This window comes from Promicromonospora sp. NPDC023987 (genome assembly GCF_040639055.1).
Classification (GTDB): domain Bacteria; phylum Actinomycetota; class Actinomycetes; order Actinomycetales; family Cellulomonadaceae; genus Promicromonospora.
On sequence record NZ_JBEZZF010000041.1, the window covers coordinates 1 to 52,576 of the forward strand.

General features: G+C 70.8%; 58 protein-coding genes, 2 tRNA genes, 1 other RNA gene and 1 riboswitch. Of the genes, 22 read left to right on the top strand and 39 right to left on the bottom strand.

The window, feature by feature from the left end; all coding sequences use genetic code 11:
• Window positions 1-68: 68 nt before the first annotated feature.
• Both AB0F40_RS17670 and AB0F40_RS17675 read right to left on the bottom strand, forming a co-directional pair.
• Window positions 69-1,007, bottom strand: a complete 939-nt coding sequence (locus AB0F40_RS17670; protein ID WP_357470194.1) for a metallophosphoesterase — start codon at window positions 1,005-1,007, stop codon at window positions 69-71.
• A gap of 5 nt (window positions 1,008-1,012) precedes the next feature.
• Window positions 1,013-3,406 carry a transglycosylase domain-containing protein gene (locus AB0F40_RS17675; protein ID WP_357470197.1) on the bottom strand — a complete coding sequence of 798 codons (2,394 nt, stop codon included), beginning with the start codon at window positions 3,404-3,406 and terminating at the stop codon, window positions 1,013-1,015.
• 108 nt (window positions 3,407-3,514) lie between these two features.
• On the opposite strand from AB0F40_RS17675, the gene AB0F40_RS17680 reads away from it, so the two are divergent.
• The 4 genes from AB0F40_RS17680 (at window position 3,515) to AB0F40_RS17695 (ending at window position 5,720) form a co-directional block, all read left to right on the top strand.
• On the top strand, window positions 3,515-3,682 hold the full coding sequence (locus AB0F40_RS17680) for a DUF4177 domain-containing protein (protein ID WP_253870720.1): 168 nt from the start codon (window positions 3,515-3,517) through the stop codon (window positions 3,680-3,682).
• A complete protein-coding gene (locus AB0F40_RS17685) occupies window positions 3,679-4,146 on the top strand; it encodes a RidA family protein (protein WP_357470201.1) in 468 nt (155 codons plus the stop codon). The genes AB0F40_RS17680 and AB0F40_RS17685 overlap by 4 nt, the downstream gene beginning before the upstream one ends.
• A gap of 132 nt (window positions 4,147-4,278) precedes the next feature.
• A tRNA-Pro gene (locus AB0F40_RS17690) sits at window positions 4,279-4,355 on the top strand.
• Between the two features lie 129 nt (window positions 4,356-4,484).
• Window positions 4,485-5,720 carry an FAD-dependent oxidoreductase gene (locus AB0F40_RS17695; protein ID WP_357470204.1) on the top strand — a complete coding sequence of 412 codons (1,236 nt, stop codon included), beginning with the start codon at window positions 4,485-4,487 and terminating at the stop codon, window positions 5,718-5,720.
• Window positions 5,721-5,842: 122 nt separating this feature from the next.
• Here AB0F40_RS17695 and AB0F40_RS17700 read toward each other — a convergent pair whose 3' ends face one another.
• Window positions 5,843-6,952 (bottom strand): 3-deoxy-7-phosphoheptulonate synthase, encoded by a 1,110-nt coding sequence (locus AB0F40_RS17700; RefSeq protein WP_357470207.1) that lies wholly within the window; start codon window positions 6,950-6,952, stop codon window positions 5,843-5,845.
• A 372-nt stretch (window positions 6,953-7,324) separates the two neighbouring features.
• Here AB0F40_RS17700 and AB0F40_RS17705 point away from each other — a divergent pair, with 372 nt between their 5' ends.
• Window positions 7,325-7,951, top strand: coding sequence for a hypothetical protein (locus AB0F40_RS17705; RefSeq protein WP_357470210.1), 627 nt, complete (start codon window positions 7,325-7,327; stop codon window positions 7,949-7,951).
• A gap of 184 nt (window positions 7,952-8,135) precedes the next feature.
• Here the strand turns inward: AB0F40_RS17705 and AB0F40_RS17710 are convergent, their stop codons facing one another.
• From AB0F40_RS17710 to AB0F40_RS17765, 12 genes are all read right to left on the bottom strand, one after another.
• Entirely contained in the window at window positions 8,136-8,867 is a 732-nt protein-coding gene (locus AB0F40_RS17710; protein WP_357470213.1) for a glutamine amidotransferase, read from the bottom strand.
• 19 nt (window positions 8,868-8,886) lie between these two features.
• Window positions 8,887-9,819, bottom strand: a complete 933-nt coding sequence (locus AB0F40_RS17715; RefSeq protein WP_357470217.1) for a bile acid:sodium symporter family protein — start codon at window positions 9,817-9,819, stop codon at window positions 8,887-8,889.
• A gap of 89 nt (window positions 9,820-9,908) precedes the next feature.
• Window positions 9,909-10,721 carry an ABC transporter permease gene (locus tag AB0F40_RS17720; protein WP_357470220.1) on the bottom strand — a complete coding sequence of 271 codons (813 nt, stop codon included), beginning with the start codon at window positions 10,719-10,721 and terminating at the stop codon, window positions 9,909-9,911.
• Window positions 10,718-11,701 carry an ABC transporter ATP-binding protein gene (locus tag AB0F40_RS17725; protein ID WP_357470223.1) on the bottom strand — a complete coding sequence of 328 codons (984 nt, stop codon included), beginning with the start codon at window positions 11,699-11,701 and terminating at the stop codon, window positions 10,718-10,720. Before AB0F40_RS17725 ends, AB0F40_RS17720 begins: the two co-directional genes overlap by 4 nt.
• A 65-nt stretch (window positions 11,702-11,766) precedes the next feature.
• Window positions 11,767-12,573, bottom strand: coding sequence for a hypothetical protein (locus AB0F40_RS17730; RefSeq protein WP_357470226.1), 807 nt, complete (start codon window positions 12,571-12,573; stop codon window positions 11,767-11,769).
• Between the two features lie 11 nt (window positions 12,574-12,584).
• Entirely contained in the window at window positions 12,585-13,376 is a 792-nt protein-coding gene (locus tag AB0F40_RS17735) for a hypothetical protein (RefSeq protein WP_357470228.1), read from the bottom strand.
• Entirely contained in the window at window positions 13,373-14,323 is a 951-nt protein-coding gene (locus AB0F40_RS17740) for an ABC transporter ATP-binding protein (protein ID WP_357470231.1), read from the bottom strand. Before AB0F40_RS17740 ends, AB0F40_RS17735 begins: the two co-directional genes overlap by 4 nt.
• Window positions 14,320-14,712, bottom strand: a complete 393-nt coding sequence (locus AB0F40_RS17745; protein WP_357470233.1) for a GntR family transcriptional regulator — start codon at window positions 14,710-14,712, stop codon at window positions 14,320-14,322. Before AB0F40_RS17745 ends, AB0F40_RS17740 begins: the two co-directional genes overlap by 4 nt.
• A gap of 147 nt (window positions 14,713-14,859) precedes the next feature.
• On the bottom strand, window positions 14,860-15,969 hold the full coding sequence (locus tag AB0F40_RS17750; RefSeq protein ID WP_357470236.1) for an aspartate-semialdehyde dehydrogenase: 1,110 nt from the start codon (window positions 15,967-15,969) through the stop codon (window positions 14,860-14,862).
• Between the two features lies 1 nt (window position 15,970).
• Window positions 15,971-17,257, bottom strand: coding sequence for an aspartate kinase (locus tag AB0F40_RS17755; RefSeq protein ID WP_357470239.1), 1,287 nt, complete (start codon window positions 17,255-17,257; stop codon window positions 15,971-15,973).
• A 119-nt stretch (window positions 17,258-17,376) separates the two neighbouring features.
• Window positions 17,377-18,147, bottom strand: a complete 771-nt coding sequence (locus tag AB0F40_RS17760; protein WP_357470242.1) for a TSUP family transporter — start codon at window positions 18,145-18,147, stop codon at window positions 17,377-17,379.
• A gap of 63 nt (window positions 18,148-18,210) precedes the next feature.
• The gene (locus tag AB0F40_RS17765) at window positions 18,211-18,954 is read right to left on the bottom strand and encodes a DUF2071 domain-containing protein (protein ID WP_357470244.1); all 744 of its coding nucleotides are present in this window, start codon (window positions 18,952-18,954) and stop codon (window positions 18,211-18,213) included.
• 59 nt (window positions 18,955-19,013) lie between these two features.
• Between AB0F40_RS17765 and recR the strand changes: the two genes are divergently transcribed.
• Genes recR through AB0F40_RS17780 form a run of 3 tightly spaced genes read left to right on the top strand, consistent with a single transcriptional unit; the run spans window position 19,014 to window position 20,736 of the window.
• On the top strand, window positions 19,014-19,616 hold the full coding sequence (recR, locus tag AB0F40_RS17770) for a recombination mediator RecR (protein ID WP_357470247.1): 603 nt from the start codon (window positions 19,014-19,016) through the stop codon (window positions 19,614-19,616).
• A 32-nt stretch (window positions 19,617-19,648) separates the two neighbouring features.
• Window positions 19,649-20,218 carry a DUF5063 domain-containing protein gene (locus tag AB0F40_RS17775; protein WP_357470250.1) on the top strand — a complete coding sequence of 190 codons (570 nt, stop codon included), beginning with the start codon at window positions 19,649-19,651 and terminating at the stop codon, window positions 20,216-20,218.
• 44 nt (window positions 20,219-20,262) lie between these two features.
• Window positions 20,263-20,736 (top strand): nitroreductase family deazaflavin-dependent oxidoreductase, encoded by a 474-nt coding sequence (locus AB0F40_RS17780; RefSeq protein WP_357470253.1) that lies wholly within the window; start codon window positions 20,263-20,265, stop codon window positions 20,734-20,736.
• A 17-nt stretch (window positions 20,737-20,753) separates the two neighbouring features.
• On the opposite strand, the gene AB0F40_RS17785 is transcribed toward AB0F40_RS17780, so the two are convergent.
• Together AB0F40_RS17785 and AB0F40_RS17790 are read right to left on the bottom strand one after the other, a co-directional pair.
• Complete coding sequence (locus tag AB0F40_RS17785; protein WP_357470256.1) at window positions 20,754-22,202, bottom strand: serine hydrolase domain-containing protein; 1,449 nt, start codon at window positions 22,200-22,202, stop codon at window positions 20,754-20,756.
• A gap of 162 nt (window positions 22,203-22,364) precedes the next feature.
• Entirely contained in the window at window positions 22,365-22,865 is a 501-nt protein-coding gene (locus AB0F40_RS17790; protein ID WP_357470258.1) for a MarR family transcriptional regulator, read from the bottom strand.
• A gap of 68 nt (window positions 22,866-22,933) precedes the next feature.
• On the opposite strand from AB0F40_RS17790, the gene AB0F40_RS17795 reads away from it, so the two are divergent.
• Window positions 22,934-23,488 carry a hypothetical protein gene (locus AB0F40_RS17795; RefSeq protein WP_357470261.1) on the top strand — a complete coding sequence of 185 codons (555 nt, stop codon included), beginning with the start codon at window positions 22,934-22,936 and terminating at the stop codon, window positions 23,486-23,488.
• Here AB0F40_RS17795 and AB0F40_RS17800 read toward each other — a convergent pair.
• Together AB0F40_RS17800 and AB0F40_RS17805 are read right to left on the bottom strand one after the other, a co-directional pair.
• A complete protein-coding gene (locus AB0F40_RS17800) occupies window positions 23,452-23,874 on the bottom strand; it encodes a VOC family protein (RefSeq protein WP_357470264.1) in 423 nt (140 codons plus the stop codon). The genes AB0F40_RS17795 and AB0F40_RS17800 overlap by 37 nt on opposite strands.
• The gene (locus tag AB0F40_RS17805; protein ID WP_357470268.1) at window positions 23,871-24,386 is read right to left on the bottom strand and encodes a MarR family transcriptional regulator; all 516 of its coding nucleotides are present in this window, start codon (window positions 24,384-24,386) and stop codon (window positions 23,871-23,873) included. Before AB0F40_RS17805 ends, AB0F40_RS17800 begins: the two co-directional genes overlap by 4 nt.
• A 76-nt stretch (window positions 24,387-24,462) precedes the next feature.
• Between AB0F40_RS17805 and AB0F40_RS17810 the strand changes: the two genes are divergently transcribed.
• Window positions 24,463-24,639, top strand: coding sequence for a hypothetical protein (locus AB0F40_RS17810; RefSeq protein ID WP_357470271.1), 177 nt, complete (start codon window positions 24,463-24,465; stop codon window positions 24,637-24,639).
• A gap of 4 nt (window positions 24,640-24,643) precedes the next feature.
• On the opposite strand, the gene AB0F40_RS17815 is transcribed toward AB0F40_RS17810, so the two are convergent.
• Window positions 24,644-25,069, bottom strand: coding sequence for an NUDIX domain-containing protein (locus AB0F40_RS17815; RefSeq protein WP_357470274.1), 426 nt, complete (start codon window positions 25,067-25,069; stop codon window positions 24,644-24,646).
• Window positions 25,066-27,792, bottom strand: coding sequence for a DNA polymerase III subunit gamma and tau (locus AB0F40_RS17820; protein WP_357470277.1), 2,727 nt, complete (start codon window positions 27,790-27,792; stop codon window positions 25,066-25,068). The genes AB0F40_RS17815 and AB0F40_RS17820 overlap by 4 nt, the downstream gene beginning before the upstream one ends.
• A 367-nt stretch (window positions 27,793-28,159) precedes the next feature.
• On the opposite strand from AB0F40_RS17820, the gene AB0F40_RS17825 reads away from it, so the two are divergent.
• The 4 genes from AB0F40_RS17825 (at window position 28,160) to AB0F40_RS17840 (ending at window position 31,821) form a co-directional block, all read left to right on the top strand.
• The gene (locus tag AB0F40_RS17825) at window positions 28,160-29,668 is read left to right on the top strand and encodes an HNH endonuclease (protein ID WP_357470280.1); all 1,509 of its coding nucleotides are present in this window, start codon (window positions 28,160-28,162) and stop codon (window positions 29,666-29,668) included.
• A gap of 64 nt (window positions 29,669-29,732) precedes the next feature.
• Window positions 29,733-30,293 carry a helix-turn-helix domain-containing protein gene (locus AB0F40_RS17830; RefSeq protein ID WP_357470283.1) on the top strand — a complete coding sequence of 187 codons (561 nt, stop codon included), beginning with the start codon at window positions 29,733-29,735 and terminating at the stop codon, window positions 30,291-30,293.
• Entirely contained in the window at window positions 30,290-31,030 is a 741-nt protein-coding gene (locus AB0F40_RS17835; protein WP_357470287.1) for an ABC transporter ATP-binding protein, read from the top strand. The genes AB0F40_RS17830 and AB0F40_RS17835 overlap by 4 nt, the downstream gene beginning before the upstream one ends.
• Window positions 31,027-31,821 carry an ABC transporter permease gene (locus AB0F40_RS17840; RefSeq protein ID WP_357470290.1) on the top strand — a complete coding sequence of 265 codons (795 nt, stop codon included), beginning with the start codon at window positions 31,027-31,029 and terminating at the stop codon, window positions 31,819-31,821. Before AB0F40_RS17835 ends, AB0F40_RS17840 begins: the two co-directional genes overlap by 4 nt.
• Before the next feature lie 14 nt (window positions 31,822-31,835).
• On the opposite strand, the gene AB0F40_RS17845 is transcribed toward AB0F40_RS17840, so the two are convergent.
• From AB0F40_RS17845 to ffs, 4 genes are all read right to left on the bottom strand, one after another.
• Window positions 31,836-32,498 (bottom strand): ABC transporter permease subunit, encoded by a 663-nt coding sequence (locus AB0F40_RS17845; protein ID WP_357470292.1) that lies wholly within the window; start codon window positions 32,496-32,498, stop codon window positions 31,836-31,838.
• Window positions 32,495-33,559 carry an ATP-binding cassette domain-containing protein gene (locus tag AB0F40_RS17850; protein WP_357470295.1) on the bottom strand — a complete coding sequence of 355 codons (1,065 nt, stop codon included), beginning with the start codon at window positions 33,557-33,559 and terminating at the stop codon, window positions 32,495-32,497. Before AB0F40_RS17850 ends, AB0F40_RS17845 begins: the two co-directional genes overlap by 4 nt.
• On the bottom strand, window positions 33,559-34,443 hold the full coding sequence (locus AB0F40_RS17855; RefSeq protein ID WP_357470298.1) for a MetQ/NlpA family ABC transporter substrate-binding protein: 885 nt from the start codon (window positions 34,441-34,443) through the stop codon (window positions 33,559-33,561). The genes AB0F40_RS17850 and AB0F40_RS17855 overlap by 1 nt, the downstream gene beginning before the upstream one ends.
• A gap of 376 nt (window positions 34,444-34,819) precedes the next feature.
• An RNA gene (gene ffs, locus AB0F40_RS17860) (signal recognition particle sRNA small type) lies at window positions 34,820-34,916 on the bottom strand.
• A 175-nt stretch (window positions 34,917-35,091) separates the two neighbouring features.
• Here ffs and AB0F40_RS17865 point away from each other — a divergent pair.
• Window positions 35,092-35,176, top strand: a tRNA-Ser gene (locus AB0F40_RS17865).
• A gap of 137 nt (window positions 35,177-35,313) precedes the next feature.
• Here the strand turns inward: AB0F40_RS17865 and AB0F40_RS17870 are convergent.
• From AB0F40_RS17870 to AB0F40_RS17880, 3 genes are all read right to left on the bottom strand, one after another.
• Window positions 35,314-35,685 (bottom strand): DUF6221 family protein, encoded by a 372-nt coding sequence (locus AB0F40_RS17870; protein ID WP_357470301.1) that lies wholly within the window; start codon window positions 35,683-35,685, stop codon window positions 35,314-35,316.
• Between the two features lie 184 nt (window positions 35,686-35,869).
• Window positions 35,870-36,139, bottom strand: coding sequence for a hypothetical protein (locus AB0F40_RS17875; protein WP_357470304.1), 270 nt, complete (start codon window positions 36,137-36,139; stop codon window positions 35,870-35,872).
• A gap of 108 nt (window positions 36,140-36,247) precedes the next feature.
• Entirely contained in the window at window positions 36,248-36,754 is a 507-nt protein-coding gene (locus AB0F40_RS17880; RefSeq protein ID WP_357470307.1) for a MarR family transcriptional regulator, read from the bottom strand.
• Window positions 36,755-36,889: 135 nt separating this feature from the next.
• On the opposite strand from AB0F40_RS17880, the gene AB0F40_RS17885 reads away from it, so the two are divergent.
• Together AB0F40_RS17885 and AB0F40_RS17890 are read left to right on the top strand one after the other, a co-directional pair.
• On the top strand, window positions 36,890-37,333 hold the full coding sequence (locus AB0F40_RS17885; RefSeq protein WP_357470310.1) for a DoxX family protein: 444 nt from the start codon (window positions 36,890-36,892) through the stop codon (window positions 37,331-37,333).
• 99 nt (window positions 37,334-37,432) lie between these two features.
• Window positions 37,433-38,380: an endonuclease/exonuclease/phosphatase family protein gene (locus AB0F40_RS17890; RefSeq protein ID WP_357470313.1), complete on the top strand. Its 948-nt coding sequence runs from the start codon at window positions 37,433-37,435 to the stop codon at window positions 38,378-38,380.
• Window positions 38,381-38,421: 41 nt separating this feature from the next.
• Here AB0F40_RS17890 and AB0F40_RS17895 read toward each other — a convergent pair whose 3' ends face one another.
• From AB0F40_RS17895 to AB0F40_RS17945, 11 genes are all read right to left on the bottom strand, one after another.
• Window positions 38,422-39,153 carry a YcnI family protein gene (locus AB0F40_RS17895; protein ID WP_357470316.1) on the bottom strand — a complete coding sequence of 244 codons (732 nt, stop codon included), beginning with the start codon at window positions 39,151-39,153 and terminating at the stop codon, window positions 38,422-38,424.
• Between the two features lie 78 nt (window positions 39,154-39,231).
• The gene (locus AB0F40_RS17900; protein ID WP_357470319.1) at window positions 39,232-39,855 is read right to left on the bottom strand and encodes a hypothetical protein; all 624 of its coding nucleotides are present in this window, start codon (window positions 39,853-39,855) and stop codon (window positions 39,232-39,234) included.
• Between the two features lie 20 nt (window positions 39,856-39,875).
• Window positions 39,876-40,541 (bottom strand): LytR C-terminal domain-containing protein, encoded by a 666-nt coding sequence (locus AB0F40_RS17905; protein ID WP_357470323.1) that lies wholly within the window; start codon window positions 40,539-40,541, stop codon window positions 39,876-39,878.
• A gap of 19 nt (window positions 40,542-40,560) precedes the next feature.
• Window positions 40,561-40,857 (bottom strand): type II toxin-antitoxin system VapB family antitoxin, encoded by a 297-nt coding sequence (locus AB0F40_RS17910; RefSeq protein ID WP_129786236.1) that lies wholly within the window; start codon window positions 40,855-40,857, stop codon window positions 40,561-40,563.
• Between the two features lie 134 nt (window positions 40,858-40,991).
• On the bottom strand, window positions 40,992-42,653 hold the full coding sequence (locus tag AB0F40_RS17915) for a hypothetical protein (RefSeq protein ID WP_357470328.1): 1,662 nt from the start codon (window positions 42,651-42,653) through the stop codon (window positions 40,992-40,994).
• Window positions 42,650-43,645 (bottom strand): ABC transporter ATP-binding protein, encoded by a 996-nt coding sequence (locus AB0F40_RS17920; RefSeq protein ID WP_357470332.1) that lies wholly within the window; start codon window positions 43,643-43,645, stop codon window positions 42,650-42,652. Before AB0F40_RS17920 ends, AB0F40_RS17915 begins: the two co-directional genes overlap by 4 nt.
• Window positions 43,646-43,714: 69 nt before the next feature.
• Window positions 43,715-44,449, bottom strand: a complete 735-nt coding sequence (locus AB0F40_RS17925; RefSeq protein WP_357470335.1) for a TetR family transcriptional regulator — start codon at window positions 44,447-44,449, stop codon at window positions 43,715-43,717.
• Between the two features lie 93 nt (window positions 44,450-44,542).
• Entirely contained in the window at window positions 44,543-45,835 is a 1,293-nt protein-coding gene (locus tag AB0F40_RS17930; protein WP_357470338.1) for a solute carrier family 23 protein, read from the bottom strand.
• A gap of 41 nt (window positions 45,836-45,876) precedes the next feature.
• Entirely contained in the window at window positions 45,877-46,743 is an 867-nt protein-coding gene (locus AB0F40_RS17935; protein ID WP_357470341.1) for an alpha/beta hydrolase, read from the bottom strand.
• A gap of 89 nt (window positions 46,744-46,832) precedes the next feature.
• Complete coding sequence (locus tag AB0F40_RS17940) at window positions 46,833-47,762, bottom strand: LLM class F420-dependent oxidoreductase (RefSeq protein ID WP_357470344.1); 930 nt, start codon at window positions 47,760-47,762, stop codon at window positions 46,833-46,835.
• An 89-nt stretch (window positions 47,763-47,851) separates the two neighbouring features.
• Window positions 47,852-48,469, bottom strand: a complete 618-nt coding sequence (locus AB0F40_RS17945; RefSeq protein ID WP_357470347.1) for a disulfide bond formation protein DsbA — start codon at window positions 48,467-48,469, stop codon at window positions 47,852-47,854.
• A 23-nt stretch (window positions 48,470-48,492) separates the two neighbouring features.
• Between AB0F40_RS17945 and AB0F40_RS17950 the strand changes: the two genes are divergently transcribed.
• The 5 genes from AB0F40_RS17950 to AB0F40_RS17970 form a co-directional block, all read left to right on the top strand.
• The gene (locus tag AB0F40_RS17950; RefSeq protein ID WP_357470350.1) at window positions 48,493-48,687 is read left to right on the top strand and encodes a hypothetical protein; all 195 of its coding nucleotides are present in this window, start codon (window positions 48,493-48,495) and stop codon (window positions 48,685-48,687) included.
• Between the two features lie 70 nt (window positions 48,688-48,757).
• Window positions 48,758-49,507, top strand: coding sequence for a helix-turn-helix domain-containing protein (locus tag AB0F40_RS17955; RefSeq protein WP_357470353.1), 750 nt, complete (start codon window positions 48,758-48,760; stop codon window positions 49,505-49,507).
• Between the two features lie 78 nt (window positions 49,508-49,585).
• Window positions 49,586-49,723, top strand: a riboswitch (FMN riboswitch).
• Between the two features lie 114 nt (window positions 49,724-49,837).
• Window positions 49,838-50,521, top strand: coding sequence for a nicotinamide riboside transporter PnuC (pnuC, locus tag AB0F40_RS17960; RefSeq protein ID WP_357470356.1), 684 nt, complete (start codon window positions 49,838-49,840; stop codon window positions 50,519-50,521).
• Window positions 50,522-50,540: 19 nt separating this feature from the next.
• Window positions 50,541-51,494: a Gfo/Idh/MocA family oxidoreductase gene (locus AB0F40_RS17965; protein WP_357470359.1), complete on the top strand. Its 954-nt coding sequence runs from the start codon at window positions 50,541-50,543 to the stop codon at window positions 51,492-51,494.
• 50 nt (window positions 51,495-51,544) lie between these two features.
• On the top strand, window positions 51,545-52,576 hold a 1,032-nt coding region (locus AB0F40_RS17970), incomplete at its 3' end, for an acyl-CoA dehydrogenase family protein (protein WP_357470361.1).

Below are 52,576 nucleotides of genomic sequence, written 5' to 3' on the forward strand. Positions count from 1 at the left end.
TAGTCAGGTGGTCGGCACCCCGGGGTACCGACCACCTGACTATTTACCGACTACATGCGCGCGTGCGTTCAGGCGACTCGCGCCGTCAGCGTCATCAGGGTCGCCTCCGGGCGGCACGCGAACCGGACCTGCGCATAGGGCGACGTCCCGGCACCCGCCGAGACGTGGAGCCACGTCGAGTCCTCGCCGCCCTCGCGGTCCGGCCGGGCACCGGGCCAGCCGTGCAGCCCGAACGCCCGGACCCGGTCCAGGTCGCAGTTCGTCACGAGCGCCCCGTAGAACGGCAGGCAGAGCTGCCCACCGTGCGTGTGGCCGGCGAGGATGGCATGGACGCCGTCGTCCTTCAGCTGGTTCAGCACGCGCTGGTACGGAGCGTGCACGACGCCGAGACGCAGCACCGCGTCCTCCTCACCGGGCGCTCGACCCGGCTCCGGCATGATGTCGAGCTCCAGATGCGGGTCGTCCATGCCGACCAGGCCCACGGTGCGTCCGTCACGCAGCTCCACGAGGCCCCGCTGGTTGTCCAGGTCCACCCAGCCGGCGTCGGTGAATGCCTTGGCGAGCGACGCCGTGGGCAGCGGCATCTTGTCCTCGCGCTCCACGCGAGCGTCCGGCAGCAGGTACCGGGCGGGGTTCTTGAACGTCGGCGCGTAGTAGTCGTTCGACCCCATGACGAACGCCCCGGGAACGTCCATCAGCTGCCCCAGGACGTCGAGGAGGGGCGCCAGCGACTGCGTGTGCCCGAAGTTGTCGCCCGTGTTGATCACCAGGTCGGGCTCGAGCGCGGCCAGTGACCGCACCCAGGCCTGCTTGGTGCGCTGACGAGGCGTGAGATGCAGGTCGGAGACATGGAGCACGCGGATCGGCCGCTGCCCTGGGGGCAGCACCGGCACGGTCACCCGCCGCACACGGAAGAGCTTGGTCTCCACGTGCGCGTAGACCAGCCCGGCGGCGGCAATGCCCCCGGCGATCCCGAGAGCCTTGCCGACGTCACCCAGGGTCCCCATGCAGATCAGTCGTTCCCGTTCCCGTTGCCGCCGCCGTTGCCATTCCCGTTGCCGCCACCGTTGTTGCCGTTCCCGCCGCCGGAGTCCCCACCTTCGGAACCACCGTCGCCGCCGGATCCGCCGTCCGAGTCACCGGAGCCCGATTCGCCACCGTTGTTGTCGTCCGACTTCGGCGGAGTAGGAGCCTTACCGACGAGTGCCGGGTCAGGCGCGGGGAAGGACGTCTTGGGGAGTTCGGCGACCGCCTCGTCCATGTAGCGGCGCCATGTCGGGGCGGCAACGGTACCGCCGTACATCGGACCAGCCTCAGGTGAGTTGTCGTACCAGTTCATCGCGGGAAGGAACACCTTCATGTGCGGAACGTTGCCGCTGGCCTCACCGACCCAGACCGAGGTCGAAAGTTCAGGCGTGTACCCCGTGAACCAGCTCTGCATCGCGTCGTTCGTCGTGCCCGTCTTGCCGGCTACCGGACGACCGTCCTCAAGTCCCGGGCTGAGCTGCCATGCGGTACCCCACGGGTTGGTCTTGAAGACCTGGGTCATCGCGTAGGCGACAGTGTTGGCCACCTCGGGCTCGAGCGTCCGCTTACAGTTCGCGCTCGGCACCTTCATCTTCTTGCCATCGGTGTCCTTGACCTGGAGGATCGCGACCGGATCGCAGTACGTGCCGCCCGAGGCGAACGTCGCGAACGCCGACGCCTGGTTGACCGGGGTCGAGGCCTGGGTCCCGAGCGTCATCGAGGCGAGCACGTCGATGTCGGCCTTGTCGGGGCTGTCGATCGTCCGGAAGGTCGGTGCGCCGTCGAGCGTCAGGCCCGACGTCATCGGCCGGAATCCCACGTCCCATGCCGTCTGCTGCACGTTGCAGAGATCGAGCTGCTGTGACATCCGGGCATAGACCGTGTTCAGCGACTGGAAGGTGCCCTGGAGCACGCTCACCGTTCCGCTCGCGGACCCATCGACGTTCGACACCTCCCAATTCTGGTTCGTGAAGGCATGGACGCAGCCCTGCGCCTGGAAGCTCGTCTCGTTTGCCACGAAGGAGTTGGCGCTGACCCGGTCGTGGAGCTGCCGTCCGCTGCGTAGCCACTCGGCCAGCACGAACGGCTTGAAGTTGGAGCCCACCTGGAATCCACGGGAGTTGCCGTGCATGTAGTCCGCCGAGTAGTTCTGCGCGGTAGTGCGCTGCGCAGATTCCGTCGCCCTCGCGTTGTACGGGACGTTCTGCGCCATCGCCTTGATCTGCCCTGTGCCTGGCTCGACCGACGTGACGGCAGCTTCGAGACCGTAGTTGTTGTCCGCAGGAACCGCTTCGGCGATCGTCTTATGGGCGGCCTTCTGCATCTTCATGTCCAGCGTGGTGACGATCCGGAGGCCACCGCGGTAGAGCAGGTCCTGACGTTCAGCCCTGGTCTTCCCGAACTCGGGGCTGGCCATGATCTCCTTGATCACGTAGTCGCAGAAGAACGCGGCGCCCTTTGCGGAGTCGCATCCGACGTCGAGCGGCTGGACATCGAGGCTGTCCTCCAGCTTGGTGTCGAACGCCTTGTCCCGTTCCTCGGTCGTGATGTAGCCGAGCTGCCACATCTTGCCGATCACGAGGTCACGACGCTTTGCGGCCTCCTCGGGGTTCTGCACCGGGTCAAACGCATTCGGGGACTTGGTGATACCCGCGATCGTCGCCGCCTCGACCACCGACAGGTCGCTCGAGGACTTGTTGAAGTAGTGGCGTGAAGCGGTCTCGACGCCGTACACGCTCCGGCCGAACTGCGCGATGTTGAGGTAGCCCTGGAGGATCTCGTCCTTGGACATCTGCTTCTCGAGCGCGATCGCGAGCTTCGCCTCACGAAGCTTTCGCGTGAGCGAGCCCTCGCTGGCCTCCAGCACACCGAACGTGTCGCCAGACCGGGAGGCCTCTTCGATGAGCACGTTCTTCACGTACTGCTGTGTGAGGGTGGACGCGCCCTCGGTGGCGCCACCTCCGAAGTTCTTCACCGCGGCACGGGAGATGCCCTCGGGGTCCACTCCACCGTGGGTGTAGAAACGCTCGTCCTCGATGGAGATCACGGCGTTCTTCATGTGGTCCGACACCTTGTCGAGCGGCACGACGATGCGGTTGTGCACGTAAAACGTGGCCAGCTTCGTCTTGCCGTTGCTCGCGTAGATCTGCGACTGCTCCGACAATGGCCCGGGCACCAGCTCGGCGGGCACCTCCTCGAACACCTCGACGCCCGTGTCGACGGCGGTATCAACGCCCGAGGCCAGGGGGATCACCAGCCCGGCCGCGATCACCCCACCGGCGCCGGCGGTCAGCACGAATGCGAGAAGGAGTCCGATGAGCTGCGCCGCGGGGATGGTTCGAGTGACCCGACGCGGCTCGCGAGAATTCGGCAAGGCCATGGCTCCAGGTTACGGGGTGTCCCTGACAGGGCGCGTCGAAACTCGACCCGCCGGTGTGCAGGTCTCGTGCGGAATCGCCCAGGTCGATCGCGGGCTAGCATCGGAGCCATGGCAACGAAGTGGGAGTACGCGACGATCCCCCTCCTCATTCACAACACCAAGGCGATCCTCGATCAGTGGGGCTCGGACGGCTGGGAGCTCGTGCAAGTGGTCCCCGGACCCGACGGCACCGGTCTGGTCGCCTACCTGAAGCGACCAGCGGGCGGTGACGCATGAGTCACGAGCAGCGCCTCGCCGAGCTGGGCATCACGCTCCCCGAGGTGGCGGCTCCGGTCGCGGCTTACGTCCCGGCGGTGCAGACCGGCCGCTACATCTATACCTCCGGCCAGCTGCCCTTCACCGACGGAGCCCTGCCGGCCACCGGCAAGGTCGGCGAGGGCGAGAACCTCATCTCCGCCGACGACGCAGCGGCCTACGCACGCACCTGCGCCCTCAACGCACTGGCCGCCGTCCGGTCGGTCACGGGTTCGCTCGACTCGATCTCCCGGATCGTGAAGGTCGTCGGATTCGTCGCGAGCGACCCTGCGTTCACCGGTCAGCCCGCGGTCATCAACGGCGCCAGCTCGGTGCTCGGCGAGATCTTCGGCGACGCGGGCATCCATGCGCGCTCCGCCGTCGGCGTGGCGGTCCTTCCGCTGGATTCGCCGGTCGAGGTAGAGCTCGTCGTCGAGCTGGTGTAGCGCCTTCGCAGCGGCCCGGAACGGGCGTGACCGGACGCACTTCCGATTCGGTTTCCGTTCCGGGCCATGCGTCGGCTATTCTGAGCAGGCTTCCGCGGAAAGGCTTCGTGCCTGTCGTGCGGTGGACTCCATCGGGGTGTGGCGCAGCTTGGTAGCGCGCTTCGTTCGGGACGAAGAGGTCGCAGGTTCAAATCCTGTCACCCCGACCATGGAAAAGGCCCTCTGACCAGCGTAAACGCTGTGTCGGAGGGCCTTTCGCGTTGCCGTCGCCGGGCGCCCGTGCCCGCCTCGCTCCGCGGTGCGAGACTTGGGGCCATACCCAGCACGGGAGGCATCCGATGGATCCGTACGTCCTCGTAGGTGGCGGGCTGACGACAGCCCGCGCCGCTGAAGCACTGCGCACCGGTGGTTACGACGGCGACCTGGTGGTCGTCACCACCGAGCCCCACCATCCGTACGAGCGTCCGCCACTGAGCAAGGACTACCTGCGTGGTGAGTCGGAGCGCGACGTCGCCTTCCCGCTCGACGAGGCCTGGTACACCGAGCACGACGTAGCGGTCCGCACGGGCGAGACGGTCGTCGGGCTGGATCCGGCGGGTCACGTCCTCACGCTGTCCGACGGCGACACGCTCACCTTCGCGAAGGCGCTGCTCGCCCCCGGCTCCACGCCACGCACTCTCGACCTGCCCGGCGCCGACCTCGCCGGTGTGCACTACCTGCGCACCATCGACGACTCCGACCGCATCTCCAGCAGGCTGCTCGAAGCGTCGCTGGAGGGCGTCGGCAGGATCGTCGTCATCGGTGACGGGTGGATCGGGCTGGAGGTGGCGGCGTCGGCTCGGACGCTCGGGCTGGACGTCACTGTCGTGGGCAACGGCCCACACCCGCTCGGCCGCGTCCTCGGGCCGGAGATGAGCGACTTCTACGCGAGCGTCCACACCGAGCACGAGACCCGCCTGATCCGCGACGCGTCAGTCCTGGCGATCCGTGGTGCTGACGGTCGGGTCACCGGCGTCGACCTGGCGGACGGCACGCACCTCGGGGCCGACGTCGTGGTGATCGGCGTCGGTGCCGCACCGAACGTCGGCCTCGCCGAGGCAGCGGGCCTGGATCTCCGGCCCGCCGCGCAGGGTGGCGGGATCGTCGTGGACGGAACCCTGGCGACGTCGGCCCCCGACGTGTTTGCCGGGGGCGATGTCGCCAGCATCCCTTCCCCGCACTACGGACGCCCGCTCCGGGTGGAGCACTGGGCGGTCGCCCAGGAGACCGGCGCGCACGTCGGGCGCGCCATGCTCGGTGCCACCGACGCGTACGACAAGCTGCCCTACTTCTACAGCGACCAGTACGACGTCGGCATGGAGTACACCGGCTGGGTGGACGTCCAGGCGGGATACGACGACGTGGTGGTCTCCGGCGACGCCGGCAAGCGTGAGTTCGTGGCGTTCTGGCGCGTCGACGGGCTGGTCGTGGCCGGCATGGCCGTGAACGTCTGGGAACAGATGGAGCGCGTGGAGGAGCTGATCAGATCTCGGAGGAAGGTGTCGACGACGGAGCTGGAGGGCTTCGTCGGCTGAGCCCGGGTGGGTCGTCGTCCCGGCTGGTCGAGCTTGGCGAGACGGGTCTCGACAAGCTCGACCAGCGAAGGGGCTCGACCAGCGAAGGGGCTCGAACGGCGAGGAAGCTTGACCAGCGAGGGTCAGCCCCGACGCTCCCGGACAGCCTTGGCCAGATCACGCAGGAGGTCCTCCGTGGTGTCCCAGTCCATGCACTTGTCTGTGACCGACTGGCCGTAGGTGAGCTCGGACAGCGGCGCCGGCTTCTGCGCGCCGGCCACGAGGAAGCTCTCCATCATGAGACCGGTGATGCCGCGCTCGCCGTCCGCGATGCGGTTCGCGATCTCGTGCACCACCCCGGCCTGGCGCACGTGGTCCTTGCCTGAGTTGCCGTGGCTCGCGTCCACGATCACGCCGTTCTCGACGGTGCCGCCCAGACCGGAGGTCCGCGCCACGCGCAGGGCGTCGGCGACGTCTTCGGTCGAGTAGTTGGGGCCCGAACGGCCGCCCCGCAGGATCACGTGGCAGTCGGGGTTGCCGGTGGTCTCGACCGCTGCGGCGCGACCTTCGCCGTCGGCCCCGAAGAAGGTGTGCTCGCTCGCGGCGGTGACGCAGCCGTCCACGGCGATCTGCACGTCGCCGTCGGTCGCGTTCTTGAACCCGACAGGCATCGAGAGACCCGAGGCGAGCTGCCGGTGCACCTGCGACTCGACGTTGCGGGCGCCGATCGCGCCCCAGGTCACGGCGTCAGCGATGTACTGAGGGCTGGTCGGCTCGAGGAACTCGGCTCCGGCGGGCACGCCCGCGTCCAGCACGCCGAGCAGCACCTCGCGGGCGAGGCTCAGGCCGTGCCGTACGTCGTGCGATCCGTCCAGGTGCGGGTCGTTGATGAGGCCCTTCCAACCCACGGTGGTGCGCGGCTTCTCGAAGTACACCCGCATGACGACGACGAGATCGTCGGACAGCTCACGCCGGAGCATGGCGAGCCGTGCGGCGTAGTCGAGCGCGGCGGCCGGGTCGTGCACCGAGCACGGTCCGACGATCGTCAGCAGCCGGTCGTCATCGCCGGCCAGGACATCGCGCACCTCGCGGCGGGACGTCGTGACGAGGTCGCTGCGGGCGGTGCCGAGCGGCATCGACTCCAGCAGGCTGTTCGGGGCAGGCAGCGGGTCGAGAGCGCGAATGCGCAGGTCGGAGGTGCGGGTACCGAGGTCGGTTGCCTCGGTGCTGGGTTCCGCAGGGGTGATGCTCATCGGGATCGGGGCTCCTGGTTGGCGGGTCTGGTTCAAGGAACCGGACGGCCGCCACCGACTCCTGGTCCGGAGCGGTCCGTCTCGGTAAAGACGAAGGGCCTGGACGCGATCGGCGTCCCAGGCCCTGGCTCCGGGTGGAAAGTTGGTCAGGCGTAAGCCCGCCGAGCTCCACCAGGAGCCGACGTAAAGCGCCAATACCAACGGATGTCCACGGCCAAAACGGTAGCCGCACCCCAGCGGGCTGTCCACCGGGTTCCGGGATGCGGTCCGTCACAGTCGAGGGCCCACGCGATTGTCCGCGGACCACGCCATCTTCTGCGGCTGGACGGGCACGACACCCACGAGGCACCGCCGGACCTGCACGACTTCGACATGCGCGGCAGGACCGTGCGCATCCGAGGCCGGCACGTCGCCAAGCCGGTGGTCGCCCTCTCACAGGCACTCGCCGGCTTGGACCGGAGCTCGTGGGTCAGGTGCGCGGACAACATGCTCAACCGGAAGCTGCTGGTCCCTGCGGACCTTGACGCGGTGCGCGAGCTCAGCCGCCGTCAGCCCGAGTTCCCAGCCCGGCAGCAGTGGTTCGAGCCCGTCGACGGGCGGTCGGAGTCCCCACTGGAGTCGGATGGACGCCTGCAGTGCCACGACGCGGGGATCGCGCCGGACGATCTGCAGCGTGAGTTCGCCGACGAGCGGGGCCGGGTCTGGGCCCGCGCCGACATGGCCTGGTACCTCGGGGACGGACGGTGGCTGCTGGTCGAGATCGACGGCAACGAGTACCACTCCTCGGACGACCAGCTGACCCGGGACGCCACCCGCCAGAACGCGCTCGTCCGGGACGGGCGGCACATCATGCTGCGCTTCCGGTCGGCGCACCTCAATCAGCCTGGGTACGTCCCGGGCGAGATCGCCGCAGTGCTCCGCCGGGAACGCTGGCGGCCTGGTCGGCCGGTGCCGAGCGGCGCACAGCAGACGTCGCCGACGGCCAGAACCGCTATCTGACCTGTGACGATTCCGGCGGACCACCGCAAGCGGCCACATACCTGGCACGTCATCTTCCACGAGGCACGCCATGCTCCACCGATCCAGGCAGATTCCGCGGATGATGGCGTGCAACGCAGAAGATCGCGTGGCCGACGGCGCTCAACCGGCCCACCACGCCGGCCACACCGGTCCCGCGGCCCGGCTACCGGGCGTAGCGCTCCACGAACGCTCGCAGGATGCGCATCGGCTCCGCGACGGTCACCGCGACGACCCGCTCCCGCACCAGCTCCGCCTCCTCGCGAGGGAAGTAGCCGTAGTCGCGGTAGACGACTATCCGCTGCTGCATCCCCACGACATCGAGCTCCGGGTGGAACTGCGTGGCGTACAGGTTCTGCTTGATCCGGAACATCTGGACCGGGCAGTCGGCCGACGACGCGAGCAGCACCGCGTGGTCCGGCAGCTTGCGCACTGCCTCCTTGTGACCCACGTACGCGGGGAACGTCGGCAGCACCCCCGCCAGCAGCGGGTCCGACGCCGCGTCCGGCGTCAGCTCCACGACGACTGGCCCGGGCGGCTCGCCGTAGGTCCCGTCGATCACCGCACCCTGGTGGGCCCCCAGTGTCCCGACGCCGTAGCAGGCGCCGAGGAACGGGAAGTCGCGGGCGACGATCTCGTCCAGCAGCGCCGCGAGCTCCGCCTCGACGCGGCGCTGCACCGGGCCCTTCTTCTCCGCTGGGTCCGAGGAGTTGAACGGCCCGCCGCCGATGAGCACACCCGAGTAGTCGTCGAGGTCCACCGGTGGCAAGGGGTCCCGCTCGAGGCGTACCCGGTGCAGCTGGTCCGGCTCGAGCCCGCCGTACTGGCAGAACGCTGCGTACTCGCCGTCCGCGGCGATGTCTTCTCCGCGCGTCGCCAGCAGCAGGAACGGCTTCATGACAAGAGAGTAGGGGAGATCAGCGCGTCTCGGAACGTCGAGACCACCACGTCGCCAGACCGGCCCCGGACAGGTTGTGCCATACCGAGAACAGCGCGGCGGGGAGCGCGGCGGCCGGCGTGAAGTGGCTCGCGGCGAGGCTCGCGGCGAGGCCCGAGTTCTGCATACCGACCTCGATGCTCACGGCGCGGCGAGCCGCCCGGTCGAGCCCTGCCACCTTCGCGGTGCCGTACCCGAGCAGGAGCCCGAGCAGGTTGTGCGTGATGACGGCGAGCGCCAGCAGCAACCCGGTCGAGAGCACGGTCTCGGCGTTGGCGGCCACCACCCCGAGCACCACCAGGACGATGCCGCCAACGGAGACCAGCGGCAGGTAGGGCAGCACCTTCTCGACGTACTTTCCGGCGAGGGCCCGCACCACCAGGCCGGCGAGCACCGGGACGAGCACCACCTGGACGATAGAGCCGAACATGTCGAGGAAGCCGACGTCGAGCGTCTCGTCGGCGAGCAGCAGGATGAGCGCCGGGGTGAGGAACGGGGCGAGCAGCGTGGAGATCGCGGTCATCGTCACGGACAGGGCCGTGTCGCCCTTGCCGAGGTACACGATCACGTTCGAGGCGGTGCCGCCGGGGGCGGATCCGACGAGGATCATGCCGAGCAGCGCCATGCCGGTGAGCCCGTACAGCCCGCCGACGGCCCAGGCGACCACCGGCATGACGACGAACTGCGCGACGACGCCGATCAGTACCGCCCACGGCCGCTTGGCGACGAGGGCGAAGTCGCTCCCTCGCAGGGTCAGGCCCATGCCGAACATGATGATCCCGAGGAAGAGCGGGATGTGTGCGGCGAGCGGTGCGAGCTGGGCCGGGGCGAGCAGGCCCGCCACTCCGCCCAGCAGCACCAGTACGGCGAACCAGCGTCCGGCCAGCTCTGCGATCTTCCGCAACGTTCCCATGTGCTTCCTCCTGACGTCGCCACCGGTGGCGGCGGCCGAGCCACCGTAGACCCGGCCCCGGTGAGTCCCGGGCCGGGTCCGTCAGGTGGTCACTCCCAGCGGAAGAGCTTGACCCCGAGCGGGAAGAGCACCAATGTCCAGGCGGCCAGCACGAGAACCTGTGCGAGCGGGAAGCCCTCGGTGCCGAACCAGCCGGCGGTGAGACCCTGGGCCGACGCGCCGAGCGGCAGGTACAGGCCGATCTCCCGCATCCAGTCGGGCATCACGGAGAGCGGCACCCAGACTCCCGAGAACATCAGGGACGGGAAGTAGATCAGCATGCCGAGGCCCGAGGCCGAGGACCCCTTCTCCGCCCGTGCGGCGACGAGCATCCCGAGGGAGAACATGGCGGTCGTCGAGAGGACGAGGACGAGCAGGACGACCAGCGGGTCCGCGGCGAACGGGACATCGAGGATCACCATGGCGCCGACGACGGCGGCACTGGCCGACACGAACAGGGCCAGCACGTTGATCACCATGTGCGCGCCGATCAGGTTCTGGGGCGGCATGGGGGTGGTCGAGAGCCGTTTCAGGATGCCCTTCTCCCGGAAGGTCGCGAACTGGACCGGCATCGTGGTCAGCGCGATCGTGCCAACGGCCAGGGCGATGATGGTGGGCAGGTAGCTGGTGACGCCCGGCGCCTCGTTCCAGGGCGGCGGGGCGTCGGTCATCGGCTTGGAGAAGTCGGGGATGGCGAGCCCGAGCCCGAGCAGCAGCAGGCTCGGGAAGACGAGCGCGAAGAACACCGCTGTCGGTTCCCGCAGCCACACCTTGAGCTCGGTGCCGAGCAGCGTCCTGAAGGCGCGGACGTGCACTCCCCGGCGGTCGGCCCGTGCGGGCACCCTGGTCCCGACTGCGGTCATGCCGCCACCCCCTCGTTCTCGTCTGCGCGGTACTCGCGCCCGGTGACCTGTACGAACACGTCCTCAAGGGTGCGCTCGACGGTGCGCACGTCGTCGGGCACGAGGTCGGCGGCGGCGAGCGCCTGCACGATGGCGAACAGCACCTTGCGGGTGCCCGTGACCTCGATCTCGTCACCTACGGCGACCGCGGCGCTGACGTCGTCGTCCCGGTCGGCGAGGGCGGTCAGCAGCTCGACGGCGCGCCCGCGGGCGCCGTCGTCGGCGAACCGGAGCAGGACGCCCCGGTCGCCTTCGAGCCCCTCGATCAGGGCTGACGGCGTGCCCCCGGCGACCACGCGGCCGCCGTCGATCACGACGAGCCGGTCGCAGAGCCGTTCTGCCTCGTCCATGAAGTGGGTGACCAGGAGGACGGTGACCCCGGAGTCCCGGACGCGCTCCACGAGGTCCCAGGTGGCGCGGCGGGCCGCTGGGTCGAGACCGGTGGTGAGCTCGTCGAGGATGGCCACCTGCGGTTTGCCGACCAGCGCGAGCGCGATGGACAGCCGCTGCTTCTGCCCGCCGGACAGCTTGCCGAACTGCTGGTGGCGGTGCGCGGTCAGGTCGAGCAGGTCCAGGAGCTCGGCCGGGTCGGCGCGGTCGGTGTAGAAGGAGCCGAAGACGTCGAGCGCCTCGCCGACGGTGATCCTGTCGTGCAGCGCGGCCTCCTGGAGCTGGACGCCGACGTGCTCGCGGATGAGCCCCGGATCGGCCTGGGGGTCGTGCCCGAGGACCCGGACGGTGCCGCCGTCGGCGTGCCGGATCCCGGCGACGCACTCCACGGTGGTGGTCTTGCCTGCGCCGTTGGGACCGAGGATCCCGAAGATCTCGCCACGGGCGACCTGGAAGGACACGTCGGCGACGGCGGTCTTGGGTGCGGCGCTGCGACCGGCGCCGGGGTAGGTCTTGCGGAGGTGGCTCACCTCCACGACGGGGGAAGTCATGAGAGCTCCTTCGTTTGGCGGTCGATGGGTCGGACGAGTGGGTGGGATCGGCGGGCCGGCACGGCTCAGGCGGGGCGCACCGGAACGGTGCGCAGCAGGGCGTAGAGCACGACGGCGGCCAGGACGACGGCGAGCACTCCCCCGCCGATGCCGAGCAGCGTGGTCGCGAGGCCCTCGGACGTGGACACTTCCGCGTGGTCGAGGTCAGGCCGGAGGTCGACGTTGGCGATCACTCCCACAACACCGGTCCGGGTCGCGAGGTCGACGAGCACGGCGGGCACGGCGAGCGGGACGATCAAGAATCCGCCCCGGGCTCCTGCGTGCGTGAAGCCTGCCCCGAAGCACGCCCCGACCAGGATGTACGTGGTGATCACGAGGGCCTCGGCGACCGCTGTGCCGAGCACCGCGCCGACCGAGTCGAACGGGAGCGCGCCGAGCCGGGCCCAGGACATCCCGAGCGACGTGTTCAGCACGCGTTCGCCCAGCAGGGCGAGCGTGGTCACGACGCCGAAGCCCGCGCCGACGACGAGCGCGCCCCGGACCACGCCCTCGAACAGGGACCGGCGGCTGGCTCCCGCGGCCAGGTGGAGCGCCAGGATCCCGACCGACGCGCTGATGCCGAGCCAGATCATCAGCCAGCGGGACGCCCCGATCGTGGAGTCGAGGGCGCTGATCTCCAGGTCGTTGCCAGCGGCGGCGTTCCCGAGGGTGATGCCGACGGAGTACAGCGCGTAGACGGCCCAGAACCAGATGCCGACGACGGCGCCGTTCCTGCGGAGCCTTCGGTCCACGGCGGCGACGCCGCGCAGGTGGCCGGCCCGAGCGGGCTCTGTGGGCCTCATCGTGGTCTCCTCGATGGTGGGTGTTGTCATCGTCGTCCTCCTCAGACCGGTGGCCGCAGCGGGATCGAGCGCAGCGGTGCACTGAACAGCCAGGCCGCCAGCGCGACCGTGGCCGCACCGCCTGCCAGGCCCAGCAGCACGCCAGGACCGCCGTCGGGCAGGGACTGCGGCCCGACGACGAGGGCGGTCACGCCGGTGTGCGTCGCCAGGTCGACCAGCGCCGCCGGGACGAGTGCCGCGAGGACGTAGGCCGTCCCCCGCACCATGCCGAGGCGGTAGTAGCCGGCCGCGATCGCGGCGCCGACCAGGTAGTAGGTGGCGACCACCAGGGCCTCGGTCACGAGCGTCAGCGCGAAGCCCACCCAGCCGTCCACCGGCAGCCCGTAGGTTCGCGACCAGGTCTGGCCGAGCGCCCCGAACAGGGCGCGCTCGCCGAGCAGGTAGACCGCGGTCACCGGGCCGAGCAGCGCGCCACCGGCGAGGGCGCCGCGGACGGTTCCCGTCGCGAGCGTCCCACGGGTGCCGCCCGCCGCGAGGTGCAGCCGCAGGTACGCGGCGGGGACGATCATCCCCAGCACCATCATGAACCAGCGGGAGGGCCCGCCCATCTGGGCATCGAGGATGCCGGTGTCCAGGCCCGAGCCGAACCGCGTGGTGCCGAGGATGATCGCCGCGGCCACCGCAACGAAGATCGCCCAGTACAGCCCGCCGACCGTGCGCACGATGCGGATCGTGACCCCGGCCGCCCGCCGCGCGGCACGCCGCTCGGCCGCGCGGACCGCCGTCTCCCTGCCGGTGCCCGCGGTGGTCGGGCGGGTCGTCGTGGTGCTCACGACGCCACGCCCCGCGGGTCCGTGAGCCGGACGAAGAGGTCCTGCACGGGCACCGCCCCGACCTCGACGCCCGCTGTCCGGGCCGCGGCCAGCTCGTCGTCCGCGAGGGAGCCCTCAAGGGTGACCTGGACCGTCGTGCCGAGCTGCTGACGATGCAGCACTCGGCGTCCGGCCACGAGCCGCTCGACGGCGTCCTTGCTGCCCGTGAGGCTGAAGCCCCGCGCGCGCATCTCGTCGGCGGGCTCCGCCAGGAGCACGCGGCCCGAGTCGATGACGATCACGTCCTCGAACAGCCGCTCGACCTCCTCGACCAGGTGGCTCGAGAGCAGGATGGTGCGCGGGTGCGCCGCGTAGTCGGCCAGGAGCTCGTCGTAGAACGCGTACCGCGTGGGCGCGTCCATGCCGAGGTACACCTCGTCGAAGATCGTCAGTGGAGCGCGCGCGGCCAGGCCGAGGGTGGCCCCGATCGCCGAGCGCTTGCCGCGCGACAGCGCCGACGGCTTCTTGCGGACGTCGACCTCGAACAGGTCCAGGAGTCGCTCCGCCGTCTCGGCGCTCCACTCCGGCCGCATGTCGGCGTAGTAGGTGAGGGAGGCCGAGACCTTCTCGTCGGTCATCAGGTCGCCGCTCTCCCGCACGAGCTGCGTGCCAGAGGTGATCCACGAGTTCTCCCACGGGTCCTCCTGCGCACCCTCCGGCCCCACGACGACGGTCCCGCTCGTCGGACGCGTGAACGCCGCCAGCAGCGAGAGCATCGTCGTCTTGCCGGCGCCGTTGCGCCCGAGGACGCCGGTGATGGTGCCGGGCCGGATCTCGACCGACGCGCCGTCCAGCGCCGTGCCGGCCTCGTCCTTGACCAGCGTGCCGTTCGCCAGCATCCTGCGGCTCGCGCCGAACCGGACGACGACGTCGTCCAGCCGCGCGCCGAAAGGTGCGGTCGACGTCATGACTCCTCCTTGGTTGATGTACCGCTGGCCTGCCTGCCGCCGGTGCCTAGCACGTAGGCGACGATCTCGTCCGTGGGGATCCCGAGGACGTCGGCCTCCTGCAGGACCGGCGCGAGGACGTCCTCGAAGTAGCGCTTGCGGTGGTCCTCGAGCAGGCGCTCTCGTGCGCCTGCTGCGACGAACATGCCGACGCCACGCTTCTTGTAGAGAACTCCTTCCTCGACCAGGCCGGAGAACGCCTTGGCCGCCGTCGCCGGGTTGATCCGGAAGGTGGTCGCGAACTGGGTGGTGGACATGACCTGCTCCTCCTCGCCGAGCTCGCCCGCCAGCACCTGTGCGCGGATCCACGTCGCGATCTGCACATAGATGGGCTCGGGTCCGTCGAACATGTCTCGTCCTGACGTTCAGTGGTTCGTTACTTGACTAATGAACCACAGAAGTCGCCTGGTGCGCAAGTCCCTGGCACGACGAAAGGGGCGGGGCAGCGTGCGTGTGCACACTGCCCCGCCCCTTCGAGGCGGTTCCCGACGACCGGCCTACGTGTCGGCGGGCTCCTCCGCGGCGTCGAGCGTCTGCAGCTCGGCCAGGTCGGCTGCGATCAGCTCGGCGATCTGGATGGTGTTCAGCGCTGCCCCCTTGCGGAGGTTGTCGTTGCTGACGAACAGGACCAGGCCGCGGCCGTCCGGCACCGACTGGTCGGTGCGGATACGTCCCACCAGGGACGGGTCGACGCCGGCCGCCGCGAGCGGCGTCGGGACGTCGGCCAGCTGGACGCCTGGGGCGTCGGCCAGCAGCTTGCGGGCCTCGTCCGGGGTGATCGGCCGCTCGAACTCCGCGTGGATCGACAGCGAGTGACCGGTGAACACCGGCACGCGCACGCAGGTCCCGGCGACCGCCAGGTCCGGCAGGCCGAGGATCTTGCGGGACTCGTTGCGGAGCTTCTGCTCCTCGTCGGTCTCGCCCGAGCCGTCGTCGACCAGGTTGCCGGCCAGCGGGAGCACGTTGAACGCGATGGGCGCCACGTACGCCGCGGGTTCGGGCAGCTCGACGGACCGGCCGTCGTGCACGAGGCCCTCGAGCTCCTGCCCCGCGCCGGAGCGCACCTGGCCGGCCAGTTCGTCGACCCCGGCCAGCCCGGAACCGGACACCGCCTGGTAGGTCGCTACGCGCAGCCGCTCCAGACCTGCCGCCTTCGCCAGCGGCGAGAGCACCGGCATCGCGGCCATCGTGGTGCAGTTCGGGTTGGCCACGATGCCCTTGACCGCCTCCTCGACGGCCTCGGGGTTCACCTCGGAGACGACGAGCGGGACCTCGGGGTCGAGCCGCCAGGCCGACGAGTTGTCGACCACGACGGCGCCCGCCTCGGCGAACCGCGGCGCGTGCTCGCGCGACGTGCCACCACCCGCGGAGAAGAGAGCGATGTCGATGTCGGCGAGGTCGTCGATGGCGGTCGCCGAGACGTCCTCCACGGGGACGTCCACGCCGGCGAACGACAGGGTGCTGCCCGCTGAACGTGCGGACGCGAAGAACCGCACCGATGCCACAGGGAAGTCCCGCTCCTCCAGCAGGCGGCGCAGCACGGCACCTACCTGGCCGGTGGCGCCGACGACGGCGACGTGCACGCCCTGATCAGAGATCTCGGCCATGTCAGAGCCCCGTTCCCGCGTAGACGACGGCCTCGCCGTCAGCGCCGTCGAGCCCGAACGCGGTGTGCACGGCGCGCACGGCGTCGTCCAACGAGTCCGCACGGGTCACGACAGAGATCCGGATCTCCGAGGTCGAGATCATCTCGATGTTGATCCCCGCGTCCCGCAGCGCGGCGAAGAGCCGGGCCGAGACGCCGGGGTGCGACTTCATCCCGGCACCGACCAGCGACAGCTTGCCGATCTGGTCGTCGAACTGCAGCGAGTGGAAGCCGAGCTCCGCCTGCACCGCGGTGAGGGCCGCCATCACGGCCGGACCGTCGGAACCGGGCAGCGTGAACGAGATGTCGGTCAGGCCGGTGGACGCCGCCGACACGTTCTGCACGATCATGTCGATGTTCGCGCCCGTGCGGGCCACGACCTCGAAGATGCGGGAGGCCGAGCCGGGCACGTCCGGGACGTCGACGACGGTGATCTTGGACTCGGACCGGTCGTGCGCCACACCGGAGATGATCGCGGCTTCCATGGTGCTCTCCTTCAACTTCTGGGGCTTCATGTCCTCTGAGCTCACGCGCGTGCCGTCATGCGCGCTGAACGAGCTGCGCACGTGCATCGGCACGTTGTACCGGCGCGCGTACTCCACGCTGCGCAGCGCGAGCACCTTGGCACCGCTGGCCGCGAGCTCGAGCATCTCCTCGTAGGAGGCCCACTCGATCTTCCGGGCGTTGGGCACGATGCGCGGGTCGGCGGTGAACACGCCGTCGACGTCCGTATAGATCTCGCACACGTCGGCGTCCAGGCCGGCCGCGAGGGCCACGGCCGTCGTGTCGGAGCCGCCGCGGCCGAGGGTGGTGACGTCGTTCGTCGACTTGGTGACCCCCTGGAAACCGGCGACGATCGCCACCTGCCCCTTGTTCAGGGTCTCGCGGATGCGATGCGGCACGACGTCGACGATCCGCGCCCTGCCGTGCACCGCGTCGGTGATGAGGCCGGCCTGCTGGCCCGTGTAGGACTTGGCCTTCACGCCGAGGTTGTTGATTGCCATCGCCAGGAGCGACATGGAGATGCGCTCGCCCGCGGTGAGGAGGATGTCGAGCTCCCGCTTGGGCGGGAGCGGGGTGATCTGCTGAGCGAGGTCGAGGAGCTCGTCGGTGGTGTCGCCCATGGCGCTCACCACGACGACCACGTCGTTGCCCGCTCGCTTTGCTTCGGCGATCCGCTTCGCGACGCGCTTCACGCTGCGCGCGTCGCCGACCGAGGATCCGCCGTACTTCTGCACGACAAGTGCCATGCGCCTGCCTTCCGTTGCCGGCCTCCGTCTGTCTCAACGGTCCGCCGGGTGGTTGGGGGTTTGCGGCTCGATGGTACGTGCATGGTGATCTCAGGGGTAGTCCGTCCCACGTCGTGGGCTCAGGCGAGGACGTCCCAGGCCAGGCGGGTGATCAGCGCGCCGACCACGACGACGAACACCACGCGGACGAACTTCGAGCCCTTGGCGACCGCCATCCGGGCCCCGATGTAGGCACCGATGAGGTTGGCCACACCCAGCCCGAGGCCGAGAGTCCAGATGACGGCGCCGCTCGGCACGAAGAAGATCAGGGCACCCAGGTTCGTCGCGAAGTTCACGATCTTCGCGATGGCCGACGCCGGGAGGAACGAGTACCCGAGGGCGCTGACGAGGCTGATGACCAGGAACGTGCCCGTACCCGGGCCGAGCAGCCCGTCGTACGCACCGATCAGCAGCCCGATCAGGGCGGCGATCCGCTTGTGCCCGTTGCCGACCCAGCGCAGGTTGTCGTGCTGGCCGACGTTCGGCTTGAGCAGCGTCCAGGCCAGCACGCCGACGAGCACCACCAGGATGATCGGCTTGAAGAGCTGCTCCGGGATGTGGGACGCGCCGATCGCGCCGCCGAACGCACCGGCCAGGGCGGCGAGGGCCATCGGGCCGGCGGTGTGCAGGTCGGGCTGGACCCGCCGGTAGAAGGTGATGGCGCTGGTGGAGGTGCCCATGATGCTGCCGAGCTTGTTGGTCGCCAGGGCCTGCACGGGACTGATCCCGGGGACGAGCAGCAGTGCGGGCAGCTGGATCAGGCCGCCACCGCCCACGACGGCGTCGACCCACCCGGCGGCGAAGCCGGCGAGCAGAAGGAGCACGATGGTGAGCAGATCGAGTTCGGGCACGGACGTATTGTGCGCGAACCGCGCCGTTCGGCGGGTCGCGTCTCGGTCAGGCGGACCTGGCGCTCACAGCCGCGTGCCGCGGCGGACGGTGACCAGGGAGCCGTCGGCGATGAACGCCGAGACCGGTTCGGCGGCGAGGCTCTCGACGAACTGCCGGCCGTACACCTGCTCGACGTCGCACTCGAGGGCGGGCTCGCGAGCCTGCCAGACGTGCCAGCTCGGGTGCTCGACGCGGTACTCGACCGAGCCGCCGTCGCGCTGCGCGGCGTAACCCCAGTAGTGCTCGGTGATGAACTCCTCCTGGGAGCCCTCCTCGGCCCGCTGTGCGCTGCCCTCGGTGGTGGCCCGGACGCGGTGCCAGTCGCCGGCGTCGCGCCACGAGTACTCCACGACGCCGTCCGGGGTCTCGCGATCGTCACGCAGGTCGATCCGGTGCCGCATCGGTCGCGCCACGTACTTCTCGCCGTAGACGGTTCGGGCGACGGTGGCCAGCGCCCGGCGGGGCACGATCTCCTTGACGAAGACGACGCCGCGCCGCCAGCCGTCGTCCGCGCGGCGGCGCACGTAGAACCGCAGGTTGATCTCGTCGAAGTCGCGGTGGAACGGGACAGGGACGCCGAGCAGCCGGGTATCGAGGAACTGGAACCCGACGACGCTCACGACATGCCGGCCGGACCAGGTGTCGAGCTCGACACCGCGCGGGACGAGTGGCCGCAGGATCGCGGGATCGATCTCGTAGCTGAGCATCACGAGCCGGCGCCACCGTGCCGAGAGGAACTTCCCGGTCCGCGCCTCGGAACCTGTCACGCCGGGAACGTACCAGCCCTCGACCCGCGTGTCGGTGCCGACCCGTAGGCTGACCTCTTGTGTACGAAGGCGCGGTCCAAGACCTGATCGACGAGCTCGGCCGGCTTCCCGGCGTCGGGCCCAAGAGCGCGCAACGCATCGCGTTCCACCTGCTCGCGACCGACAACCAGGAGGTCAAGCGGCTGGTCGACGCACTCACCGAGGTGAAGCTGCGCGTCCGGTTCTGTGAGCTCTGCGGCAACGTCGCCGAGGCGGAGCGCTGCCGCGTCTGCCTCGACCCGCGGCGCAGCGACGACGTGATCTGCGTCGTGGAGGAGCCGAAGGACGTGGTCGCCATCGAGCGCACCCGTGAGTTCCGCGGCCGCTACCACGTGCTCGGTGGTGCCATCAATCCCATCGAGAACGTCGGCCCGGACGACCTTCGCATCAGCGAGCTCCTGGCCCGGCTGGCCGACGGGACGGTGCAGGAGGTCATCCTCGCCACCGACCCCAACGTCGAGGGAGAGGCCACAGCGACCTATCTTTCCCGACTGATGGCCCACATGGGTATCACTGTCTCGCGGCTGGCCTCGGGTCTCCCCGTGGGTGGAGACTTGGAGTACGCGGACGAGGTGACGCTCGGCCGCGCGTTCGAAGGCCGCCGCGTCATCGCCAACAACTAGAGCATCGGCAACGACAAGTAGGTGGGATCACGATGAGTGAGATAGCCCCCGGGTCGGACCTCAGCGAGGTCGCAGACCAGGTGTCCGCACAGGCACGGACGTTCCTGTCGACGGTGACCCAGGTGGCGTCCGGGGGCATGCCGGGAGCTGAGCTCTCGCTGCTCGTCCTCGCGTCGTCGGACCTGCTGGCCGCAGGAGCGCGCCTCGCCGCGATAGTGGACGTGGTGCCCAAGGAGCGCTACGAGCCCGACGCCGGCCCGGACACCGACCTCGACCCGCTGCGCGAGGCGCTGTCCAAGATGTTCGACGGGTTCGACGACTACACCGAGGTGGTGGACCCGGTGCTGAGCGACGACGTCGGCCAGGCTTCCCTGTCCGGTGACCTCGCGTGCGTCGCCGAGGCGCTGGCCAAGGGCCTGCAGCACTTCGACAGCGGCCATGAGCTCGAGGCCTTGTGGTGGTGGCAGTTCTCCTACTTCTCGCTGTGGGGCGAGCGAGCGGCGTCCGCGCTGCGGGTGCTCCAGGGACTGCTGGCGCACGTGCGCCTCGACGTGGAGGACGACGTAGCCGCCGAGGCGGAGTACGACGCCCTCCACTCCTGAGGACTGCCGTCGCATGTGGGCCCGGCCGGACCTACGTTAGGTACATGGCTACCACCATGCCACCGTGGCTGAAGACGGTTTTCGCCGCACCGAACGCCCTGTACCGGCACGGGATGGGTGGGATGCTCGGCAAGCGGTTCCTCCAGCTCACGCACGTGGGCCGCAAGACTGGGGTCGAGCACACCGTCGTGCTGGAGGTGCTCCGCTACGACCGGGACACCGGTGAGGCCGTCGTGGTCTGCGGGTTCGGCGAGAGCGCCCAGTGGCTCCTCAACATCGGCGCGAACGGGGAGGCCCGGGTCAGCTTCGGGCGCGCCCCGCACCGTGCGGAGGTCCGGCTGCTCGATACCGACGAGGCGGTCGACGTGCTGCGCCACTACGAGCGCGGCTACGGCGTGCTCCGACCAGTGCTGCGCAAGCTGCTCAGCAAGCTCGCGGGTTTCGAGTACCGCGGCACGGAAGGGGACCGCCGTCTGCTGGTCGAGAAGCTGCCGCTGATGGCGTTCCGCCCGGCCTGACCGCCCGGTGCCCGCGGTCAGGCCCTGCGCGCCTTGCCCCGGACGTCCAGCAGGCCGCGCTCGCCGAAGGCGACGTTCCGGTCGATCGTCACGGCAACCTCCCCACCGGAGAACCGCAGCTCCAGGCGCCACTCGAAGGGAGTGCCGAGGAACACCATGCGCCCGCGCAGGGTCGACTCGTCGGCCCAGGCCGCGGCGGTCGCGACGTCGGCCGGTGCACCCAGGAGCGAGCAGGTTCCATGGCTCCATTCCGCGTGCCCGAACCGCACGAAGTGGTCCAGCCCACCGATCGTGAAGGCCACCTCGGTCCTGCCGTACGCGTCGCGGCCCAGCGTCAGGGCACTGACGTCGCGCGAGTTCGGCTCGAGCTCGTAGGTCACGCCGCGCAACGACTGCTCGATCGGCGTCGACGCGGCCCCGGCCGGCGTGGCCAGTGCGAGCTCGAACGGGACCGCGGTTTCCTGCACCTCGGGCGGCAGAACCTCTGCGGTCGTCCGGCCGGCCCGGACGTCGTCGGGCAGGAACGTGTCCCACACCGCGTCGAGCACCGACTGCAGGTCCGACAGACCCGATGTCATGGTGATGACCAGGTCCTTCTCCGGCCAGACCAGGATGTACTGGCCGAACGCGCCGTCGGCCCGGTAGGCGCCGTGCCGACACTGCCAGAACTGGTAGCCGTAGCCCTGGTTCCACTCGGGCCAGTCGTGCGGGCCGTTCGGCACCTGCTTCGACGTCGCTGCCGCGACCCACGCGGCCGGCACGAGCTGCTGTCCCTCCCACACCCCGCCCTGCAGACAGAGCTGGCCGAACGCCGCCATCTCCTCCGTGGTGATCGACAGCCCGAACCCGCCGGTGTCGATGCCGTCCGGGTCCTGCTCCCAGGCGGCGTGCGTGATGCCGAGCGGCGCCAGGAGGCGCGGCGTCAGGTAGTCGAGCAGCCGCTCACCCGTGAGCCGGTGCAGGATCGCCGACAGCAAGTAGGTGGCACCCGTGTTGTACACGAAGTGCGTGCCCGGCTCGTGCTCGACGGGCTGCGCCAGGATCGCGCGGGCCCAGCGGGCTCCCGGCAGGGAGATGGTCCGGTCGATGCCCTCCATGGTCGAGGCGCTGTGGCCCGTGGTCATGGTCAGGAGGTCCCGCACCCGCATCGCTCGCAGGAACTCGCTCGGGTGGGCGGGGGCGTCGTCCGGCAAGAGGTCGAGCACCTGGTCGTCCACGGTGAGGAGGCCTTCGTGGACCGCGATCCCGACCGCCGTCGACGTGAAGCTCTTGCTGACCGAGAACATCGTGTGCGGGCGGTCGGCGGTGTGCGGGTGCCACCACCCCTCGGCGATCACGCGTCCATGGCGCAGCACGAGCACGCTGTGCACGTCCTCGAGGCGGTCCAGGCGGTCGACGAGGGCCCGCACCGCTGCGGGGTCGACCCCCTCGGCCAGTGGGGTAGAGCGGGGCAGGATCCGCGACATGCTCCAGGCACGTCCTTTCGCTCGGCGACGCGACATTGTTCCGCACCCTGACCGACGCCGAAAGCGGGGCCCGCCATGCGGTCAGAACCGCTCGAAGGCGCAGCTGGCGAGCCCATGCTGGGAGGCCGACGCTGGGAGGCCCGAGCGGCGCCGAGCCGTTGCCTAGTCTCGCGTCTTACGAGCACCCTTCCGCGCCCCGACCTGCACCGCCTGCTCGCGCATGGTCACGGTCGTCAGGGTCACCCAGCGCGCCACCACCATGAGTTCATCGACGGAGAACTGCTCGGTGACCCGGGCCATGGCCTCCTGCATCTCCACCAGAGCCCTTTTCACCTGCGGTGACGCTGGTGCGGTCGCTTCGATCACGAGCCGCCGCCGGTCCGTCTCGTGTCGCGTACGCCGGGCGTAGCCGGCGTCCTCCAAGCGGTCGACCAGCCCGGTGACGGCGCCCGCCGTGAGGCCTGTCCGGTCCGCGAGCTCCCGCGCGGACATCGGCCCGTCGCGACGTAGCACGCCGAGCGCCTTGTGATCCGCCGCCGAGAGCCCCGACAGCGCACCGAGCGCCTCGTGGAACATCACGACCGCGTCGCTCAGCTCGGCACCGAGCCGGGCCCCCGAGTCGGCGGCGGCGTCGGGCGTCTGGGCGCGCTCGGGTGTTGACATCTCCCTATTGTGCACCCCACCATATGATTTAGTTTACTAAACTATTTACCTGACCGAATGGAGATGTCATGACTGCACGGGTGGCGACTGCTCGGCCCCGCCCCTGGGCCGAAGCGGTAGAGATCCTCACGGAGACCTGGCGATTCTTCGTCCGGAACTATCCGGTGGTGTTCGCCTTCGGCGCCCTCGCCTCGATCCAGCGTTTCCTCGCGGTGAGCGACACCGCGGAGTGGGCCGGCGGGGTGGGCGGCGAGGTGTTCACGGCGGCCGCTCGCCTCGCGTTCATCGCGTGGCTGGCGTGGGCCTTGCTGCGTGACCAGCGCGCCGGAGGGCCCGGCGCAGGAGCCCGCTGGTCCGACTGGGTCTCGCGACACCGCGTCACGCTGCTGATCAGCACCGGTTTCCTGCTCGTCTTCCTCATCGTCTTCAAGGCCGTCCCTGACTCGCTGGCCGGTCGCGTGGGCGGGATCGATGAGGCCACGTGGGTGTCGTGGGAGCTCGCGATCAAGAACGTCACGGTCATCCCGTTCACGATGGTGTGGATGACGGTCCTGCTCGCAGCGCGACCGCTCAGCGGCGAAGCCGCTCACGCACCTCCAGCAGTACGAGACCCGGCAGGTTGAGCGACGACCTCGACCTCGTAGCCGTCCTCGTTCTCCAGGTAGGCGGCGTAGTGGTCAGGACCACCGGCGTGCGGATGCCGGTCGGGAAACAGGAGCACCCAGCCGAAGCCAGGCGCCGCGGCGACGAGCTGATCCACCTCCGCGCACGTGCCGCCGTGGAAGGCCAGGTGGTTGAGCCCGGGCGCGCGGCGGTCATGGACGTCCGTGGCGAGCGCCGGGCTCTGCTCGACGACGACATAGGTGCCGTCGAGGATCCAGCTCACCCCGGCGTCCCAGCGCTGGTGCTCCGTATAGCCGAGCGCGGTGAGGAGCCAGCCCCACGACCGCTCCGCTCGCTCGAGGGACGGGACCCACAGCTCGACGTGGTGCAGCCGGCCGCGACTCACGGGGCGGCCGCGGCGATGACCCGGGTGAGGCTGCGATGCAGCGCCTTGAGCTCTTCGGCTGACATGCCGAGGCGAGCCATGATCGCCGGCGGCACGAGCAGCGCCTGCTCGCGCAGCGCGCGACCCTCCTCCGTGAGCTCGACGGCGAGCGAGCGCTCGTCGCGCGGATCCCGGCGCCGCGTCACGTAGCCGATCGCCTCGAGCCGCTTGAGCAGGGGCGACAGAGTGCCGGGGTCGAGCTGCAGCAGCCCGCTGAGCTGCTTGACCGAGAGCGGCGAACCCTCCCAGAGCGCAAGCATGACCAGGTACTGCGGATGGGTGATGCCCATCGGCTCGAGCAGCGGCCGGTACAGGGCGATGACGCTGCGCGAGGCGACAGCAAGGGCGAAGCAGACCTGGCGGTCGAGGGCCAGGAGGTCTTCCGGTGCCCCCCGCACGCCGTCCGCAGAGACCTCCGGCGGGGCAGTCGCGCCGGACGACGCCGAGGTGTCGACTCGTGATGTGACGGTCATGTGGCTCCTCTCGATGTTGACCAGGCTAACAGTTTGCAGGCAAACTATTGGTACGCCAAGTAAATGGAGGAACGCCATGCCGAACAGTGACGGCCTGACCCTGGGGTACCGCGTCCGATGGCGGCTGACGTGGCTGCTTCTGCACGTGGCAGGGCCCGCCGAGCAGGCCGACGACACTGACCCTCGGCGCCGGATGGAGCGCGAGCGCGCCGCACGCGTTGCGCGGTATCGGACCGAGCAGGCCGACCGCTGAGCGTTCAGTGCCCGGCGGCGGTCAGCAGATCCCGCGACAGCGGCGCGATGGGAAAGTTCGCGACCGGGTCGGCAGGATCAATCCACACGAGCTCCTCGAGCTCCGCCTGGACGGCGATCTCGGTGCCGGGCCGCAGGCGAACGCGGTAGGCGTACGCGTCGACGACGTGGTCGGGCTCGTTCGCAGCGGGCGCCCCGAACCGGCCGAGACTCTCGATGTCGGCCGGCTCGAGCCGCACCCCGACCTCCTCCTCGAACTCCCGCACCAGGGCCGCCACAGGCCCTTCACCGGGCTCGATCTTGCCGCCCACCTGCATGAAGGCATGGGTGCCCCGTTTGCGGACGAGCAGATGCCGCCCGTCCGAACGCTCCACGACGGCCGCGACGATGCGGAGCGTGGTGACCGGACCGATGACGCCGTCCGCACTCATGCCTGGTCCACGATCTCTTCGATCACGGTTCCGCCCAGCACCTGCACCACGAGCGGCACGCCGACCATTCCGGCCGACGTGATGTCCGGGTCGTCGGCGGACGGCTCGTCGTAGAAGTCAGGCCCGTCCCCCTGCGCTGCCCTTCCGGGCGCGCTCGCGCTCCCGGGTGCCGCAGCACCGCCACGCGATTCGGCGGGGGCACCGTTCGCAGCTCGCGCCCGGCGTTCGTTCGCCTGTCGCAGCGCCTCCCGGGCACTCCCGGCACCCGACATCGGGGCCCCCACGGCTGCGGGACCCTGGTCCTCGTAGACCGGCTCAGGCTCAGGCATGTCGTAGTCGGCGGGAGGCTCGGCCGTTGCCGCGCCCGAGAGCCAGGCCTCGTCGGCTGCGCTCGCGGCGGACGGCGGACGGGCGGCGGGCCGAGACGGTTCCGGACGGCCGGGCTCGGGACCAGACGGCTCGGGTCTGGACGGTTCGGGGCGTTCTGCGACGGCGACGCTGCCCTGGGCCGGGGCCACGGCGGTGGCCGACGACACGGCAGAGGGCCTGCCGGTCGCCGCTGCCATCGCGACCGGCCCCCCGCTGGACGCGTCGTCGGCGGAGGCAGACGGCACGGCTGTCGTAGTGACGCCGCCCGGCGGCGGTACGTCCGGCCAGTCGGCCGCCGGAGCGGCAGCGGGGGCAGGCGCCTCGCGCCGAGGCTCGTCGGACGACGGGACGGCGCCGCCACCCGACGACGCGCCACCTGACGATCCCGCGCCCGACGCACCGCCGCCCGAGCTTCCCCCTGCGGACGGTCCGCCGCCGCCGGACGGCCCCTCGTCGAGGGTCGCCTCGACCCGGACGCGGATGCCGAGCGTCTGATAGACCGCCTCTTCCACAGCACTGGTGTGCCGCGCGTTCGAGAAGGTGCGCGCCAGGCCGGGTGCCGCGAAGCCCAGCTTCAGCGTGTTGCCCTCCAGCGCGGCGACCTGTGCGTTCGGGCCGACGAGCGACCACGTCACGCGGGCAGCCGCGAGCGCACCGAGCACCTCGGGCCAGCGCCGCCGGACGGTCTCCGTCGTCACACCGGGCTCGGCGCCCTGGGACGTGGCCGGGACCGGGGCCGACGGGGCGTCCGGTTCCGGAGCCGACGCAGCCGGCCGCACCGGCGCCGCCTGATCACTGGCGGGTTCCGGCTCCGGAGCGGCAGGGACCGGTTGTGGGTGGGCCGGTTCCGGGCGGGCCGGTTCCGGGCGGGCCGGTTCCGGGCGGGCCGGTTCCGGGCGGGCCGGTTCCGGGCGGGCCGGCGGCACCGGCGTGGCCTCCGCCGTCGGCGCAGGCTCCGGAGCGGCGGCCGGAACTGCTTCTGGCGCAGCCGAAGCCGGAGCGGTCGCGGCCCGCTCCTGGGCGGTCGGCGGCTGACCCGGCTCGCCCCGCTTCTTGCGTGCGTCGAGCACCGCACGTGCGGCGGCGGCGCCGGCGAGCCCGCCCGCCGGCGGCTCCCCTCCTTGCGCGCGGTCCGGAGCCGCGTCCCGGCCCGGACCCGACGGCGCAGGCGCCCCGGACGCGATGGCTCCGCCCCGCTCGAGCCGGTCGATGCGCGCGGCGAGGCCTGCGGTTCCGTCGTCGGCCCCCGGCAGGAGCAACCGGGCGCACAACAGCTCCAGGTGCAGGCGCGGCGACGTGGCGCCGGTCATCTCGGTGAGGGCCGCGTTCACCAGGTCGGCCGCCCTGGAAAGCTCCGCCACCCCGAGCCGCCCGGCCTGGGTTCGCATGCGATCGAGCTGATCGCTGGGAATGCCCCGCAGCACGGCGCTGGCCGCGTCACCCGAGACACCGATGACGACGAGGTCGCGCAGGCGCTCCAGCACGTCCTCGACGAACCGGCGCGGTTCGTGCCCCGTCGCGATGATCTGGTCGACGACCCGGAAGATCGAGCCGCCGTCACGCGCTGCGAGCGCGTCCACGACGTCGTCCAGCAGGGTCGCGTGGGTGAAGCCGAGCAGGCCCACGGCAAGGTCGTAGTCGACGATGCCGCCGGTCGCGCCGGCGATGAGCTGGTCCATCACGGACAGGGAGTCCCGCACCGAACCGCCACCCGCACGGGTCACCAGCGGAAGCACGCCGCCGCCCACCTCGATCCCCTCGGCACCGCAGAGCAGCTCGAGGTACGGGGACAGCACGTCCGGCGGCACGAGCCGGAACGGGTAGTGGTGCGTCCGTGACCGGATGGTCCCGATCACCTTGTCCGGCTCCGTGGTCGCGAAGATGAACTTGATGTGCGGCGGCGGCTCCTCGACGATCTTCAGCAGCGCGTTGAAGCCCTGGGGCGTCACCATGTGCGCCTCGTCGAGGATGAAGATCTTGTACCGGTCGCGAGCCGGGGCGAACGTGGCGCGCTCGCGCAGATCACGCGCGTCGTCCACACCGTTGTGCGAGGCCGCGTCGATCTCCACCACGTCGAGCGATCCGGAGCCGCCACGAGCCAGCTCGACGCACGAGGGGCACTCACCGCACGGGGTGTCGATCGGCGACTCGGGCGTGTTCTTGGCGCAGTTGAGCGTGCGCGCGAGGATGCGCGCCGACGTCGTCTTGCCACAGCCTCGTGGACCGCTGAAGAGGTAGGCGTGGTTGACCCGGCCGCTGCGCAGGGCCTGCATGAGGGGGCCCGTGACGTGGTCCTGGCCGATCACCTCGGCGAACGTCTCGGGCCTGTAGCGGCGGTATAGGGCGGTGCTCACCCCCGCAACGATAGACGGCCTCACCAACACTCGGAGGACGGCTGTTCACAACCGCCCCGACCCGCCGTCAATGAGTCGTCGCGTCCGTCCAGTACAACGCCGGCCGGCACCCGATCTCGCCGAGCTCAAGGAAGACCGGTGGAAAGTCCGAGAAGCGGAACGGCTCGTCGTCGCCCGCACGAACCGCGACCAGGCAGTCCCGATGCGTCGGTCCGACCGGCTGTCGCCACCACCTCTCGATGAGCGTCCACCGTGCAGTCGGGGAAGACAGCGCGGCGACCGTTCTGGACACCGCCTTCGAGATGCGCATCGAACATCTGTGCCATACGATGGGGTCACGTTCAGCAGAGGCGAAAGGTGGTCAGACATGCACAACGGCAATGCCACCTTGCGCTCGGTCCCGAGCCTGCCAGGTGTCACCGACACCAACATCGGCGACACCAACATCGGCGACGTCAGCGCGGAGCGAATCGCGGCCCTGCACGCCTGGCTCCTCACGGCGGCCAAGCCAAGTGACAACACTGCCCGGATCGATACCCTGCGCGCCCTGGAGGAGGTCAAGGCAGCCTGCGTGGCGGTGCAGGCCCAGGTCCTGGTCGAGCTGCACGGTGACGCCCTGCGGGCCGCACGCGAGTACGCCACGGACCCGGCCGGGCACCACGACTCGGCCGGCAGGCAGATCCCGGTCACCGTGAAGTCCGCCGAACGCGACGCGACCGCGAGCACGGTCCAGCAGGCGGCCCGCGCGCTGCGCCGCTCGCCGCAACGGACCCGGACACTGCTGGGCGCCGCTCGCATCTGGCACGAAGAGATGCCGCACACGCTGGCCGCGCTGAGGGAAGGCCGGCTGTCCGAGGAGCGGGCGCTGCTACTGGTGAAGGAGACCGCCTGCCTCACGCTGGAGGACCGGGGCCGCATCGACGCCGACCTGTGCGCCGACCCTGCCGTCCTGGACGGGGTCGGTACCCGCCGGCTCGCCGGGCTGATCAGGACGCACGCCAACGAGATCGACCCTGCCGCGCTGGTCAAGCGCGCCGCGAAGGCAGTGACCGAGCGGTGCGTATCCATCCGGCCCGCACCGGATGCCATGGCCTACGTGACCGCGCTGCTGCCCATGGCACAGGGCGTCCAGGTCTACGCCGCACTGAAGATCGCCGCGGAGTCAGCCCGGTACACAGGCGGCGACGAGCGGTCCACCGGCCAGATCATGGCCGACACGCTCGTCGAACGGGTCACCGGCCAGGAGCACGCGGCCGACGTTCCGGTCACGGTGAACCTGGTCGTGTCGGACGCCGCCCTGCTGGGCGAGGGCCACGAGCCCGCGGTCGTCCTGGACGGCACCGGCGTCGGCCACGGCACCGTCCCGGCAACCGTGGCACGGACCCTCGTGGCCGGTGCCCTCGACCTCGGCGCGGCCTGGCTGCGGACCATCTACGCCACCACGAACGGCGATCTGATCGGCACGACCAGCAAACGCCGGTTCTTCGCCGACGGGCTGGCCGACCTGCTGCGGATCAGGGACCAGGGCACCTGCCGTACCTCGTGGTGCGACGCCCCGATCCGCCACCTCGACCACGTCCGACCGGCGGCCGACGGCGGCGACACGAGCCTGACCAACGGGCAAGGCCTCTGCGCTGCCTGCAACCTGGCCAAAGAGGCCCCCGGCTGGCGCTCGACAGCCGGGACCGACCCGGCCAGCGGCCGCCACGTCGTCGCCACCACGACACCGACCGGGCACAGCTACCGGTCGGTCGCACCGCCCCCGCCACGGCCGGCCCGCCAGGCCACGACCCGCAGCGCGAGCCGGAGCGCACCGCGCAGCACAGCGATCCTCCGACCCGTGCGGAACGCCGGACCCGTGCGGCACGCCGCCTGACCGCAAGGCTCATCGACCCGGTGACGTCTTGCCGAGCCATAATGTTAGTAGCTAACATTCTATCGTGGTCACACCCCGCACCCTTCGCACCCGGGCCCGCATCCTCGATGCCGCGCTCGACCTCTTCGAGCTCCAGGGCTACGCCGCCACCACGGTGAACCAGATCGCCGACGCAGCGGGCATCACTCCCATGACGTTCTTCCGGCACTTCCCCACGAAGGACGCGGTGCTGGTCACCGACCCGTACGACCCCCTCATCGCGGAGGCGGTCGGCGCTCAGCCGGCCAGCCTCCCGCCCCTGGAACGAGTGCGGCTCGGCCTCCTCGCCGCCCTCGGCGACATCACGCCCACCGAGGACGCCACCGCCAAGCGCCGCGTCGCCCTCGTCGCGCAGTCCCCCTCGCTCCGCGCCGCGGCGGCGGTCGGCACCGAAGCCAGCCAGCAGGCGATCGTCGCGCGGCTCGTGGCCGACGGCGTCGACCGCCTCGACGCCGCCATCGCCACCGCCGCCTGCCTTGCCGCCACCACCGCTGCCCTCCTCGCCTGGGGTACCGCGGACGATGACCTCTCGGTCCTCGTCCGCCGCGCCCTGGCGCAGCTCGCGCCGGCGGGAGCGACCCGATGACGGCCCTCGTGCTCGACGACGTCTCGCACGCCTTCGGCGCCCGGGTCGCCCTCGACCGCCTCACGCTCTCGGTCGAACCGGGTCGGGTCACGGCCCTGATCGGCCTCAACGGCGCGGGCAAGACGACGGCGCTCCGTGCGCTGGCCGGTCGTCTGCGGCCCACCCACGGCACGGCTCGTGTACTCGGTCACGAGCCGGCTGACCTGCCCAGCAACGTCGCGATGCGGTTCGGCCAGGTGGTCGAGACCCCCTTGGTCCACCCCGAGCTGACCGTCACCGAGAACCTCCGCTGCGCCGCCAGGCTGCACGGCCTGCCGACGCGAGCCGCCGCGCAGACGGCGAGCGCCGCCGTCGGGCAGATGGGCCTGGACCCCTGGCGGCTCGCGCGGGCCCGGACGCTCTCGATGGGCAACCGCCAGCGCCTCGGGATCGCGTGCGCGACCCTCCACGGGCCCGCTGCGCTGATCCTCGACGAACCCACCAGCGCGCTCGACCCGCAGGGCGTCGTCCTGGTGCGTCAGCTGGTCCGCGGCCTGGCCGACGACGGGGCGGCCGTCCTCGTCTCGAGCCACCACCTCGACGAGGTCGCGCGGATCGCCGACGAGATAGTGGTGCTGCACGCCGGCCGCGACGTCGGACGCCTGGAGCCCGGTGGCACCGACCTGGAACAGCGGTTCTTCGCCATGGTGCTCGACGCCGACACCCGGGCCGCCACGGATGCGAGGAGCCGGGCATGACACGCGTCGCCGCGCTCCGCGCAGCACTGGCCGTCGAGACCCTCAAGCTGCGCCGCTCCGTCGTCGCACGCCTGGCGACCCTGCTGCTCGTCGTGCTCGTTCCGATCGCGAGCGTCGGAGCCGTGGCGCTGGCCCGGTCACCACGCGCCGTCGGCGCGACGGCGGCCAAGCTCACGGCCTACGCGACGGGCGACCTCGCCGGCGCTCACCTCATGGTGTGCGCCCAGGTCCTTTCCGTCGCCGCCCTGTTCGCCGCCGGGTTCCTCCTCGCGTGGTCCTTCGGGCGGGAGCTGGAAGACGGCGTCGCCGGCGCCCTGTTCGGCCTCGCAGTGCCCCGCGGCACGATCGCACTGGCCAAGTGCCTGGTCGCACTGGCCTGGATCGCCGGGTGCACGGTCCTCACGGTCGCCGTCTCGACGGCCGCTTCAGCCGTGGTCACCGCGAGCTCGGGGGCACCCTTCGACGGGGCGTGGGCTGGTGCGCGCACCGCGCTCGTCGCGGGGCTCCTCGGCGGCGGCCTGGCCCTGCCGTTCGCCTGGGTGGCGACCGTGACGCGCAGCCAGCTCGGCACCGTCGGTGCGCTGGTCGGCGTCGTTGCACTCACGCAGGTCGTGGTGCTGCTCGGCGGCGGGTCGTGGTTCCCCTACGCCGCGCCGTCGCTGTGGACGGGTCTGGGCGGTGCCGACGCCGCGGCCGCCGTCGGCCCGCCCCACCTCCTGCTCGCCGCCGCTACCGCTCCGCTGGCCGTCGCCGCCGTCGTACATTCCTGGCGGCGCCTCACCAACGTGTGAGGCGCCACCGCAGATCACCGCCGCAGCGCACGCCTCGCCAGGGAGTTCCCCAGCCACTGCACGGCCTGGACGATCACCACGATGATCACCACGACGACGGCGGTCACCGCCCAGTCGTACTGCTGGTAGCCCTGGACGATCGCGAAGTCGCCAAGTCCGCCGGCGCCCAGGTAGCCGCCGATCGCGGACATGTCGAGCACGCCCACGAACAGGAAGGTGTACCCGAGGATCAGGGGCGCGAGCGCCTCGGGGACCAGCACCGTCCGCACGATCCGGAACGGTGAGGCGCCCATGGCCCGGGCGGCCTCGACCACGCCGGGGTCGATGGAGACGAGGTTCTGCTCCACGAGCCGTGCGAAGACGAACGTCGCCATGAAGGACATGGCGAAGGTGAACGCCTCGATCCCGATCGTCGAGCCGATGACGGCGCGGGTCAGCGGGCCGAGCGCCACGAGGAAGATGATGAACGGTATGGGCCGCACCACGTTCACCGCGAAGTTCAGGACGGCGAACACGACCCGGTTGCCGAGCAGGTTCCCCGGCCGGGTCAGGTAGAGCCCGAGGCCGAGCGCCAGCCCGAGAAATCCGCCCACGAGCAGGGTGATCAGCACCATGAACGCGGTATCGCCCGCGGCCGCCCACAACAGCGGTGTCAGCCGCTCCCAGTCAGCGCTCATGCCGCGGCCCTCCCGTGGTCGTCCACCCAGGTGACGACACGCAGCGCCGCCACGGAGGCCTCCACCGCGGCCGGATCACCGACCAGCTCGACGGTCAGGGACCCGTACGGCCGCTCCGCGACCTCGGTGATGCCGCCGAAGACGACGGTCCCGTCGACACCGTGCTCGCGCAGCGTTCGCGTGAGCACGGCCGACGACCCGGCCACCTCGTCCACACCCACCGTCACGATGTGCCCGGTGTGCCGGGTGCGCAGGCGTTCCAGCACTTCCGGCGACGGCCGGTCGCGCAGCGCCGTGGCGACGAACCGCCGGGTGACGTCGTGCGCGGGCGCGCTGAACACCTGGTACGCCTCGCCCACCTCGACGACGCGACCGCGGTCCATCACCGCTACGCGGTGGCAGATCGAGCGCACCACGTCCATCTCGTGCGTGATGACGACGACGGTGACGCCGAGCTCGCGGTTGACGCGCTGGAGCAGGTCCAGCACGTCGCGCGTGGTCTCGGGGTCGAGGGCGGACGTCGCCTCGTCGGCCAGCAGGATGCGCGGGTTGGTGGCGAGCGCGCGGGCGATGCCGACGCGCTGCTTCTGCCCGCCCGAGAGCGCGGACGGGTACACGCCCGCCTTCTCGGACAGGCCGACGAAGTCGAGCAGCTCGGCCACGCGGGCCTCGCGCCGGGCGCGGGACCAGCCGGCCACCTCGAGCGGATAGGCGACGTTCCCCGCGACGGTCCGGGAGGCGAGCAGGTTGAACTGCTGGAACACCATCCCGATCCCCGCCCGGACCGGGCGCAGCCTCGCCTCGTTCAGGGCGCCGAGCGCGACGCCGTCGACGATCACGTCACCGCCGGTGGTGCGCTCCAGCGCGTTGATCAGGCGGACCAGGGTCGACTTGCCGGCACCCGACTGCCCGATGACGCCGAAGATCTCGCCCGCACGGATGTCGAGGGTGACGTCGGAGACGGCACGCACCTCGGCACCACGCCGCCGCCCCGGGAACACCTTGGAGGCGCCCTGGAACCGCACGATGCTGCCCTTCGCTGCTCCGGTCGCGGCAGGCATCAGGACGCGTCCGCCTCGATGCCGGTCAGGATCTCCTGCAGCTCCGCGGCCGAGTTGTCCTTGATGACGCCGGTGCCGCCCGATGCCTCCAGCACGCCCTTCTCGACCTCCGGGGAGTGGTAGATCTCGACGAGCTGCTGGAACACCTCGTTGTCAGCGTCGTCCGCACGGGCGACCCACACATTGATGTACGGCGCGGCCGCGGCGGAGTCCGGGTCGTCGGAGAAGATCGCGTCGTCCGAGGTCAGGTCGGCGTCGCCCACGAAGTCGTTGTTGATGATCGAGGCGTCGACGTCCTGCAGGGCGAGCGCCGTCTGGGCGGCGTCGACCGGGGTCACGGCCACGCGGGACTCGTCCTCGAGCACGTCGGCGGGCGTGGAGAACGCGCTCCCGCCGTCGCGCAGGGCGATCAGGCCGGCCTCCTGCAGCACGAGCAGCGCGCGGGCCTGGTTCGTCTCGTCGTTGGGGATGGCGACCTCCCCGCCCTCCGGGATGTCCTCGACGCTGTCGTGCGACTGCGAGTAGAGGCCGAGCGGGTAGACGGCGGTCGCGGCGATCGGCGTGAGGTCCTGCCCGGACGCGGTGTTGTAGCCGGCGAGGAACTGGAGGTGCTGGAACTGGTTCAGGTCGAGGTCGCCGTCGGTCAGGCCCTGGTTGGGCAGCTGGTAGTCGCTGAAGTTCACGAGCTCGACTGCGATGCCCTCCTCCTCGGCCAGGTCGGTGAAAGTGTCCCAGTAGGCGTCGCCGGTGTTGACGACGCCGATGCGGACCGGGTCCTCGCCGGTACCGGCGGCGGCGGTGACGTCGCCGGCGCCGCAGGCACTCAGCGAGAGGGTGGCGACGGCGGCGAGGCCGGTGGACAGGGCAGCGGTGAAGCGAGACATGGGGGGTCCTCTCGGGACGCACGGGCAGGGGGATGCCGGTGCTCAGGGCTGGGGCTACGTCTGGCAACAGACGGAGGTATGACGGCGGCGGGCCACGGCCATCAGCAACGTGGCGAGCTCGCGGGACGGTGCGGGGCGGTCCTCAGCGGACCGCGGGAGCGTGCGGCGCGGTCAGCGCTCGCACATTCGCCCGCCGCGCACGCGGCCGCCACACATGGCGTCGCGGCGGGTGCGCGACGTCGTGGCTGCGGTCCAGGTGCGGGTCATACGGACATCGTGCGGCACTGCACGACGTCGAAGCGAATTCCCTCGGGAAAAATCCCACGATCCGGACGGAAGTGCGTCCACATTGTGGAGAGTGGCCGCAGTCCGGGCATTAAAGGACCCCCCGCACACCCACCAGAGCTCACTTACCCTTGCTGCCTTCCGGCCCTGGGGGAGTTCGGCGAGGTGGTGCCGCACGAGGGGTCTGCCCCAAGCCTAACCGATCCGGACACCCCGGCCCAACCACGCCGAACTCGCTGTACGGCACCTCACAACGCCGCGCCGGACTTCGATTCGTTGTCCGAGCGCGGCGTCCGGTATCCTCGTCAGGCCGCGCCAGACTCCGGTCCAGTGGCCGCGCGCCCGCCTTGGTGTGGTGCGCGAGGAGGATTCGCCTAGTGGCCTATGGCGCACGCTTGGAAAGCGTGTTGGGTTAACGCCCTCGGGGGTTCGAATCCCCCATCCTCCGCAGTCTCGAAGGGCCCGGAACGTTGGGATATCAACGTTTCCGGGCCCTTCGTCGTTCGCCAGAACGTGTCCGTGGGCACAGACCACAGCGAGCATCTACCCGACGGCGGGCCACCGCTTCCCAGATGGCCGATCACGTCACGACTGCCACTCCGCGCGGTAGTCCGGGTGATCGGCGAACGCCATGGCGTGGGCCAGGACCGCGACCTGGAGTCCAGCGAACAGGTTCCGGGTGACGATGGCTTCGTCCTCGTGCCCGCTGTCGGACGCCTTGGTCAGGACCCGCCCAAGTTCCTCGTACGTCTCTACGATTGTCCGCTTGGCCGCTATGTCGACGAGGACCCGAGCGGGGCTCCAGCGGTCGATGTGTCGTTGCTGTTGCGGGAGGGACGGGGCAGCCGCCGAGGGCTCACCATCAACCTCGCCGGGACGGGACGGGGCGCTGTCGGCCATACGCGCGGTCGACTCGTCCTCGTCCAGCCGTGCGGTCAGGAACTCGGTGATAGTCATGCCTCTGATCTTTCCACGCGGACCAGGACCCGGGTCTCGCGCCTCGCAAGGTCCGCTTCGACCATGCGATGAGGCATGCTCCAGGGCCGTGGAGCATGCCTCATCGCATTCTGGGAGAGGACTTTCACGAAAGTCGGCCTGCACCCGGCCCCGGCAGGGGACCTGGCCCCTTTCGTTCGTCAGGTCAGACCGCGAACGACCCGGTACGCGAGTACGGCACGCTGTCCACGTAGACCCACGATCCGTACGAGCGCAGCCACTGGCCACCGCCCGTCAGCTCCAGGACACCGTCCTTCTGTCCGGAGACCTCGATCTCGATCTCCCGGCGCTCGACCAGGTGCACCTCACCATTAGCCAGGACGATGCGGTGAACGGGCACACCCTCGTTCACGAACTTGTCGGCGTCGACGACCTTCAGGTGCTTCTCGTCGAGAACGTAGTACGTCGTGCTCATCGCGTTCCTTTCGTCGCCCCCGCACGCCCGGTGCGCAGCGGGAGCGCCATTGAAGCCACGGCGCCCCTCTGACGCCCGGACCGCCCAGTATGCCCCCGATGTCCCGCTTCATTCGCCGTGCGGTCCGTCGTGGCGCCGATAGCCCGCGGCCATCGGTCCGGACGGCTCGATGCTCTCCAGGATGGCTTCGCTGATCGCGGCGAGCTGCTCCGTCTGCTCCGGAGTGAGCACGTCGACGACGTGCCGCCGCACCGTCGCGACGTGCCCGGGCGCCGCGACGCGCATCTTCGCCCGCCCGTCGACGGTGAGCCGCGCGTTGGTGACCCTGCCGTTCTCGGGACAGGGCACGCGCTCGACGAACCCGCGGCCCTCCAGGCGCTGCACAACGTGCGAGAGTCGCGACAACGTCGCGTTCGTCGCCGCGGCCAGCTCGGCCATCCGGAGCGTCCCGCCGGCAGTCTCGGACAGCACTGCCATGACGAAGTACTCGAAGTGCGTCATGCCGGAGTCGCGCCGCAGCTGACTGTCGAGAACCCCGGGGAGCAGCTCGAGCACGGCGACGAAGCGCACCCAGGCCGCCATCTGGCGCCGGTCGAGCCACGGAGTGTCAGTCATCTCGCCAGGTTCCCACGTGACGGTTGAAGCTTCAATTCACCCGTGCTAGCGTGCCCGCGAAAGTTGAAGCGACAACTTGATTCACCCCCAGCTTCGTCCTCACCAGCCAGAACAACAACACCCGGGAGATAGCCCATGAAGTTTCCGTGGACCAAGGACCTCGCAGTGCTTGTCGCCCGTGTCGCGATCGGCGCGGTGCTCATCGCGCACGGCGCCCAGAAGTTCTTCACCTTCGGTATCGCCGGAACCGTCGACTCCTTCGCCGGCATGGGCATCCCCGTCCCGGAGGCCGCCGCGGTCTTCGCCGCGGTGGTCGAGCTGGTCGGTGGTGCCGCGCTGGTCCTCGGCGCCGCTACCCCCGTCGTCGGGCTCCTGGTCACGTTGAACATGCTCGGGGCGCTCGTGCTGGTGCACGTCGGCAACGGCGTGTTCGTCGACCAGGGTGGCTTCGAGCTCGTCGCCGCCCTCGGCGCCGGCGCGCTCGTCCTCGCAGCAACCGGGCCGGGCACGTGGAGCGTGGACCACCTGGTCGGCCGCACGCTGACCGCACGCCGCGCGCAGGCGACGTCGGCGGCCTGAACCCGGCAGTTAGCCGCGACGTCACAGGAAGTTGTGGACACGCACACCTCCGTCTGGTCGGGTGAACGGGCATCAGTTCCCTGACCTGGAGGAGAGCCCATGTCCATCACCCCTGGCAGCACCCCTGGCATCTCTCGCCGCACCATGCTCACAGCGGCGGGCGCCATGGGTGCGCTCGGCGCCTCGGCCGCGCTGGCGAGCCCGGCCGCTGCCGAGAGCGCTCGGCCCGGCAGGCCCGTGATCGGCCGCGCGCGAGGCGAGCTGCTGCACGCGATGAGCTTCAACATCCGCTATGACCGGGTGGGCCAGACGCGCCCCGGCGAGCCCGACTACTGGCCCGAGCGCGCCCCGCTCACCATCGAGTTCCTGCGGCTGGAGCAGCCGACCGTCCTGGGCGTCCAGGAGGTCCTGTTCCACCAGCTCTCCGCCGTCGAGGAGGGCCTGGGACGGCACTACAAGATGGTGGGCTTCGGGCGCGACGGCGGTGCGGGAGGCGAGTACTCCGGCATCTTCTACGACGCCCGCCGTCTGACCGTGAAGTGGTGGGACCAGCGCTGGCTCTCGGACACCCCCGAGGTCATGGGCTCTGCGACCTGGGGCAACACGGTGACCCGCATCGTGACCTGGGCCGAGCTGCACGACACCGTGACGGGCCGTGACTTCATGCACATCAACTCGCACTTCGACCACCAGTCGGAGAACGCGCGCGTGCGCAGCGCCCAGGTCGTCCGGGACCAGGTGGCGGACGCCGGGCTCCCCGTCGTCTTCACCGCTGACGTCAACGCGGCGGCCGAGAGCTCAGCGCCGTACGACACCCTGGTCACCGACGGAGGCCTCCAGGACACGTGGCTCGCCGCCGACCGACAGCTCACCCCGTACGCCGGCACGTTCCCCGGCTACGAGGCGCCGGACCCGAACGGGGCACGGATCGACTGGATCCTCGCCACGCCCGGTGTCGAGGTCCGCTCGGCGGCGATCAACACCTGGACCAAGGACGGCCGCTACCCGAGCGACCACGCCCCGGTCCAGGCGCTGCTGAAGATCTGACGCCAGGCGCCCCTATTCGCCGATTGCAGACTCAGCGGAGCTCAGGCACGACGGCGGGCGACGAACCCCCAGCCGACGCCCACCGCCCCGAGCACCAGCCCGGCACCGCCGAGCCAGCGGCCCACGGGGTCGACGGTGGGCGCGGGCGCGGCCGCTTCGTCCTCGTTCGAGCTGGTGGCGCTCTCGTCCGACGCCGCGGCGCCGTGATGCCCCTCCTCCGGCTCACCGGCCGTCGTCGTGAACACCGGCGCAGGCGCCTCGGGCTCCTTGCCGTCGTCGGTGGCGAGGTCGTCCCAGTCGACGACGGTGCCGTCGGTGTACGTCTGGTGGGCGGGGAGCACGACGGAGGTGCCCTCCTCGGGCAGCGCCCCGACCCGGACGGCGAACTCCTGGTACTCGTGCGGGGGCACCTCGTTGCCCTTCTCGGCGGTCCAGGTCACCCGGGCGGGCGCCTCGGAGACGGTCGCGCCCTCGACCTCGAACGGCTCGTCGAGCTGCTCGACCTCCACCTCCACCTCCCAGCCGGGCAGGGTGCGCGGGGTGACGCTGAGGAACGGGGTGTCGGTGGGCAGGTCGACCACGAGCTTCTCCGTCGACGCCGACTCCGACTCGGTCGGTACGCGGAACGTGAGGCTCGCGTAGCTCTCGGCGGCAGTCGTGTCGGGGTCCACGGTGACGTGCGCGGAGGCGACGGTGGGCAGCAGCACCACCAGGACGGCGGTTGCTGGAGCTGCCGCGAGAGCGCGGCGGGCGGGCAGGCTGAAGCGAGTCATGTGCTCGGTCCTTCGGTATGGGGAGCGGAAAGGGCGTACGGCAACGCACCTCCCGCCCGGCGCCGGTGTGAGGCGCCCTCAGGCCGCGAGGTCCATCACCAGGGCCGACGACGGCGGGCCCCGCTCGGGCGCGACGTGCACGTCCACGGGGCCCACCGGTGTCTCGGGCCCCACCAGCACCGGGGCCCGCCGGACCACGGGCAGCCTCAGTGGCTGCACGGAGAGCGGCCGGACCAGCCACGCCGCGAGCAGCCAGACCCCACGCTCCACCCCGACGAGCAGCCCGACGGACACCACCGTCGCCAGGGTGTGCCAGGCGAGCATCCCCGGGTCGAACCCCGCTAGGTCCGCCCCGACGCAGTCCTCGGTCGCGAGCGCAGCGGTGAGGGGTCCGGCCGGGTGGGCGTGCACTCCGCCGTCGGGCAGCGTGGCCGCCGCGCACGCGCCGCCCAGGAACGAGAAGACCTGGTGCAGGGCGTACTGCCCGAGACCTGCGAGCGCGAGGCCGCCCGGCCAGCGGATCTGCCGACGCACGGCCAGCGTGGTCACCACGAGCAGCAGTGCTCCGAGCAGGGCGATCACCGACGGCGGTGGGAGGTGGCCGCCGGCCTCGAAGTGCGCGGTCAGCGCGAGCGCGAGCACGACCGCTGCCCAGAGGAGCGCGCGGCCGAGGCCCACGGTTCCTGAGGACGGGGTCAGCACGAGACCGACCCTAGCCCTGGTTACTTCGCCGGCTTGACCGTGGCGTCATCCTCAGAGGCCGGCATGAGCTGCTGCGCCGGCTCGATCTCGCCGATCGGTACGCAGTCCTCGGCGTTCTGCAACGGCTGGTCGGCAGCCACGTCGACGTCCTCGATGTCGATGGGCGGGTCGAAGTCCGCGCCGATGAGGAGATCGATCGACCGGTCCTCCCGGTCGTCGAGAACGAGCCGCATCGTCGGGAACTGCGCGGCGAGCGTGTACGCCTGCACCGTCCCCTTCGAGCCGAACCGGATCTCCGACTCCTCGAGCAGCAGGGACACGTTGCCCTTCTCCAGGATCGTGAAGCCGCGCTCCGCCAGGACGATCTCGTGCGCGCCGGCCAGGCCCGACTCCTTCGAGGCGTTGAGCAGGCGAACCTTGACGTCCGTGTACGCGATCGGAAGGGCGCCGTCCGGCTGCCCCTTCACCGCCGGAAGGCAGGGCACCGGATAGGTCTTCTGGTCCGACACGCCAACGGTCGTGAACGGCCGGTTGAACGGCGAGCTGATGGCACCCGAGTACACCGCGAGCGCGAAGATGCCACAGACTGCCAGGAACGCGATGAGCACGCCGAAGACCACGGCCTGGCGCTCGTGCTCTCGGCGACGGCGCTCTACTCGCGCCTGGTCGTGCCCGGGGGTTGCCACTCGTCGAACCTACCTGAGGTCAGCGGATGATGAGCACGCGAGCGTGCAGCACTGGACGTTGTTGCAGGGCGGCGCGGACGGCACGGTGCAGACCGTCCTCGAGGTACAGGGTGCCCTCGTACTCGACGACGTGCGCGAACAGGTCGCCGTAGAACGTGGAGTCCTCCGCCAGGAGCGTATCGAGGTCGAGCGTGCGCTTGGTGGTCACGAGCTCGTCCAGGCGCACCTGGCGCGGTGGCACGTCGACCCAGTCGCGGGTGCGTGAACGCCCGTGCTCGGGGTACGGGCGGCCGTCTCCTACGGCCTTGAAGATCATCGGTCCATCCTCACAGGACTCGGCGGGGCGCGGTCGGGGGCGGCGGTGAGAACCTGCCTGCTGGCACCGAACGGCGCCCCGAACCCTACCGGACGGAGAGTGCGGATGACAGCCACACCCTCCGTCCGGCGTGGTCAGTTGCTCTGCAGGTCTCGCCGTCGGAAGCCGAGGAACGCCAGCGCGAGCAGCACGACGGCCACCCCGGCGAGACCGATCATGTGGGCGGCCTCGGGCACCTCGCCGAACCCCGCGGGGAGCCAGTCCAGCGGGGAGAGCGCCTCGGCACCGGAGGGCAGGTCGAAGACCTCACCGAACATGCCGACCACGAACGAGTACACGAGCAGCAGCCACGCGGCCGAGGCGAAGCGCGGCGCCCACGCGTACAGCGCCGCGGAGAGGCCCAGGTACACCAGGACCGCCACGGAATAGGTCCAGAACACGTCCGTGTACGCACCGAAGCCGGGTTCCGACATACCGACCTGGACGGCTCCGGCCCATACCGCGTAGACGCTCACCGCGATGAGGACCACCGTGCTGAGCCCCACGACGACGAGGTGGGCGCCGAGCCAGCGCGAGCGTGACACCGACAGTGCGAGCACCACCTCTGCGCGGCCCGCCTCCTCCTCCCCCTTGGCGCGGCCCGACATGACGATCGCGTAGGCGACGCAGGTCAGGGCGGCGAAGAGCAGCATGACGGTCAGGAACCCGTCGCGGAACACCGCCGGGTCGCTACCGCCGAACACTGCCGCGAAGATCTCGTTGTCCGCGGCGCCGGAGGCCCCCATCTCCATGATCTCGGGCAGGAGGGTGCCGGAGGCGTACCACAGCAGGGCCATCCCGAGGGCGGTCCAGCCGAACGCCGACCGCTGCTGGCGCCAGGCCAGTGCGAGCGGGCTCCGCAGGTTCGCCGGGGCGTCGGCCCGGCCGCCACGGGTCGCGACGAGCCCGCCCCCGAAGTCGCGCCGGGACGCGAGGAACGCCGCGAGCACCAGCAGCAGCAGGATCGCCACGACCGAGAGAGCGGCGGGCCACCAGCGCAGGTCCACGAAGGCCCGCATCTGTTGTGCCCAGCCGATCGGGGAGAGCCAGGACAGGAAGCTGCCGTGGCGTTCCTGGATGTCACCGGCGGACCGGAGCACGAGCGCCAGGCCGTAAGCGGCGAGGCCGATGCCCGTCGCGCCCCGGCCGTGCTCGATGATCTGGCACGCCACCACGGCGACTGCCCCGAACACCATGGCGGACAGGCCGGACCCGGTCGTGAGGCCGAACGAGTCCGCGAGGGGCAGGTCACCCCCGCTCGCGCCGGAGAGCGCGAGCGCCGAGACCACGGCGATGACGGCGTTCACGACGAAGAGCGTGACGATGGCCGCCACCGCGGGTGCGTGCCGCCCGACCGGAGCCGCTCGCACCAGCTCGGACCTGCTGCTCTCCTCCTCGGCGCGGGTGTGCCGCACTACGTGCAGCACGCTCATGATGCCCAGCGCCAGGACCACCCACGTGATTCCTTCGTTGGCGATCGCGACGCCCACGGTGTAGTTCTCCACGCCGTAGCCGGGCCCGCCCATGACGATGCCTGCCGGGGTCTGCATCACGGCGGCGCGTGCACCGCGTGCCGCGGTTCCCATCGCGTCCAGCGCGACGGCGAAGTACGCGTAGAAGGCCACGACGGACAGGGTCCACACACTGAGCCGCACGCGGTCACGGCGCAGCATGAACCGGACCAGCCGCCCGGTCCCGGTCAGCGTGGACCCGGACGACGGCCGGGGGACGGCCGGCGCCGCCGCGACGGCGGTCACCGGGCACCCGCTGTCCCGCGAGCCGCCTGCGCCGCACCGTCGGTGGGCCCGGTGCCGTCGCTGGCGGCGCCCGACGCGTCGGAGCCGGGCAGCACGTCGCCGTAGTGCCGCATGAAGAGCTCCTCGAGCGACGGCGGCGCCGCGGTGAGGCTCTGCAGCCCGAGCGCCGTCAGCTCCGACATCGCCGCCCCGACCCGGGCGTTGTCGACGTCGAAGGTGATGCGCGTGCCGCCGTCGGCGGGCGCGGCGGCGAGGTTGTGCACCCCGGCGAGCCGCCCGACGCCGGCTGGGTCACCCGCGACCACTGCCGTCACGTTCGACCGGGTCAGGTGCCGCAGCTCGTCGAGCGTGCCCGACTCCACCGACACCCCGTTGCGGATGATCGTCACGGTGTCGCACACCTTCTCGACCTCGTGCAGGATGTGGCTGCTGAGCAGCACGGACGTGCCCTGGGCTGCGGCGTCGCGCACGTACTCGGTGAACACTGCCTCCATGAGCGGGTCGAGGCCCGACGTGGGCTCGTCGAGGATCAGCAGGTCCGCGTCCATGGCGAACGCCGCCACGAGGGCGACCTTCTGCCGGTTGCCCTTGGAGTAGGTGCGGGCCTTCTTGGTGGGGTCGAGGTCGAACCGCTCGAGGAGCTCGGCCTTGCGCTTCTTGTCGACCGTGCCGCGCAGCCGGCCCAGGAAGTCGATGGCTTCGCCGCCGGTCAGGTTGGGCCACAGGCTGACGTCGCCCGGCACGTAGGCGAGGCGCCGGTGCAGCGCGACGGCGTCGCGCCACGCCTCCCCACCGAACAGGCGGGCGGTACCGGAGTCCGCGCGCAGCAGGCCCAGCAGGACGCGGATGGCTGTGGACTTGCCGGCCCCGTTGGGGCCGAGGAACCCGGCGACCTCGCCGGGCCGGACGGTCAGGTTCAGGCCGTCCAGGGCCTGGACCGTACCGAAGGACTTGTACAGGTCGTGGATCTCGATAGCTGGTGTCGCGGTCATGGCTCGCTCGCTCTCTGACGTCGGAAGGGGACGTAGCAGGGCAGCGCTCGTTCGACCGGCGCTCGCCGGTCAGCCTGGAGCAGGCGCGGGCACTGCCTCGTCCGGCGGCGGCGGGTCCGACACGTACAGGAGGTAGTCGTCCAGCATGCGCCGGGAGGTGAGGAAGCCCTCGGAGAACAGCTCCATCATCGGCAGGTAGCTGTTGGCGAGGTAGTCGCGGACGATGGTCACGAGGTCGCTCGGGTCCGACGGCGGGCTGAGCGTCACCTCGAGCAGCAGCGCGCCGAGCGCGGAGAGCGTGAGGTAGCGGGCCCGCGCCGCCTCGTCCCGGCTGGGCACGATGACGCCCGCCGCGACGCCGTCCCGGGTGTAGTCGACGGAGTCGGCGACCATGTGGTCGATGAACTCCCGGGCCAGCGCGCTGCCGTCCTGCATGGACCGCAGGACGTACCCGACGATGGGCGCGTTCTCCTCCGCGGCGGCGAACTTGTGGAAGAAGCTCTGGCCCGCGGCGGCGTCGGCGACGTTCTCCCGCTTGAGCCGGCGGATCGTGGCCAGCAGGTGCGCGTCGCACTCGGCGCGAAGCTTGTCCTTGGACCCGAAGTGGTGCATCACGAGACCGGCGCTCACCCCGGCGTCGGCCGCGATGGCGCGCACCGAGGCGCCGAACCCCTCCACCGCGAACCGGTGGACCGCGGCGTCGCGGATCCTGGCCCGCGCGGTGCGGTCGGCGTCGGCCGGCACACCGTTGCCCGACGGCGGGGTGGCCCCCGCACGCCCCTCGGCACCACTGGCTGAACGCATGTTCAACATGCTAACCACGTGTTCAGTCCGGTGTCCATACCCGTCGGACACACAGGTCACTCGGGCCTCCTGTGCGTCCGACGGGGGTGCGGGTCAGGCCTCCGTGGTGCCGCGCCAACGGCCGATCGCGCCCATGACGTGGTAGATCACCAGGGCGGCGGCGGTGCCGAGGGCGATGCCGCCGAACTGCAGGCCGCCGACCGTCCACGTGTAGTCGGCGATGCCGATGATGAGCGGCACGGCGGCGGTCGTCAGGTTCACCGGGTCGGAGAAGTTGACCCTCGCCTGCACCCAGATGCGCGCGCCGAGGATGCCGATCATCCCGTAGAGCATGGTCGTGACACCGCCGAGCACCCCCTGGGGGACGGTGGCGATCAGCGCACCGAACTTCGGCGAGAGGCTGAGCACCAGCGCGCCGAACGCGGCCACCCAGTAAGCGGCCGTCGAGTACACCCGGGACGCCGCCATGACGCCGATGTTCTCGGCGTACGTGGTGGTGCCGGAGCCGCCGCCGAGGCCCGCGAGAGTCGTGGCGACGCCGTCGGCCAGGAGCGCCCGGCCGGTCAGCCGGTCGTAGTTGCGTCCGGTCATCGCGGCCACCGACTTCACGTGCCCCACGTTCTCCGCTATGAGCACCAGGACCACCGGGAGGAACAGACCGAGCACGCCCGGCTCGAACGACGGCGCGACGAAGTGGGGCAGGCCCACCCAGTCCGCCTCCCGCACCTTCGAGAGGTCGACCTCGCCGCGCACGGCGGCGAAGGCGTACCCGATGACGACCCCGAGCAGGATCGCCAGGCGGCCGACGAGACCGCGGAACAGGACCTGGATCAGGATGATCGACGCGAGAGTGACGACCGCCGTCACCGGGGATGCCTGGAAGCCCGAGCAGTCACCCTGCTCGTCGCACGGTGACCCCCACGCGACCGGCGCCAGGTTGAGGCCGATCAGCGCCACGATCACGCCCGTCACCACTGGCGGCATGGCGACCTGGATCCAGCGCGGCCCCGCGAAGTGCACCACCACCCCGACGAGCGCCAGGAGCAGACCGCTGGCAAGGATGCCGCCGATCGCGGCCGACTGACCGCTCGACGCCGTGGCCGCCAGGATCGGCGCGATGAAGGCGAAGCTCGAGCCCAGGTAGCTCGGCAGCTTGTTGCCCGTGATCAGCAGGAAGGTGATCGTGCCGATCGCCGAGAAGAACAGCGTGGTCCCGGGGTCGAAGTCGGTGATGGTCGGCACCAGGAACGTGGCGCCGAACATCGCGACGATGTGCTGCAGGCCGATCCCGATGGTGCGCGGCCAGCTCAGCCGTTCGTCGGGGGCGACCACCTCACCGGGGGTGATCCGGGCACCATCACCGTGCAGCTGCCAGCCGATTCGCATGTGTCTGTCCTTGATCTCGCAACGGGAACGCCGTGCGGATCCTAATCGCAGGTCGTGCGGACCTCGCTGAGCTCGCTGTCCACGGCCGGCGCCGGGCAGAGGAACTGCGCGTACCGCTCGTCGTCGTCCACGTACCGCTTCAGCCAGGACAGGCTGTACCTGGCGATGACGGCGTTGGGTGCGCTCGGTGCGGAATGCGACGCGTCGCGCAGCTCCAGGTAGGCCTTGTCGCCGTCCGCGGGCAGCGACTCGTAGAGCGGCTCGGCGTGCGACCGCACCCGCGCGATCCGGTCGTCCTCCGCGCCGACGATCAGCGTCGGGGTGGAGACCTCGGGAAAGGTCTTGTCGCTGCTCCACGGGGTCATCGGGATGGCTGCCTGCAGCGCCGGGTACTCCTTGGCCGCCTCCAGGCTCCCGCCGCCGCCCATGGAGTGGCCCATCACGGCGAGCCGGTCGGGATCGATCCGGTCCGCCAGCTCGGTGTCCTGCAGGTGGTCCAGGGCGGCGAGCAGCTGGTCACCCCGACGAGCCGGCGAGTCGGCGGGCCTGAGCGTGTCGATGGTGAACACGACGAACCCCTGGGAGGCCAGCCGCGGGCCGAGCCAGGCGATGGCCGCCTGCGAGGACCGGTAGCCCGGGGAGACAGCCACCGCACCGAAGGTGCCCTCCGAGGTGTCGGTCGGGTAGTAGACGGTGCCGCCGCCGAAACCCTCCGCGCCGGCACGCGTGACGACGGCGACCCCGATCTCGAACGAGCCACGCGGAGCCTCGATGCTCTCCTCGGTCGGATCGGGGCCACGCTGGTAGTCGTCGTCGGTGGCGGCTGCGGCCGGGACCGCTACGAGGGTCCCCGCGGTGAGCGCGGTCGCCGCGAGAGCGGCGCGGAGGGCACGAGAAAGGCTCTGCATGGAGTTCTCCTGGGGTGTCGCAGGAACCGGCCGACACCGACCCTAGGAAAGATCCCTCCATGCGGCCTGCGCTGGGTGTTATTCGACCGTCAGCCGAGCTGCGGACGCACCTCGCGCGCGATCAGGTCGAGGTGGTCGAGGTCCGCCAGGTCGAGGATCTGCAGGTAGACCCGCTGGATGCCGTCGGCCTCGAGAGCCTTTAGCCGGTCCACCACCTCGCCGACCGTCCCGGCGACACCGTGCTCACGGAGCTCGCCGGGCTCCCGGCCGATCGCGGCGGCCCGCCTGCTGAACTCGGCCTCGTCCTGACCGACGGCGGCGACGAGCGCCACCGACTGCACCATCGACTCGGGCGCACGCCCGACCTCGGACAACGCCTTCTCGATCACCCTCACGCGCGGGCCGATCGCGTCGATCTCCGGGAAGGCCTGGTTGTACTCGGTGCCGTACCGCGCCGCCAGGGCGGGCGTACGGCGCGGACCGCCGCCACCGACGAGCACGGGGACGGGCGACTGCGTGGGCTTTGGCAGGGCCGGCGAGTCCGTGAGCTGGTAGTGCTCACCGGAGAAGGAGAACTGCTCCCTGACCGGGGTCTCCCACAGCCCGGTGATGATCGCGAGCTGCTCCTCGAGGAGGCCGAACCGCTTGTCGGGGAACGGGATGCCGTAGGCGCTGTGCTCGGCCTGGAACCAGCCGGTACCGAGGCCCAGCTCGACGCGGCCCCCGGACATCTGGTCCACCTGTGCCACCTGGATGGCGAGGACGCCCGGGTGCCGGAACGTCGCAGAGGACACGAGCGTGCCGAGCCGCACGGTGGAGGTGTCGCGGGCGAGGCCGGCCAGCGTGGTCCACGCGTCCGTAGGGCCGGGGAGCCCGGCACCGTCGCCCATGGCGAGGTAGTGGTCGGACCGGAAGAACGCACTGAACCCGAGCTCCTCCGTGGTCCGGGCGACGGCGAGCTGGTCGTCGTACGTCGCACCCTGCTGGGGCTCGGTGAAGATGCGCAGATCGAGAGTCATGCCTCAACGATGCCACGGGCTGTGCGCGTGATCGTCGCGGCCGCACGACCGTTCGGGGCGCGACGATCGCGCCCACGACGAAGGGGAAGTCAGTCGAACACGGGGTCTGTGGTGCGGGAGCGCTTCAGCTCGTAGAAGTACGGGTACCGCGCCAGCGCCACCGCGGCGTCGAACAGGCCGGCCGCCTCCTCGCCGCGCGGGACGCGCGTGAGCACGGGGCCGAAGAACGCGACACCGTCGACGTGGAGGGTCGGCGTGCCGACGTCGTCGCCGACCGGCTCCATACCGGCCTGGTGGGAGGCCGCGAGCGCCGCGTCGTGATCGGTGGACGTCACCACCTGGGCGAGGGCGGCGGGGAGCCCCGCCTCGGCCAGCGCCTCGGCCGCCACGGCGTCGAAGTCCTTGTTCCGCTGGTTGTGGATGCGGGTGCCTGCCGCGGTGTAGAAGGCGGCGAACGCCTCGGGGCCGTGGTCGGCCTGGACCGCGGCGGCGACGCGGCCGATGCCTCGGGAGCGCTCGATCTTCGCCCGGTAGTCGTCGTCGATGTCCCTGTCCTTGTTGAGCAGGTACAGGCTCATGAGCTTGAAGGTCAGCTCGAGCTCGCGGTGCTGGGCGACCTCGAGCGCCCACCGGGACGTGATCCAGGCGAACGGGCACATGGGGTCGACGTAGACGTCGACGACGGGCTTGGCAGCGATCTCGGTCACGCACAGCAGACTACGCTCGCTGCGTGACCGGGATCCGTTGGGCAAGTCTCGCCACCGTCGTCGGCGGTGGGGTGATCTTTCTGGTGTGCCTGGTGGGGGTCGTGCTGGGCCATCCGTGGTCGGCGGTACCCGGTGGTCTCGCCCTGCTGCTGGCCGTCCGCGAGGTGCGCTACCTGCGCAGACTCCGGTCCGGCAAGATCGCGGGACGGGAAAATTAGCGCCATGGATACCCGGTACCGCTCAAGGTCCCTTCACGCGGCCCGGCGAGCACGGGGTAGCCTGCCTGGCATGACCGCCGTCCGTACCCACACGCACGCGCAGGCAGTAGACGCTGCGGTGGACCTGTTCACCCGGCAGGGGTACGAGGGGACCACCGTCGAGGAGATCGCCGACGCCGCCAAGGTCAGCCGGGCCACGTTCTTCCGCAGGTTCCGCTCGAAGGAAGACGTGGTCTTCGCCGACCACGAGCTGCTGCTCGAGGAGGTGGTGGTGATGCTCGCCGCCACCCGCCCCGACGCCCGCGCCAGCGAGGAGTCCGGGCACGACCTCGGCCGCGCCTGGGACCCCGACGTCGACCCGTACCTCGAGGTGTGCCGCGCCGCACGCATGGTGTTCGACCACCATGTGGGCCAGCGCGACACCTCGCTCGCCCGGTACGCCCTGCTGCAGCAGGTCCCCGCCCTGCGCGACCGGGAGCTGATCACCACGCACCGCTACGAGCGGGCGTTCACGCACTACCTCAAGGACACGCTGCCGCCGGAGCGTTCTGCGTCGACGGCGTCGATAGCGTTCGCCGCCTCCGTCGTCGCCGTGCACAACGCGATCCTGCGCCGCTGGCTGCGTACGCCGTCGCTCGAGCTGCGGCCCGAGCTCGAGGAGGCGTTCGCCGACCTGCGGCGGGCCGCCGTCCTCGGCACCGCCGGCCACCCGCTGGCCGACGGCGGAGCCCCGGTCGGCCGCCGCGTGGTGGTCACCGTCGTCGAGGGCGGGGCCGGGCCCGACGAGGTGGCCCGCGCCGTCCGGGACGCGCTCGTCTGACACCGGGCGGGACAGGCGTCCCGCGCGGGAATGGGGCCGTGGCATCCTGTGTTCCGATAGTCAACGTGCAGCAGATGCACACGTGCTCCGGGGTCGGTGAAATTCCGAGCCGGCGGTGATAGTCCGCGACCCGGGTCGCTCCTTCGGGAGGGGCTCGGTTGACCTGGTGAGATTCCAGGACCGACGGTTAAAGTCCGGATGGGAGGAAGCACGTGCGGCGCGCGCCGTCACCCCTCGGGGTGCCGTCACCGCGCCGTCGTCGGCGCCATGTGGCGCGCCGACCCTCACCCCGGAGTCCCCGTGTGCGGACTTTCGGAGAGGGAAAGAGACATGGACTGGTTCCGCGCCGCCTATGACGCGACGTTCCTGGTCGCCGACCAGCAGATCTACTGGCGCGAGGTCATCGGCAACGTGTTCGGGCTCGCGTCCGCCCTCGGTGGCCTGCGCCGCAAGGTGTGGGCCTGGCCGGTGGGCATCGTCGGGAACGTCCTGCTCTTCACCGTCTTCATGGGCTCGTGGTTCGGCGACGCGACGCGGGCCGACATGCTGGGGCAGGCCGGCCGCCAGATCATGTTCATCGCGGTCTCGGTCTACGGGTGGTACCGCTGGCGTCAGACGCGCCGGCTCGGCGGCGTCGGGACGGTGGCTGTGCATCCCCGCTGGGCGTCGTGGCGGGCCCGGGTCGGCCTCGTGACCGGGATGCTGGCGGGCACGCTCCTCCTCACCCCGCTCTTCCGGACCCTTGGCTCCTACGAGCCGGTCTGGGCCGACGCGTGGATCTTCATGGGTTCCGTGCTCGCCACGTACGGCATGGCCAAGGGCTGGGTCGAGTTCTGGCTGATCTGGGTGGCCGTCGACCTGGTCGGGGTTCCGCTGCTGTTCTCCGCCGGGTACTGGGCGACCGCGCTGATGTACGTGATCTACGGCCTGTTCACGCTGTTCGGGTTCTTCGCGTGGTGGCGCATCAGCCGCCGTGAGAGCGCGGCGCCGGACGAGGTGGTGGCAGCGGCCTGATCGCGTACCGTCGGCCCTCGTGACGGCACAGGAGCGCACCGCCAGGATCGGGATCGTCGGCTCGGGCTTCCGCGCCCGCACCATGCTGCGGGTGCTGCAGGCGCTGCCGGACCACTTCGAGGTGGTCGGCGTGGCCACCCGCAACGCGGCGGACCGCGAGGAGCTGGCGGCGCGGGGCCTCCCGGCGGCGGGCCTGCCGGGTCTCCCCGCGCCCGCCTACGCCACGGTGGCCGAGCTGGTCGCGGGCGGCCGTCCCGACCTCGTCCTGCTGACCCTGCCCGCCGGCGCCGCGCAGCCGGTGATCCGCGACCTAGCCGCCTCCGGCGTCCCCGTGCTGACGGAGACGCCGGCGGCCGGCACGGTCGAGGAGCTCGCGGCCCTGCAGCGGCTCGTGGACGACGGCGCCTGCGTGCACGTCGCCGAGCAGTACCACCTGGAGCCGCTGGTCGGGGCGCAGCTCGCGGTCGCCGCCTCCGGGCTGCTGGGCGAGGTGACGGACGCGCACGTCGCGATCGCGCACGACTACCACGGCCTCAGCGTGCTGCGCCGGGCGCTCGGCATCACGTTCGAGGACACGGTGATCACCGCGCGGCGCGACGCGCGCCGGGTGCTGCCGAGCCCCAGCCGTGCGGGCGACCCCGAGGACCTGGACCTCGTCGACACGGTGCACGCGACCGCGTGGCTGGACTTCGGCGACCGGCTCGGCACCTACGAGTTCGACGACGTCCAGTACCGCTCCTGGGTCCGCTCCCCCGCGCTTTCGGTCCGCGGTGAGCGCGGCGAGCTGCGCGACGACGTCGTGCGGCACGTCGGCGGCGACGGCCTTCCCCGGCGCTCCACGCTGGAGCGCGTGGCCGCTGGCGTGGCCGGCAGCCACGAGGGCATGTTCCTGCGCGGCTACACGCTCGACGGCGAGTGGCTGTACCGCAACGCGTTCCGCCACGCCGACGCTCGTCCAGGCGAGATCTCGTGAGACGTAGTATCGCTTGACCTGAGATCCGGTACCGGCGCACCATGGGAGGCATGACTCAGACCCCAGGAGTGACGGCGCCCGACTACGACGTCTCGCAACCGCTCGACATCGACTTCGCCGGCGCCTTCGCCGACGTCACGGAGGACGAGCGGGCGTGGCAGCTCTCCGTCCGCCAGTTCGTGCAGGACGAGGTCCTGCCCGTGATCGACGGCTACTGGGAGCGCTACGAGGTCCCGATGGACCTGGTCAAGCGCATGGCCGAGCTGGACTTCCTGCGCGACGGCGTGGACGTGCCCGGCTACCCCACGATCTCCAAGATGGCGGAGGGCCTTGCCGCGATGGAGATGTCGCGCGGTGACGGCTCGGTGACGACGATCTGCGGCGTGCAGGGCGGCCTGGCGCTGCGCTCGATCGTGATGCTCGGCTCCGACGAGCAGGTCGAGAAGTACGCCGGCCCCATGGCCCGCGGCGAGATCCTCGGCGCCTTCGCCCTGACGGAGCCCACGCACGGGTCGGACTCGGTCGGCCTGGAGACCTCCGCGGTCAAGGCGACGCGGGACGGCGTAGAGGGCTACGTCATCAACGGCGAGAAGAAGTGGATCGGCTTCGGCTCGATCGGCGACATCACCGTCGTGTGGGCCCGGGGTGAGGACGGTCAGGTCCACGGGTACATCGTGCCGCAGGACGCCCCCGGCTACGACGGGAAGACCATCGAGGGCAAGATCTCGCTGCGCGCCATCCACCAGGCCCACATCGTGCTGAACGACGTGTTCGTCCCGGCGGAGAACCTCCTGCCGAAGGCCCGCACCTTCAAGGACACCGGCCGCGTCCTGTTCGCGACGCGCCTCGGCGTCGCCTGGGGCGCCGTCGGGCAGGCCATCGCCTGCTACGAGGCGGCCGTGGCCTACTCGAAGCAGCGCACGCAGTTCGGCCGGCCGCTCGCGGCGAGCCAGATGGTGCAGGAGCGCCTGACGAAGATGCTGTCGATCCTCACGCAGATGCAGCTCCTCGTGAAGCAGATGACGCGGCTCGACGAGGCGGAGCAGCTCACCGGCCCGCAGGCCTCGCTCGCCAAGTACACG

Excerpts from the sequence above, each read along its gene's own strand:
- AB0F40_RS17670 (WP_357470194.1), bottom strand. The coding sequence starts at position 1,007 with ATGGGGACCCTGGGTGACGTCGGCAAGGCTCTCGGGATCGCCGGGGGC.
- AB0F40_RS17675 (WP_357470197.1), bottom strand. The coding sequence starts at position 3,406 with ATGGCCTTGCCGAATTCTCGCGAGCCGCGTCGGGTCACTCGAACCATC.
- AB0F40_RS17680 (WP_253870720.1), top strand. The coding sequence starts at position 3,515 with ATGGCAACGAAGTGGGAGTACGCGACGATCCCCCTCCTCATTCACAAC.
- AB0F40_RS17685 (WP_357470201.1), top strand. The coding sequence starts at position 3,679 with ATGAGTCACGAGCAGCGCCTCGCCGAGCTGGGCATCACGCTCCCCGAG.
- AB0F40_RS17695 (WP_357470204.1), top strand. The coding sequence starts at position 4,485 with ATGGATCCGTACGTCCTCGTAGGTGGCGGGCTGACGACAGCCCGCGCC.
- AB0F40_RS17700 (WP_357470207.1), bottom strand. The coding sequence starts at position 6,952 with ATGAGCATCACCCCTGCGGAACCCAGCACCGAGGCAACCGACCTCGGT.
- AB0F40_RS17705 (WP_357470210.1), top strand. The coding sequence starts at position 7,325 with ATGCGCGGCAGGACCGTGCGCATCCGAGGCCGGCACGTCGCCAAGCCG.
- AB0F40_RS17710 (WP_357470213.1), bottom strand. The coding sequence starts at position 8,867 with ATGAAGCCGTTCCTGCTGCTGGCGACGCGCGGAGAAGACATCGCCGCG.
- AB0F40_RS17715 (WP_357470217.1), bottom strand. The coding sequence starts at position 9,819 with ATGGGAACGTTGCGGAAGATCGCAGAGCTGGCCGGACGCTGGTTCGCC.
- AB0F40_RS17720 (WP_357470220.1), bottom strand. The coding sequence starts at position 10,721 with ATGACCGCAGTCGGGACCAGGGTGCCCGCACGGGCCGACCGCCGGGGA.
- AB0F40_RS17725 (WP_357470223.1), bottom strand. The coding sequence starts at position 11,701 with ATGACTTCCCCCGTCGTGGAGGTGAGCCACCTCCGCAAGACCTACCCC.
- AB0F40_RS17730 (WP_357470226.1), bottom strand. The coding sequence starts at position 12,573 with ATGACAACACCCACCATCGAGGAGACCACGATGAGGCCCACAGAGCCC.
- AB0F40_RS17740 (WP_357470231.1), bottom strand. The coding sequence starts at position 14,323 with ATGACGTCGACCGCACCTTTCGGCGCGCGGCTGGACGACGTCGTCGTC.
- AB0F40_RS17745 (WP_357470233.1), bottom strand. The coding sequence starts at position 14,712 with ATGTTCGACGGACCCGAGCCCATCTATGTGCAGATCGCGACGTGGATC.
- AB0F40_RS17750 (WP_357470236.1), bottom strand. The coding sequence starts at position 15,969 with ATGGCCGAGATCTCTGATCAGGGCGTGCACGTCGCCGTCGTCGGCGCC.
- AB0F40_RS17755 (WP_357470239.1), bottom strand. The coding sequence starts at position 17,257 with ATGGCACTTGTCGTGCAGAAGTACGGCGGATCCTCGGTCGGCGACGCG.
- AB0F40_RS17775 (WP_357470250.1), top strand. The coding sequence starts at position 19,649 with ATGAGTGAGATAGCCCCCGGGTCGGACCTCAGCGAGGTCGCAGACCAG.
- AB0F40_RS17780 (WP_357470253.1), top strand. The coding sequence starts at position 20,263 with ATGGCTACCACCATGCCACCGTGGCTGAAGACGGTTTTCGCCGCACCG.
- AB0F40_RS17785 (WP_357470256.1), bottom strand. The coding sequence starts at position 22,202 with ATGTCGCGGATCCTGCCCCGCTCTACCCCACTGGCCGAGGGGGTCGAC.
- AB0F40_RS17790 (WP_357470258.1), bottom strand. The coding sequence starts at position 22,865 with ATGTCAACACCCGAGCGCGCCCAGACGCCCGACGCCGCCGCCGACTCG.
- AB0F40_RS17795 (WP_357470261.1), top strand. The coding sequence starts at position 22,934 with ATGACTGCACGGGTGGCGACTGCTCGGCCCCGCCCCTGGGCCGAAGCG.
- AB0F40_RS17805 (WP_357470268.1), bottom strand. The coding sequence starts at position 24,386 with ATGACCGTCACATCACGAGTCGACACCTCGGCGTCGTCCGGCGCGACT.
- AB0F40_RS17810 (WP_357470271.1), top strand. The coding sequence starts at position 24,463 with ATGCCGAACAGTGACGGCCTGACCCTGGGGTACCGCGTCCGATGGCGG.
- AB0F40_RS17815 (WP_357470274.1), bottom strand. The coding sequence starts at position 25,069 with ATGAGTGCGGACGGCGTCATCGGTCCGGTCACCACGCTCCGCATCGTC.
- AB0F40_RS17825 (WP_357470280.1), top strand. The coding sequence starts at position 28,160 with ATGCACAACGGCAATGCCACCTTGCGCTCGGTCCCGAGCCTGCCAGGT.
- AB0F40_RS17835 (WP_357470287.1), top strand. The coding sequence starts at position 30,290 with ATGACGGCCCTCGTGCTCGACGACGTCTCGCACGCCTTCGGCGCCCGG.
- AB0F40_RS17840 (WP_357470290.1), top strand. The coding sequence starts at position 31,027 with ATGACACGCGTCGCCGCGCTCCGCGCAGCACTGGCCGTCGAGACCCTC.
- AB0F40_RS17845 (WP_357470292.1), bottom strand. The coding sequence starts at position 32,498 with ATGAGCGCTGACTGGGAGCGGCTGACACCGCTGTTGTGGGCGGCCGCG.
- AB0F40_RS17850 (WP_357470295.1), bottom strand. The coding sequence starts at position 33,559 with ATGCCTGCCGCGACCGGAGCAGCGAAGGGCAGCATCGTGCGGTTCCAG.
- AB0F40_RS17855 (WP_357470298.1), bottom strand. The coding sequence starts at position 34,443 with ATGTCTCGCTTCACCGCTGCCCTGTCCACCGGCCTCGCCGCCGTCGCC.
- AB0F40_RS17870 (WP_357470301.1), bottom strand. The coding sequence starts at position 35,685 with ATGACTATCACCGAGTTCCTGACCGCACGGCTGGACGAGGACGAGTCG.
- AB0F40_RS17875 (WP_357470304.1), bottom strand. The coding sequence starts at position 36,139 with ATGAGCACGACGTACTACGTTCTCGACGAGAAGCACCTGAAGGTCGTC.
- AB0F40_RS17880 (WP_357470307.1), bottom strand. The coding sequence starts at position 36,754 with ATGACTGACACTCCGTGGCTCGACCGGCGCCAGATGGCGGCCTGGGTG.
- AB0F40_RS17885 (WP_357470310.1), top strand. The coding sequence starts at position 36,890 with ATGAAGTTTCCGTGGACCAAGGACCTCGCAGTGCTTGTCGCCCGTGTC.
- AB0F40_RS17890 (WP_357470313.1), top strand. The coding sequence starts at position 37,433 with ATGTCCATCACCCCTGGCAGCACCCCTGGCATCTCTCGCCGCACCATG.
- AB0F40_RS17895 (WP_357470316.1), bottom strand. The coding sequence starts at position 39,153 with ATGACTCGCTTCAGCCTGCCCGCCCGCCGCGCTCTCGCGGCAGCTCCA.
- AB0F40_RS17910 (WP_129786236.1), bottom strand. The coding sequence starts at position 40,857 with ATGATCTTCAAGGCCGTAGGAGACGGCCGCCCGTACCCCGAGCACGGG.
- AB0F40_RS17920 (WP_357470332.1), bottom strand. The coding sequence starts at position 43,645 with ATGACCGCGACACCAGCTATCGAGATCCACGACCTGTACAAGTCCTTC.
- AB0F40_RS17925 (WP_357470335.1), bottom strand. The coding sequence starts at position 44,449 with ATGCGTTCAGCCAGTGGTGCCGAGGGGCGTGCGGGGGCCACCCCGCCG.
- AB0F40_RS17930 (WP_357470338.1), bottom strand. The coding sequence starts at position 45,835 with ATGCGAATCGGCTGGCAGCTGCACGGTGATGGTGCCCGGATCACCCCC.
- AB0F40_RS17935 (WP_357470341.1), bottom strand. The coding sequence starts at position 46,743 with ATGCAGAGCCTTTCTCGTGCCCTCCGCGCCGCTCTCGCGGCGACCGCG.
- AB0F40_RS17940 (WP_357470344.1), bottom strand. The coding sequence starts at position 47,762 with ATGACTCTCGATCTGCGCATCTTCACCGAGCCCCAGCAGGGTGCGACG.
- AB0F40_RS17955 (WP_357470353.1), top strand. The coding sequence starts at position 48,758 with ATGACCGCCGTCCGTACCCACACGCACGCGCAGGCAGTAGACGCTGCG.
- pnuC (WP_357470356.1), top strand. The coding sequence starts at position 49,838 with ATGGACTGGTTCCGCGCCGCCTATGACGCGACGTTCCTGGTCGCCGAC.